This is a genomic window from Janthinobacterium sp. SUN026 (assembly GCF_030397625.1).
GTDB lineage: Bacteria > Pseudomonadota > Gammaproteobacteria > Burkholderiales > Burkholderiaceae_D > Janthinobacterium > Janthinobacterium kumbetense.
The window spans coordinates 566,143-623,813 of sequence record NZ_JAPQNU010000001.1; the positions used below are offsets into that span (position 1 = coordinate 566,143).

The window sequence follows — 57,671 nt, forward strand, 5'->3', positions numbered from 1 at the left end:
TGGGAAATGGCGACATCGGAAGTGCCTCAAGGCATGGTTTTATCGTAGCAGTTTGGGCAAGACACTTCATACACATATTCCGGCGCCAGCTGCTGGCGCGGCGTGACGACGGCGCGGCAGACGAAGCATTGCACGGTTTCCGTCGGTTCCAGTTTCGGGTTCAGCGCCGTGCGGTAGTCGAAGACAAAGCAGTCGCCCGTGTAGTGCTCGCCGCCCACTTCCTCGAAATACTTCAGGATGCCGCCGTCGAGCTGGTACACGCTGTCGTAGCCGATTTCCTTCATGTGGATGGCGGCCTTTTCGCAGCGGATGCCGCCGGTGCAGAAGGTGACGACGGTCTTGCCTTCCAGTTCATCCTTGTGCGCGGCAGCCACGGCCGGGAATTCCGTGAACTTGTCGATGCGGTAATCAAGCGTGTTGTTGAACGTGCCCACGTCCACTTCAAAGGCGTTGCGCGTTTCCATCATGACCACGGGTTTGCCCGCATCGTCGACGCCGGCGTCGAGCCAGCGCTTGAGCGTATGCGCGTCGACGGACGGGGCGCGGCCCAGTTCCGGCTTGATCAGCGGCATGCGCATGGTGATGATTTCTTTTTTCAGCTTGACCAGCATGCGCTTGTGCGATTGCTCGTTCGACAAGCTTTCTTTCCATTCCAGATCGGCCAGGCGCGCGTCGCTGCGGACCCAGGCGAGGAAGGCATCGATATGCTCGCGCGTGCCCGACAGGAACATGTTGATGCCTTCCGGCGTCAGCAGGATCGTTCCCTTCAGTTCCAGCGCCAGGCATTGCTCCTGATACAAGGGACGCATGGCTTCTGTATCGTCGAGCGTAATGAATTTATACGCTGCGATATTGACATAGGCATCGCTGCGGGAGAGTGGTGAAATTGCGTTAATAGCTTGCATGATTGCGATCAGTTGAACGAACAAGCCGTATTATAAATAAACTTGTTTGGATCAGCCTCAAAAAGAGATGCTGCGCTTGTAGGCGAGGCGGCTTTGCCTGCGGACTGGTGCCGTGCGGCCGACTTGCCTGGGCAAGCGGCGCATGCACGGCAGGCAGTGATTTAGCGTGGAAACTCTTCGAGCCATGCGGTAACTACGGCTTCAGGGTAGCCTCGGTGAAAGTGTTTGCGCCATGGATAGGCTGGGGAGCCTGACCCATCCTTTAGCTTGAGCTTGCTTGTTGCGCAAATGAAATTGGCCGGAGAACCTGCCACGACGGTATCTTCGTCGACGTCTCTTGAAACCGAACTGTGGGCACCCACCAGGGCGCCTTTCTTGACAGTTACGCCTGGCAGCAAAATTGACATGGTAGCAATGGCAACATAGTCTTCGACAGTAACGCCCATCTGCACGTGGCTTGGCGGGTGCGGATCGTTGGTGAGCACGACATAGGGGAAGATCCAGACAAAGTTGCCAATACTTGAATGTTGGCCAATGTGGACATTGCTGTGAAAGCGCACGTAGTCACCAATGACACAGTCGCCCTGGATATCGCACAAAGTGCCGATCTGAAAGTTTTTTCCAGCCTTGGTTTTTTCTCGCACGGTCACGCGATGGCCGGTCGTTAATTTTTCGCCAAAGCTTGAGCCCTCGTAGAAAATACTATGCGAGCGGATCAGGCTTGATGCCCCGATGCGTAATGGTTCGCCCTGGGTCAATGGCGTTGGATAGCCAATTTCGCAATGTGAATCGATGGTGGTGTCATCTCCGATGATGACATTGTCATAAATAATAGAAAAAGCACCAATTTTCACATTGTTTCCTAACCTGGCCTTAGGCGAAACCAGGGCCGTAGGATGGATGGCCTGCGCGGTGGGTGAGGTGTGGCTATTTTCCATATAAATCCTTTTTGGTTTTTCAGGGTGAAGGATTGGTATCGTAAAGACCAACATGCTTCATCAAGTGATACAAACTGACGGATTGTATCGAAGAAGGGGATCCATATAAATGATTTGCTTCTTTCCTGGGACAGTGGCGCGGTGCGTGCAAGCCGTGGCGCACGCATCAGGTGGTCGCATTTTTTGCGAGGGGCGGGTGCTCGCCTAGCGACCGGCAGGGCGCGACGCGGTAGAATAGACCCCATTGAATTTTGCACGAAACGGTACACAGGATGGAAATGGTAATGCAAGAGGCCGGCGCTCCGGCAGGTTCACAGCAAGCGATGCAGCCCGGTCCTGCCTTCGTCCATTTGCGCGTGCACTCGGAGTACTCGATCGTCGATGGCCTGGTGCGCATCGACGACGTGGTCAAGGCGGCGGCGAAGGACAAGCAGGTGGCGCTGGCCGTCACCGACCTGTCGAACCTGTTTGGCATGGTCAAGTTCTACAAGGAAGCGCGCGGCAAGGGCATCAAGCCCATCGTCGGCGTCGACGTGTGGATCACGAATGACGACAACCGCGAAAAGCCGTCGCGGCTGCTGCTGCTGGCGAAGAACCGCATGGGCTATCTGCAACTGTGCGAATTGCTGTCGACGGCCTGGCTGACGAACCAGTACAAGGGCCGCGCCGAGCTGCGCATCGAATGGCTGCAGGCGCTGGCGACGAATACCTATGAGCTGTATCCGGGCGAAAGCGCGGCCAATGGCTTGATCGTGCTGTCCGGCGCGCACTTCGGCGACGTCGGTATCGCCATCGAAAATGGCAACCTGGCCCTGGCCGAGCGCAATGCGCAGCGCTGGGCCGAGATTTTCCCCGGCCATTTCTATGTTGAAATCCAGCGCGGCGGCCAGGCCAACCAGGAAGCGCAGGTACGCCATGCGGTGGCGCTGGCGGCCAAGCTGGGCTTGCCCGTGGTGGCCACGCATCCCGTGCAATTTATTTCCCCAGAGGAATTTATTGCCCACGAAGCCCGGACCTGTATCGCCGAAGGCGAAATGCTGGCCAACGCCAAGCGGGTAAAGCGCTTCAATGACAGCCAGCGCTTCCTGTCGCAGGCCGACATGGCGGAGCTGTTCGCCGACTTGCCGGCCGCGCTGGCCAATTCCGTGGAAATCGCCAAGCGCTGCAATTTGACCTTGACCCTGGGCAAGCCGCAATTGCCGAACTTCCCCACGCCGGACGGCATGACGATCGACCAGTTCCTCGTCGCCGAATCGCAGGCGGGCCTGGAAAAACGGTTGCTGCAGCTGTATCCCGATCCGGAAAAGCGCGAAAAGGAGCGTCCGCGCTACGAGTCGCGCCTGAAATTCGAGACGGACACGATCTGCAACATGAAATTCCCCGGCTACTTCCTGATCGTGGCCGAGTTTATCCAGTGGGCCAAGGAAAACGGCGTGCCCGTCGGCCCGGGCCGCGGTTCGGGCGCGGGTTCGCTGGTGGCGTATTCGCTGCTCATTACCGACCTCGATCCATTGCAATACAACCTGCTGTTCGAGCGCTTCCTGAATCCCGAACGCGTCTCGATGCCCGACTTCGATATCGACTTTTGTCAGGAAGGGCGCGACCGCGTCATCCAGCACGTCAAGGATTTGTACGGCAAGGAGGCTGTCTCGCAGATCGCCACCTTCGGTACCATGGCGGCCAAGGGCGCGATCCGCGACGTGGGCCGCGTGATGGACTTCGGCTATAACTTCTGCGACGGCATCTCCAAGCTGATCCCGTTCAAGCCCGGCAAACCCGTGTCGATCGCCGACGCCATCGAGGAAGAACCGCTGCTCAAGGAACGCCTGGAAAACGAGGAAGAGGTCAAGCAGTTGCTGGACCTGGCGCAGCAAGTCGAAGGCATCACGCGCAATATCGGCATGCACGCGGGGGGCGTGCTGATCGCTCCGGGCAAGCTGACGGATTTCTGCCCGCTGTACACGCAGGGCGGCGATTCCGGCGTCGTGTCGCAGTACGACAAGGACGACGTGGAAGCCGTCGGCCTCGTGAAGTTCGACTTTTTGGGTCTGACCACGCTGACGATTCTCGACCGCGCCGTGCGCTACATCAAGCAGCTTGATCCGGCGCAAGCCAATTTCGATCTGGCCACCTTGCCGCTGAACGACAAGCCATCGTATGACTTGCTGACCAAGGCCAAGACCGTGGCCGTGTTCCAGCTGGAGTCGCGCGGCATGCAGGGCATGCTGAAAGATGCGCGTCCCGACCGCTTCGAGGATATTATCGCGCTCGTGGCGCTGTATCGTCCGGGCCCGATGGACCTGATTCCCGACTTCTGCAAGCGCAAGCACGGCGAACGCTTCGATTATCCCGATCCGCGCACGGAATCGATTCTGTCCGAAACCTACGGCATCATGGTGTATCAGGAGCAGGTGATGCAGATGGCGCAGATCGTCGGCGGCTACTCGCTGGGCGGCGCCGACATGCTTCGCCGCGCCATGGGTAAAAAGAAAGCCGAAGAGATGGCCGAGCACCGCGAGATTTTCCGCGCCGGTGCGGCGAAAGATGGTTTGACGGCGGAAAAGGCCGACGAGATCTTCGATTTGATGGAAAAGTTCGCCGGCTACGGTTTCAACAAATCGCACGCCGCCGCCTACGCCTTGCTGTCATACCACACGGCTTACCTGAAAGCGCACCACACGGCCGCCTTCATGGCCGCCAACTTGTCGCTGGCCATGGACGACACGGACAAGATCAAGATCCTGGTGGAAGACTCGCTGGAAATCTGCAAGCTGACCTTGTTGCCGCCGGATATCAACGAATCCGATTACCGCTTCATGCCGAGCGGCGCTGCGCCATCCGTGAGCGGCAAGAAAGTCACGCAGATCCGCTATGGCCTGGGCGCCGTTAAGGGTTCCGGCCAGAACGCCATCGAAGCCATCATCGCCGCGCGCGAGGCGGGCGGGCCATTCACCAGCCTGTTCGATTTCTGCAAGCGCGTTGATAAAAAGCAAATCAACCGCCGCACCATCGAATCCCTGATTCGCAGCGGCGCCTTCGATTGCCTGAAGGTCGACCGTGCCATCCTGCTCGCGTCCGTGGCGTTCGCCATGGAGTGCGCCGACCAGGCGGCCAAGGCGGCGAACCAGGTGAGCCTGTTCGGCGGCGACGACAGCGACATGGTGGCGCCGCCCGAGTACGTCAAGGTGCCCGTGTGGACGGACAAACAGCGCCTGACGGAAGAAAAGATCGCGCTGGGCTTCTACCTGTCCGGCCACCTGTTCGATTCGTATGCGCCCGAGGCACGCCGTTTTGCCCGCACGAAACTGTCGGAACTGTCGCCGTCGCGCGAACCGCGCATGATGGCGGGCGTCATCACGGGCTTGCGCACGCAAATGACGCAGCGCGGCAAGATCCTCATCGTCACGCTCGACGACAAGAGCGGCACGGTGGAAGTGACGGTGTACGGCGAATTGTTCGATTCAAACCGGAAAATCTTCAAGGAAGATGAATTCCTCGCCGTCGTGGGCAAGGTGTCGGAAGACCGCTTTTCGGGCGGCTTGCGCATCACGGCCGAGAGCGCCTTCGACATCATCTCCGCGCGCGTGCAGTATGGCCGCCAGCTGGGCTTGACTCTGCCCACGACGCTGGACATGAAACGCATCAGCGACGTGATCATGCCGCACCGGGCTGCGGACGGACTGCCGATCGCCGCCAAGGTCAGCCCGCAAGGCGTCAGTTGCGTGCTGCAGTTCGGGGACGAATGGAAAGTGGCACCATCGGATGAATTGCAGATGGCGCTGGAGCAAATGCTGGGTGCGCAAGAAGTGGCGGTCGAATACTGACCGGCACCGCCCGGCGCATGCAACAAAGCCAAACCGCAGACATGCTGATTTGGCTTTTTTCGTTTACATGTCTTTCAGGCCCGTGATCGCATAGCCCTTGGCGGCGATCTGCTGGTGCGGCTGTTCGATATGGTAGTTGGGCAAGATCTCGGCATCGTCGGCCACTTCGCTGGCGCGTACTTCCAGCTGCCAGTCGGTATTGGTAACTTCTTCAGGAATGAGCTTTCCTTCCGGCACGGCGAGGTAGGAAAAAATGCCGTCGTGCTCGGCCCGGCGGTAGATGTCTACGCGCATGACTTGCCTCCTAGTAAGCGTTGGGGGAACCGGTGCACCGCAGTGCATGCCGATAGTGCTAGCGTAACAGGATTGGGCCGCGCATGGGTTGAAGCGTGTGTTGCAGGAGGGGCGGCGGTGCGGCAGCGATGGCAAACAACGATGCGGGGGCGGGGCATCGTGCGGTGGCCGGGGGACTCAGGCGATAGCGGAAGCGTAGTCGTCGTCATCCAGATCGACTGCTTGCCGTACTTCGTTGGCGGCTGCCGCAGCGCCTGCCGTGGCGACCTGCACCGGGCTGCGATGGGCGTCGAGGCCGCTACGCAGGGTGCTGATCATGGCCAGCGTCAGTTCGTGGCGTTTACGTGCTTCCGAGCGCTTTTTCGAGGGAATGTCTTCCAGGGCAGGCAGGGGCAAGTTTTCGCATGGCAACTCAAAATCGCCATCCTTGCGTGCCTGGGCGCCGAGTTCTTGCCAAAGGGAATTGTAGTCGGCGAACAAACGGCCCTTTTTGGCGGAATGATGGACGGCGCGGTTGATATTGCCTACAAGCACCATGTTGCGGCAGCCATGTTCATGTCCCAGCTGGCGCACCAATCGCACCATCAGGGCCTTGGGGCGCATGCCATGCAGGTCGCGCGTGGCTTCGCGCACGCGGCGCAAGCCTTCCGCGCCGCGCGGGCCCTGGATGCAACCGATGCCCACGCTCATGCTGGCGCGCGCGCGCGAACCGAAAAAGGTAAACGCGACCGAGTAGATCACGTCATCGCCGTGCGCCAGTTGCAGGACCATCTCGCCTTCGCGGTCCATCGGTTGTAGCGAACACAGCTGCAGGTGGTAGGGCGCGCCCGACTTTCCCGGCACGGTGCCCAGCCGCACCGGCGCGCGCGCCGCCTGCGTCATCAACTTGCCCCAGCCCTGTTGCAGGATGAAATGATAGTGTTCGACCAGCAAGGCGACGCGCTGACGGCAAGACAGGTTCGTGCTCAGGTAAGGGCGGTACACCTTGTGCATCAGGCGTGGATAGGCTTGCAGCAAGTCCTGGAACACGGGGTGGGAATTGAGCAACTGCAGCCAGATGCGCGTCTGGCGGCGCTGCAGTTGCGCCCGCAATTGCAGCTTGAGCAGCTCGCGCATGCGGGACATGCCTGGCGGCATATTGCTCAGGCCCGCATGCAGGGTAATAGCTTGTGTCATCAAAGAGTTTTCATGTGAATGTGGATGAGCCGGACGCGGGATGCTGGCGGCGCTTCAGGCCGGCGGCGGCCCGCTCATGCCGTCGGTGTCGGCCAGCAACACCGTGGCGCTGCGCGTAGCGCGCGCCAGCTTGCGCGCGAGCGCACCGGAAAAACGGCGCTGCCAGGGACTATGACGCAGGGCCGGCAGGACGATTTCGTGGCAACCGAGCAGTTCAGCCGTATCGAGGATCGTAAACAGCAGCTCGCCGGCAAAGATATGGGTATTGAAGGTGAGTTGAGAGCGGCTCAGGTACAGTCCCGCCTCGTGCATCATGTGCTGCGTGGCCGGGTCCAGCGCATGGCATTCGCCGGCGTTGTGCTGGGGCAAGCCATCGGCCCGGCGCGCTGGCGCTGGTGTCACGTGCAACAGGCTGACGCTGACCTGGATGCCCCATTCCTGCAGGCGCCTGGCGTAGCGCGCACCGTAGATGATGTCGCTGGCGCGCTTGACGGGCAGGAGCAGCAGCAAGGTGTCCTGGCCCGGTTTGCCGCCCGTGCCCGCGGCGCTGTCCGGGGCGCGGTGACGTTGCGGGGCAAGGCGCGATGCATGCATGGAAGGGATGGCCATAGTGGGAGAACCATGTCATCTTATCCATGCCATCCGCCTCTGTAAATTGGCGAAACAGCGTACGGGTTTCCCTTATGCCGTCACGGTTTTAATAGCGGTAGGTGACGTACACGGCGCCGACCGGGGAGGTCTTGCGCTGCACGATGGGGCTCTTGGCCGCGTCGCCCAGGCGGCTCTCGACGCCGACCAGGGTATTGATGCCCCAGCGCGCATCGAAGCGGTGCTCCCAGTTGATGGTGGCCTGTGCTTCATAGAAACCGCCCTTGGGCGTGTATTGCTTGAACGAGGTGTTCGCGGCCTGGGTGGCCGTCACGCCATACATGGTCTGCACGTACTTGCGCTCGCCCCAGCCCAGCTGGCCGCCGATGGTCACGCTGTCCTGCTGCGCGCCCTTGGCATCGGTCCGGCTGTAGATCTGGCCCGCCGCGCCGAAATGCACATTCGCGCCATTTTCGCGGTTCGACAGGGGAATGTCGCTCGACACGCTCAGCGACAGGCCCGGCAAGGGCGAATAGCCCGCGCTGAGCAGGGCGCTGGCGTTGCCCTTGACTTCGCCCATGCCCTTCAGGTAGTCGCTGCCACCCCAGCCATTGGCGCCATTGCGCTTATGATCTTCGCGGTTGCCGCGGTAGCCCAATGCAGCGCTGTAGCTGAAGGGGCCGGCCTGGCCGCCATAGCCGATGCCGCGCGAAGTGCTGAAGAACAGGCCATTGGCCATGGCGTAGTCGAGGATGATCAGGGGCGAGGCCGACAGCTTGTCGGCGCCGGAATAGCTGGACACGGCAGCGACGCCGCCGCCGATGGTGAAGACATTTTGCGGGGCCGGTTCGGCCGCGGCGGCGGCCAGCGGGTTGAGGATCATGCCGCTGGCGAGTGCCAGCGCGGTCAGCAGGGTTGTGGGTGCGTGCATGGAATTTTCCGTCAGGTGGAGAACCGAGTCCGGAGTGGCTCGATTGACTGCCGACAGTATCTATCCTTGCCATGAAGGAAAAATGAGCCTTTTATTAAGATTGGATGAAGAGCGCTTCTTTACCCATTCTTCAGCTTGCGGTGGTTTAATACTCACCATGAAGATACTGCTGATTGAAGACGATATGGACCTGGGCAATGGCGTGCGGATCGCCCTGCGCGACCAGGGCATGCAAGTGGTCTGGGTGCGCAGCCTGGAGGATGCTGCGCGCAGCATCGAGCACGACAGTTGCGAACTGGTGCTGCTGGACCTGGGCTTGCCCGACGGCGATGGCCTCGATTTGCTGGCCCGGCTGCGCGCGGCGCGCCTGCCGGTGCTGATCCTCAGCGCCCGCGATACGCTGGAGCAGCGCTTGCGGGGCCTGGACGGCGGCGCCGACGATTATCTGGTGAAGCCCTTCGTGCTGGCCGAGCTGCTGTCGCGCGTGCGCGCCCTGGCACGCCGCAGCTATGGTTTCGATGGCGACACCATCGAGTTGCGCGGCCTGCTGCTGCAGGTGCCCACGCGCAGGGTCAGCGTGCATGGGCGGCCCGTGGAACTCACCGCCAGTGAATATGCCCTGCTGAAAACCTTGCTGATGCGCGCCAACCGGGTCATCACGCGCCGCGTGCTGGAAGAGCATATCCTGCCTGGCGGGCTGGCCAATGCCAGCAATACTCTGGATGTGCATATGGGCAACTTGCGCCGCAAGATAGGCGAGGGTTATATCCGTACCGTGCGCGGCGTCGGCTATGTCATCGATCAGCATGGCGAGACATCCGTCCCGCCGGGTGCCGGCGCATGATGGGGCGTTTCTGGGCCATGCTGCGCCGGCCCACCTTGGTGCGCCGCCTGATGATGGCGCAAATGCTGATGCTGACCGTGCTGTGGAGCCTGGCCGTGGCGTATGTGCTGTTCGAGGGCACGAGCGAAGCGAGCAATGTGACCCGCGGGGTCTTGCACGCCATTATCAGCGTGACCGACAACCTGGCTGACCAGCCCGTGCGCCAGGAGCAAAGCTTGCGCGCCATCGACGAAGCCTTGCGCGAGGAATTTGAAATGGGGAAGGTGCCGGAACTGGCGCCGCGCATCCTGGTCTGGCGCGAGGGCAAGCTGGTCTACAAGTCGCCGAGTGCGCCCAGCGGCATCCGCAGCGCCGGCCCGGAACAGATGGAAGTGGTGTACGTCAAGGGCCAGGCCTGGCGCAGCCGCAGCCTGGCCGAAGGGGCCACCCGCGTGACCGTGCTGGAAGTGGGCGGCGCCTGGCAATTTTTCATCACGATCAATTCACGCGGCTACTACCTGCTGCCGTTGCTGATCAGCCTGCCGTTCCTGCTGGTGCCGGCCTGGTTGTCGATCCGCCTTGCCATGCGCCCGTGGCGCAAGGTGGCGCAGGAGGTGGCGGCGCGCGGGCCGCAGGATTTGCGTCCGCTGACGTTCAAGCCGCCGCATGGCGAACTGGCGGCGCTGGTCGACAATATCAATGCCCTGCTGCAGCGGGTCGATGCCAGTGCCGCGCGCGAACGCAGCTTCATCGCCGACGCCACGCATGAGCTGCGCACGCCGCTGGCGGCTATGCGCGTGAATGTCGAGGCCTTGCAGGGACAGGCGCATGATGCACGCCAGCAAGAGTTGCTGGACGGTATCTTGAACAGCGGCAACCGGGCCGCGCGCCTGGTGGGGCAGTTGCTGCAGCTGACGCGCAGCGAAGTGCAGGCCGGCGGGGGCGAGCTGCCGCGGCGGCAGGCGCTCGATACCTTGCTGCAAGACCGCCTGGCGGCCCTGTCCGGCCTGGCCCAGGCGGGCGATATCGAGCTCGAATTGCAAGCCAGCGTTTCGCTCAGCGTGCCCGGTCAGCGCGAGAGCCTGGTCTCGCTGATCGACAACCTGGTGGAAAACGCCATCAAGTACAGCCCGCGCGGCAGCAGCGTGACGGTGTCGCTGCATGCGGAGCGGGGCCAGGCTGTGTTGCATGTGGCCGACCAGGGGCCGGGTATCGCGCCGGCGCTGTATGAACGCGTGTTTGACCGCTTTTTCCGCGCGCCGCAGCAGGCGCAGCCGGGCAGCGGCCTGGGCTTGTCCATCGTCGCTTCCGTCGTGCAACAGCATGGCGGCACGATTCAGTTGCACAGAGGCAATGGTGGCCTGGGCTTGCTGGTGGAGGTGCGCTTGCCGCTGGCCGAGGCCTGATTCCGCCGGCGCGCCTTGCGATATTGCATGAAAACTATTTTGTGTGCTTATAACGCAAGATGGCATGGCGTGGCGCACGCTTGCGATGCATAATGCGGGACAGTTAAAAAACACCGTTATGCGCCCATTCCTGTCCCGCTACCTGCCGTATCCCGCCTTTGTCGGCCTGTATCTGCTGTTTGACTGGGCCACGTATATCGACCCGATGTACGGGCTGAACATCACCCCGTGGAATCCCGATCCCGCGCTGGGCCTGGTATTTTGGCTGATCCACGGCCGCAAGGCGGCGCTGCCGTGGTTTATCGCCCTGGTGGCCGGCGAGGTGCTGGTGCGCGGCATGCCGGCAGGCCTGCCCCTGACCTTGCTCTGTTCGGCGTGGCTGATGCTCGGCTATGGCGGTATCGGCGCAGTCTTGCGCCGCAGTTTCAGCAGCAGCGACATTTTCGACAACCGGCGCCGCCTGAGCGCCTGGGTTGCCATCGTGCTGCTGGGCACCGTGCTCAATGCGCTCGGCTACATTTCCCTGCTGTCGCTGACGGGACGCATCCCGGCTGGCGAATGGGGGACGGCAGTCTGGCGCTTCGGCATCGGCGACATGGTCGGCATGCTGGTATCGATGCCGCTGATCTGGGTGCTGTTCAGCGAGCGGGGGCGCGAACGCCTGCATGCCGCCGTCTGGCGCTGGGAAACCCTGGCGTATCTGGCCCTGGCCAGCTTCGTGCTGTGGAGCCTTTTCGGCTCCATCGTGCGTTCCGAATACAAGCATTTCTATTTCCTGTTTCTTCCCGTGATCTGGGCCGCCTCGCGTCAGGGCTTGCATGGCGCCGTGCTGGCCGTGTTTGTATTGCAACTATGCATCATTACCCTGGTGAAATGGACGCATGCGGTCGATATCCAGTTTTATGAATTGCAGCTGCTCGATGCCGTGCTGGCGCTGGTGGGGTTTTTTATCGGCATCGTCGTCGATGAAATGCGCCAGGTGGCCGATGAATTGAAACACACGATGCGCCTGGCGGCCGCCGGCGAGATGGCGGCGGCGCTCGCGCATGAGCTGAACCAGCCGCTGACGGCCTTGTCGACCTATGGCAAGGCGTGCGAATACCTGCTGGAACGGGGCGAGACTGGCGCCCTGCTGCAGGGCGCCGTGGGACATATGATCGTCGAATCGGGACGCGCCGCGGACGTGGTGCGCCGCCTGCGCGACTTTTTCCGCACCGGCGCGATGCAGCTCGAAGCGGTGGAGGCGAGCGCCTTGATCGAGGGCATGGCGCGCCAGTTCACGCCGCTGTTTCATGAGCATGGCATCGAACTGGTGCTGGCGCCGCCGTCGCCGCTGGCCGTCAACGCCGACCGCCTGCAAATCGAGCTGGTATTGCGTAATTTATTGGCCAATGCGCAGGATGCGGTGATGGGCCAGCCGCGCGGCCGGCGCCGCATCACGGTCTCTGCCGAGCGGCTCGAAGGCGGGCGGCTGCGGCTGTCCGTGGAGGATAGCGGCCCCGGCATTTCCAATAGCCTGGCGGCACGCCTGTTCGAACCGTTCGTCTCGACCAAGGCCAGCGGCCTGGGCCTGGGGCTGGTGCTCAGCCGCAGCATCGTCGAAGCGCATGGCGGCCAGCTATGGGCCGAAGTGGGCAAGCATGGCATTTTTCGTTTTGTCCTGCCCCTGGCGCGCGCCAGCGCGGCCGCTACAGGAGAGTATGGTGACAAGTAATTTGACGGTGTTTATCGTGGATGACGATCCCGCCGTGCGCGATGCGCTGGGTTTGCTGCTGGGCATACGCGGCTACCGCACGGCCCTGTTTTCCTGCGGCGAGGATTTCCTGCACAGCTGGCGGCCCGAGTGGGCCGGCTGCCTGCTGATCGATATCCGCATGTCCGGCATGGATGGCCTGAGCCTGCAGCGTCGCTTGCTGGAGCTGAAATGCATGCTACCCATCATCATTATCACGGGACACGGCGACGTCACCCTGGCACGCCAGGCCTTCAAGGCGCAGGCCAGCGATTTCCTGGAAAAACCGTTTGACCACGACAAGCTGCTGGCCGCCATCGACGAAGCGTTTTCGCGCGAGGCGCATGCGCGCGGCCAATTGCTGCGCCAGGTGGAGGGGCAAGCCTTGCTGCGCGCGCTGACGCCGCGCGAGCGGGAAGTGATGCATCTGGTGGTGACGGGCCAGCACAACCGCGATATCGCCCCGGCACTGGGCATTTCCGTGCGCACGGTGGAAGTGCACAAGGCGCGCCTGATGGACAAGCTGGGGGTCGACAATGTAGCCGACCTGGTGCGCATCAGCATGCTGGGCACCGGCTAGCCGCTGCCGCGTTGCCTAGGCGACGGTCTGCAATACCTGATCGACCGAAATCGCCTTGACCCAGTCGCTGCGCCGGGCCACCGTGATGACGGTGCTGTTGGCGCTGTCGAACGGCGCCCATTCCGGATTTTTCTTGCGCATCAGCGCCACTACGGGCACATGCACGGCGTTCGCCAGGTGCATGATCGACGTTTCCACCGAAATAATCAGGTCGCATTGCGCCAGCATGGCCGGCAGCTGGAAAAAGTTGTCGACGGCACTGAAGGCTTGCGTGCGCGGCAAGCCATGCGCCTGCACGACGGCATTCACCTTGGCCAGTTCCTGCGGCATGGCATTGATCAGGAAACAGGCATTTGCCCACTTTGGCATCGCCTGCATGCGCGCGATCAGTTCGGCAATGCGCTCCAGCGGCCAGCCGCGCTTGTGCGACTTGGCAAACGGATTCAATAGCACCAGCGGACCCTGGCGCGGGGCAAAGCCCCAGGCGGCCAGCTGCTCCTGCGCCTGCTGCAGTGCCTGCTCGGGAATGTGCACGAAGGGATAGCGTTCGGCCACGGGAATATCGAGTCCCGTCAATTGATGGAACCAGTCTGCATACACGCTGCTGATATGGTGCTCGCCCGCATCCTGGCCCGCATACGAGGCCAGTACGGCATCGATCTTGCGGTAGGCCAGGTAATGCCAGGGGCGTAGCGGGCTGAACGGTTTGCGCGTGCCGATCACCAGCCCATGCGGGCTGATCGCGCGGGCAAGGTCCGCATACTGCTGTGGCCGCACGTGGGCCAGCGACACGACGACAGGATAGTGTTCCGCCTGGGCTTCGCGCAGTGACTCTTCGTACAGCGCCGGGCTGTAGGTCTTGCGGTACACCTTGGCGAACAGGCCCGACTGTTCCACCCAGTCGTACAGCGAATAGGTGCGCAAGCCTTCCCATTGCCTGGAGTCGGACGTGCGGCGGACTTCATCGACCCACAGGTGGATCTGGATATGGGGATAGGCCGCGGCAAAGGCGCGGAAACCGTTTTGCAGATAGGTAAAGTCTCCCAGCGCCAGATGGGCGATGAAAAGAATTTTGTCCGACTTTTGTAGAAGTTCGGCGGGAATCAAAGGCGTCATGTATCAGTACGATTTCAGGTATTCATTCGATGGCGTCAAACCATTTGCTGGGAAAACTGCAGGCGATGCAGATTGGCATACGCGCCGTTGGCTTCCAATAATTGCTGGTGACTGCCGGTTTCCATTATTTTCCCGTGTGACAATACCACGATACGGTCCGCACGTTCAATTGTTGATAGCCTATGAGCAATAACTAAGGTGGTTTTACCTTGCATCAGGTGCTCCAGTGCCGCTTGCACGGCTCGTTCCGCCTCCGTATCCAGTGCCGAGGTGGCTTCATCTAGGATCAGGATGGGCGCATCCTTGTAGATCGCGCGGGCGATGGCCACGCGCTGGCGCTGGCCGCCGGACAGGCGCGAGCCATTGTCGCCCAGGCGCGTTTCCAGGCCATCGGGCAAGCCGTCGATGACGTCCGAGAGGAAGGCGGCGGCGGCCGCCGCTTCGATACGCTGCCGGTCCGGCGTTGCATCGCCATACGCGATATTGGCGGCCAGGGTATCGTCGAACAGCACCACCTGCTGGCTGACCATGGCGATCTGGCTGCGCAGGCTGGTCAGGGCGATGGCATCGATATTCTGCCCATCGAGCAAGATCTCGCCACTGCTGGCCGAATAAAAACCGGGCAGCAGGCTGACCAGGGTCGATTTGCCACCCCCGGACATGCCGACAAAGGCGACCGTTTGTCCTGGCGCAATGCTCAGGTCGATGTGCCGCAGAGCCGGCTCCTGATGTCCGGGGTAGGCAAAGCTCACGTCCTTGAATTCGATGCGGCCTTTGCTGCGGCCAGCGAGCGGCGTGCCGCCCGTGCGTTCCGGCGTCTTGTCGATCAGCAAAAAGACTTCTTCCGCAGCAGCCATGCCGCGCTGCAGGGGGCCGTTGACTTCAGCCAGTTGCTTCAGGGGCGTCAACAGCATCAGCATGGCCGTGATGAAGGATACGAAGCCGCCCACCGTGATTTGGCCCTGCTCCGACTGGAACAGGGCCATCACGATGACCAGGGCCACGGCGGCGGCCGTGATCACCTGGGTGATGGGCACGGTGGCGGAAAAGGTCGTGGTCATGCGCATGCTGTAGCGGCGCAATTGCTCGGCACGCTCTTCGAAGCGCGCTTTTTCGTAGTCCTGGCCGCCAAAGATCTTGATCACCTGCTGGGCGCGCGTGGTTTCCTCGATGACCTGGGTCAACTCGGCATTGACGGCCAGCGAGTCGCGGTTGAGTTTTTTCAGGCGCTTGCCCGTGGTGCGCACGACGATGGTCAGCAGGGGCAGCAGCACCAGGGTCACGAGGGTCAGCACCCAGTTCAGGTACAGCAGCCACGCCAGCAGGCCCAACACGGTCAGCGAGGAGCGCACGATCGAGGTAAACACCTTGGTCACCATCTCGATGATCTGCTGCACCTCAAACATGATGGAGTTGATGACTTTGCCCACCGTGTGCGTATTGTAGAAGTCGATGGGCAAGTTGAGCATGCTGGCAAACATCCTGCGCCGCAACTCGTTGAGGATGCGCGTGGAGACATAGCTCATCAGGTAGCTGCTGGCAAACGTCGACGCGCCGCGCATGGCAAAGATGCCGATGACGATCAGCGGCACCAGCCAGAATGAAAAATTCACCTTGCCGCCAAAACCATTGTCGAGCAGCAGTTTGAGCGCATACGGCAGCAGCGGTTCCGTGGCCGCCGTGACGACCATCGCCAGCAAGGCCAGGGCCAGGTGTTTTTTGTAGGGCGCGTGCAGCGCAGTGAGGCGCTTCAGGTCGGGCGTGAGCATCAGTATGGTTCCTTGCAGGGGACAGCAAAAACGGTCAGGCGAAAAACGAGCTCAGGCAATGCGTTCTTGCTGACGCAGCATGGCCCACAGTATCACCATCGGGAAGACCAGCATGATGATGCCGATATTCAGGGTGAGCGAGCTCGTCGTCAGGCCAAAAATCATGTAGCACGTGCATAGCACCACGCCGGCCAGCGCATAGGGCTGGGCCGCAGCGCCACCGCGCCGCAGGGCCCGCGCGAAGAGCGCCAGCGGCACCAGGAACAGGGCCAGCAGGGCCAGTACGCCGGTGACGCCGCGCTTGACCAGCACATCCAGGTAGTCGTTATGGGCATTCGTATAGTTACGGATCACTGCAGACATCTTTCCCTCGTCTGCCAGCGCATATTTTTGCGCCAGGTAGCCCGTGCGTCCCATGCCTGTCCACATAGTATGCGCATCGACCATTTGCAGGGTAAGACGCCACATTTCCATGCGCTCGCCGATGGAAGTGTTGATGGTGTCATTGTTGTCGAACTTTTCCAGCTCGCTTATGGCGGTGGTCGCGCGTTCGCGTAATGTCGAGTTCGGCATGAGATATGCTGCTGCGCCCATGGCGAGCAGGAGTGCCAGGGCGCCGCCAAGATAACGTTTTCCATGTGCCTTGGCGTAGTGGACCGCGATGAGGCAGATACAGATGGGCAGGGCGAGCCAGCCGCTACGGCTGCCGCTGATAAGGGAACCAAGGATGCCTGCCAGGCCGCCGGCGAGCAATAGAAGCGTCCAGGCCGTGCGCTGGCTTTGCGCGCGCGCCCAGCCAAGGCCGCTTAGCGCAAGCATACCCAACAGCATACTGACATTCCCGTAATGGATGGCATTGCTGGTTGCGGCCAGGGGACGTTCCATCTGCAGCGCGAACAGTTGCCAGGTCGCCAGCATGACGCCAGCGATGGCACCGATGGACAGGCCGCCCCACCAGGCAGCGGGCGCGGGCGGATACGCCAGCAGCAGCAGCAGTACCGGCACGGCCAGCAGTGCCCTCAACGGTATGTCGATTTCGCGTGCGGGATCGCCGTGGTACAGCATATTGGCGGTAAAAATAAAGAAGTAGGCCAGCAGGACACCCATCAGCAAGTAGTCCTTGCGCTGCAATGCCGAGCTTGAGCGTTTCCACAACAAGGAGATGCTGGCCAGCAGCAGCACCAGGGCGCCAAGGGAATATCCGCTGTTGACCGCCAACGCCAATGCCGAAAAGAGAAAAACACAAACAGAGGTCAGGCCGAGCATGAATATCCTTGTTAACGCACGTCGTCGCCATTATGGCAACTGTAGCAACATAAAGTAGGCGTCATTGTAATCGAAGGGGGCAGCAAAAACGTCCTTGGGGGATTTACTCTTCGATAACTGTATAGGCGATCTCAAGGGGGAAATGAAAAAAACCATGGTTTTTAGCCATGGTTTTTTTGTAAGCAATGGTAACTTGCTGTTATTTTGACAAGGCAGCTAGGCCGCTCACGCGTTTCAGGCGGTGGCTGGCACGCGGGTGGCCACGCCGGTGGCGATGGCCGCTTGCGACACGGCAGGCGCGACCCAGCTGCGCAGGCGCTCATCGAACGGCGATGGAATCAGTTGTAACGGCGTCAGGGCGCTGGTGGTGTGGCCCGGCAATGGTTCCTTGGCCAGCGCGGCGATGGCGCGCACGCAGGCCAGCTTCATCTCTTCATTGATGGTGGTGGCGCCCACGTCGAGCGCGCCACGGAAGATGTACGGGAAGCACAGCACGTTATTGATCTGGTTCGGGTAGTCCGAACGGCCCGTGGCCACGATGGCGTCGTCGCGCACGGCATGCACTTTTTCCGGGGCAATTTCCGGATGCGGATTGGCCAGGGCAAAGATCAGCGGCTTGGCGGCCATCGATTCGACCATCTGCGCGCTCACCACGCCGCCCTTCGAGACGCCGATGAAAATGTCGGCGCCAACCATGGCGTCGGCCAGGTCGCGGTCGCTGGTGTCGTTCGCGTAGCGCGCCTTGTTCTCTTCCATGCTGGCATCGCGGCCCGGGTAGATCACGCCTTGGCTGTCGCACACTTTCAGCAGCGATTTATTCAGGCCCAGCGAGACGAGCAAGTCCAGGCAGGCGATCGAGGCCGCGCCGGCGCCCGAGACAGCCACTTTCACGTTGCCGATATCCTTGCCCACCAGTTCCAGGCCGTTCAGGATGCCGGCCGCGACGATGATGGCCGTGCCATGCTGGTCGTCGTGGAAGACGGGAATATTCATACGCTTGCGCAATTGCTGTTCGATATAGAAGCAGTCGGGCGCCTTGATGTCTTCCAGGTTGATGCCGCCGAAGGTCGGCTCCATGCGCACCACCGTGTCGATGAACAGGTCGGGATCGTTCTCGGCCAGTTCGATGTCGAACACGTCGACGTCGGCAAATTGCTTGAACAGGCAAGCTTTGCCTTCCATCACCGGTTTGCTGGCCAGCGGACCGATATCGCCCAGGCCCAGCACGGCCGTGCCGTTGGTGATCACGGCCACCAGGTTGCTGCGCGACGTGTAGGTGCCGGCCGTGCGCGGATCTTCCACGATCGCTTCGCAAGCGAAGGCCACGCCCGGCGAGTACGCCAGGGTCAGCGCGCGGGCGTCGCCCAGCGGTTTGGTTGGCGTGACGGAAATCTTGCCTGCGCGAGGTTCGGCGTGATAGGCGAGGGCGGCTTCTTTCAGGTTGAAGGTTTCGCCGTTCTGTTCGGCGTGCTTGCTGTGCGAAGTAGACATAGGAATTCTGGGAAGGGCATACAGGGCCCGAGTGGTCAATCCGAGCCATGTTATGCAAGCGTTTGCACGCTGTCAAGGCTGGATTGTACTTAAGAGTGTCAAAACCGCTTTGGGAAACGGCTTTATCTTAATGCAAGCGTTTGCTCGGTTTTTGACGGAATGGGGAATTTTTACGATAAAATCACGGTATTGCGATCCGGGAAGCCCATGACAAACAAGAACCCCACCTTAAGCGACGTCGCGCGGGCCAGTGGCGTGCACTTTTCCACCGTTTCACGCGTGATGAACCCGGCAACGCGGCAAATGGTCAGCGTCGAGGTGGCCGCGCGCGTGCTGGCCGAAGCAGGCCGGCTCGGTTACCGGCCGAACCGCGCCGCCTCCACCCTCGTCACGCGCAAGTCGCGCATCATCGGCGTGGTCTTGCCCGACATTACCAACGCGGTTTTTCCGCCTATCCTGCTGGGCATCGAGGAAGGCTTGCGCAAGCATGGCTACCTGGCCATCGTCGCCAATGTCGGCGCCGACGAGGAAGAGCAGCTGTTCGTCATCAACCGCCTGCTGGGGCAGCAGGTCGATGGCCTGATTTTGGCTACCGCACGGCGCGACGATCCCGTCATCAAGATGTGCATCGACCAGAATGTGCCGGTGGTTACCGTCAACCGCAGCGACGAGACGGGCGTCGCTTCCTGCGTCGTCAGCGACGACGTGGTCGGCATGCGCCTTGCCGTGGAACACTTGCTGGCGCTGGGTCACCGGCATATCGCGCATATTGCCGGCCCGGAAAACCTGTCCACGGGCCACGTGCGCCGCCTCGGTTTCCTGGCCGCCATCCAGGCCAGCGAACTCGATCCCTCGCAAGCCTTCGTGTTTGAAAGCAGCGGCTATTCGCGCGAATGCGGCAAGGCCGCCCTGCTGGAACTGCTGCGCCAGTCGCCGCAGACGACGGCCGTGGTGACGGGCAGCGATCTCGTGGCCCTCGGCTGCTACGACGCCATCCGCGAACTGGGCTTGAGCTGCCCCGAAGATATTTCTGTCGTGGGCCACAACGACATGCCCTACATGGACATGATCCGCCCGCCCCTGACCACTATCCGCATCCGCCACCACGGCATCGGCACGGAAGCGGCCCGGCTGATCCTGCAAACCATCGATTCGCCCGATTCCGCCGTGCTCGACGTGCGCCTGAAACCCGAGCTGGTGGTGCGCGAATCGACGGCCGTTCCCCGGGGCTGAGGCCGCGCCTGGGGCCGCGCCGCCGCAAGGTGGTACACTGGCGCCCCTCAACGTATTTTGCCCCTCTATCGCCATGACCAAAACCAACACGCCTTCCCCGAAACGCCGCGAAGAGGGCGTCGCCAAGCTGACCGTCAATCCCTTCCTCGATGCCGAGTTTTACGCGCGCATGCGCGACTACACGGAGCGCGATGCGGCCATCATCAAGGAATTGAAGGCGATCGCCGAGATCCGCGCCGGCAACAAGCAGCCCGATCCCCGCCTGGCGCCGTCGTTGGAAGCCCTGCGCGGCACCGTCAAGAAAGGCTTGAGCTTTGGCGAAATGCTGGAGCGTATGGCCGCCGGCAAGGAAAAAGGCTTGTGGGAGCCGTGGATGACGACCTTCGGCATTGAAATTCGCGCCGTCAACTACGGCGCCGGCCCGCGCAACGCCTGCCTGGTGCTGGATCTGGCCGCGAATGCCCCCGCGCACGCCATGTTCGCCAAGGCGGGCATCCAGAACTGGCGCAGCCTGGCCGCCGACGACTGCTCCGTCGTGCGCTCGGAAAAGGCGACGGAAACCACGCCCTTGAAAGTGTATGCCGTGTTTTACCTGGATCCGCTGCCAGCCTGATCCGCCAGCAGCACCAGCGCCAGCACGATCAGCACCACGCCCGACAGCCGTTCCAGCGACGGCAGCGCGCGCGCAAAGCGCTGCCGCAGGGCGGCGCTGCCGATGGCCAGCGCCACCGCCATATCCCACGCCAGCACGGCAAAGACCATCCACGCGCCATATGCGACCATCGCAGCGGGACTCGTCTGCCTGGCGGCCAGCACGGTGGCCAGGCTGACATAGAACAGCGCATTCTTCGGGTTCAGGATGGCGGAGACAAACCCCATCGCGACACTACCGCGCCAGCGCGCCTTGCCGGTGGTGGGCTTTGCCTCCAGGCTGTTCTTGCCTGCATGGCGCAGGAACAGCCAGCCCAGGTACAGCAGATAGGCGCATCCAGCCAGCCGCACCAGCATGAATGCCGTGCTGCCCGCCCGCAGCACCGATAGTCCCGCAAACGCCGCCACGATAAACACCGCATTGGCCACGGTAATGCCCACGCACGTGCCGGCGGCGCCGCGCCAGCCATGGGCCAGCGAGGTGCGCGCGATCAGGAAAAAATCGGGACCGGGCGACAGCAGGGAAAGAAAGTGGGCGGCGGCGATGAAGAGAAAATCCTGCATGGAGTTTGGCTCCGGCAATGGCGATGCGCGAGTATGCCGGGGCTGGCGACAGCCTGTATTGAAGAAAATTGCAGGCGTTCTAGCTGCCCTGGCCCCGATAGCGCCCCGGCGTGATGCCCGCATGCGCCTTGAACACGCGCTGCAGGTGGCTCTGGTCGGCAAAGCCCAGTTCATGCGCCAGTTGCGCCAACGCCGTCCCGGCCTGCAAGCGGTTGCGCGCGCGGTTGACGTGCATATTCAGCTGGTAGGCATGCGGCGTCAGGCCCGTGGCGGCGCGAAAGGCGCGGATCAATTGATACGGGCTCAGGCTTGCTGCCTCCGCCAGTTGCCGCAGGCTGGCCGAGGGCAGCGCCTGCAGCGTTGCGAGCACGGGCGCCAGCTGCTGAGGCACCGGCTTGCGTTCCGACGGCAGCCGATCCGCACAGGCGCTGGCGCAGTCGCCCAGGAACGCCAGCAGCGCCGCATTTTTCTCCGCCGCGCTGGCCCTTGAAAACAGCAGCGCATTCAGGGTGCAAAACTGCGCGTACAGCAGCGGGCAGTGCAACACCGCCGCCGTATCGCCATCGAGCGCCGGCGCGTGTGCCTGCAGCCACTGCGCATCGAGATGCAGCATCTGGTAGCTCCACAGGGCGTCAGGCAGGGGATTGCAGGCGTGTACGCAGCCGGCCGGCACCAGCACCAGGCTGCCATTGCCGAGTGCGACCTTGCCGTCTTTGCTGCCCGTAAAGATGCTGCCGCCAGAGTCGACGGCGCCGATGGAAAACGTGGGATGGCTGTGGGGCTTGTAGCAAGCCCGGCTGTGGCAGGCGCGCCGGCTCTCCACGTGAGGGAGAGACGGGTCGCGCCAGAAGGCGGTGGTGCCCGGCATGACTACATCAGAATCACGTCGTACTGCTCCTGGTGGTAGGCATTCTCCACCTGCAGCGAGATTTTCTTGCCGATGAAATCGCCCAGCATGGCCAGGTGCTGCGATTCTTCTTCGAGGAATAAATCCACGACTTCCTGCGAGGCGAGGATGCGGAATTCGCGCGGGTTGAACTGCTTTGCTTCGCGCAGCAGTTCGCGCAGGATTTCATAGCAGATCGTGCGCGAGGTTTTCACTTGCCCCTTGCCGGCGCAGGCGGGGCATGGCTCGCACAGGATATGGGCCAGCGATTCGCGCGTGCGCTTGCGCGTCATTTCCACCAGGCCCAGTGGCGAGAAATTGCTCACCGAGACCTTGGTGCGGTCGCGCGACAGAGTGCGTTTCAGTTCGGCCAGCACGGCGTTGCGGTGCTCGGCGTTGTCCATGTCGATGAAGTCGAGGATGATGATGCCGCCCAGGTTGCGCAGGCGCAGCTGGCGCGCGATGGCGTGCGCCGCTTCCAGGTTGGTTTTGAAAATCGTGTCGGCAAAATTGCGTCCGCCGACGAAGCCGCCCGTGTTGACGTCGATGGTGGTCATCGCCTCCGTCTGGTCGACGATCAGGTAGCCGCCCGATTTCAGGTCGACCCGGCGGCCCAGGGCGCGCAAGATCTCTTCTTCCACACCGTACAGGTCGAACAGGGGCCGCTCGCCCGTGTAGTGCTGCAGGCGCGTCAGTTCGCTGGGCGTGTAGATTTCCGCGAATTCGCGCAATTTCACGTAGTTTTCGCGTGAATCGACCTGGATGGTGGCCGTTTCATCGCCGACGAAATCGCGCAGCACGCGTTGCGCCAGGCTCAAGTCCTGGTGCAGCAGGCTGGTGGCGGGGCGCGTGCGCGCACCGTGCGTGATCGTGCTCCAGGTTTTTCTCAGGTAGTCGACGTCCGCCTTCAAGTCCGCGTCGGACGCGTCTTCAGCCATGGTGCGCACGATGTAGCCGCCCTTTTCATCGGTGGGCAGCAGGCTTTGCAGGCGCACGCGCAGCTGCTCGCGCTCCGCTTCCTTCTCGATCTTCTGCGAGATGCCGATGTGCTTGTCCTGCGGCAGGTACACCAGCATGCGCCCGGCGATGGAAATCTGCGTCGACAGGCGCGCGCCCTTGGTGCCGATCGGGTCCTTGATTACCTGTACCGTCAGTACCTGGCCGTCAAACAGGATTTTCTCGATGGGCGCCGGCGTGGCGTTCTGGCCGTCGTGGCCGCGCGCTTCCCAGATGTCGGCCACGTGGAGGAAGGCGGCCCGTTCCAGGCCGATGTCGATGAAGGCCGACTGCATGCCCGGCAATACGCGCACCACTTTGCCGGAATACACATTGCCGGCCAGGCCGCGCGTGAGCGTGCGCTCGATGTGCAATTCCTGCACGGCGCCCTGCAGGATGAGGGCGACGCGCGTTTCTTGCGGCGTGATATTGATCAGGATGTCTTCGTTCATGGAGGCGCGGGAGTGGAGGCAACGAATGACATCATACCCGATCAGGGCAGGGGCAAACCTGCCAGTCGTAGCAACTGTGCAGTTTCGTACAGGGGCAGGCCCATGATGCCGGAATGGCTGCCTTCGATGTGCTCTACGAACAGCGCGGCGCTGCCCTGGATGCCGTAGCCGCCGGCCTTGTCGTACGGTTCCGGCGTGGCGCAATACGCGGCGATCGAGGCGGGCGACAGCACGCCGAAGCGCACTTGCGAGATCTGCGTGCGCTGCTCGGCGAAATCCTTGTAGTGCACGGCGATCGAGGTGAGTACCTCGTGAGTGCGGCCAGACAGCTGCTGCAGCATGGCCACGGCCTCGGCCCGGTCTGCCGGCTTGCCGAGGATGACGCCGTCGATGGTGACGGTGGTATCGGCCGCCAGCACGGGGCGCGGGGTCAGGTGGCGGCGGCGCACCAGGTCCCAGGCGAAGGCGGCTTTTTCATTCGCCACGCGGGCCACATAGTCGAGCGCCGACTCGCCGGGGAGAACTTCCTCGGTGACGTCGGCGCCGCGCGGGCCGTCGCTGCGCAGCAGTAGCAACTCGAAATCGACGCCGATCTGGCGCAGCAATTCGCGCCGGCGCGGGCTTTTGGAGGCGAGATAGATCTTGTTATCGGCCGGTTTCATGGGGAATTCAGACGCGGTGGTAGGGGTGGTTTTGCGTGATAGACCAGGCGCGGTACAGCTGTTCGGCGAGGATCACGCGCACCACGCCGTGCGGTAGGGTCATGCTGGAAATGCGCAGCATGCCTTCGGCACGTGCCTTGAGTTGCGGATCGAGGCCGTCGGCGCCGCCGATCAGGAAGGCCGTGTCGCGGCCATCCTGTTGCCACGCCATCAGCTGCTGCGACAGGCCGACGCTGGTCAGGTCCTTGCCGCGTTCGTCGAGGGCGATGATGCGCACGCCCTTGGGCAGGACGGCTTCGATGCGTTCGCGTTCCAGCGCCATCGCCGTGGCTGCGGTCTTGCTGCCGGAACGCTCCACCGGCTTGATTTCTTTCAGCACGATGCGCAATTCCGGCGGCATGCGCTTCGCGTATTCCGCGAAGCCCGTCTCTATCCAGGCCGGCATTTTATGGCCGACCGCAGCGATGATGAGCTGCATCGAGGCTTACGCTTCGACTTTTTTGATACGCTTGATCACGGTTTTTGCCGGTGCAGCATCGGCTGCCGGCTTGGCCGCGCGTGGGGCGCGTACTTTTTTCTCCGGCAGCGCTTTCAGGGCTTTCACTGCGGCCGCTTCGGTCTTGGTTGGCGCGACTTTCACGGTCTTGCCGACGGCTTTGGAAGCGGTGGCTTTTTTTGCCGGGGCCTTCTTGGCGGCGGTGGTTGCCGCAGCTTTCTTGGCAGGCGCCTTTTTCTCGATCACGGGCGTCGCTTCCACATTGGCCTTGCTCGCTGCCAGATGGCCGCTGACCTTTTTCGGCTCGTCGCCGGCGGCTTTTTTCGGCGCGCGCTTGGCGGCACCCAGCTTGACCGGGGTATCGCCCCAGATTTCTTCCAGGCGGTAGTAGGCGCGGATAGGCGCTTGCATGATGTGGACGATCATGTCGCCCAGATCGACCAGCACCCATTCACCGGTGTCCTCGCCTTCCATGCCGATGATGTCGCCGCCGGCGTCCTTGACCTTGTTGCGCACCGAGGCGGCCAGCGCCTTGGTTTGACGGTTCGAGGTACCGGAAACGATCGCGATGCGGTCGAACAGGCTGGTCAGGTGACTCGTTTCGAAGACGGCGATGTCTTGGCCTTTGACGTCTTCAAGGGCGTCAACGACGAGGGTTTGCAGTTTTTTGATGTCCATTTAGCTTTTGTATAAATTATGTTGTTCAATATAGTCTAGCACTAGCGGGGAAACAAGCGGGTTTGCCCGATTCCCCCGTTGTAATGCCGCACGTATTTCGGTGGCGGAGATATCCACCGCGAAGTCCTGTGCCAGATAAGTCAGACCGTGCGGCGTGTTGCGGATGCTTTCCAGTGACCCCAGGCGGCGCGAAAATTCTTCGGCGACCACTTGCGGCACTGCGGTGTCATTCAGCGCGAAGCCGGGGCGGGCCGCGACGCAGATATGCGCGTATTCAAATAATTGCTGCCATTCGCGCCATGTCGCGAGCCGCTGCAGCTGGTCGGCGCCCATCAGGAAAACGATGGAAGCGCGCGGACCCAGCTCGGCGCGTACCTGGCGCAAGGTATCGATGGTGTAGCTGGCCTGGCCATGTTCGCTGCGCGCGATTTCCTGCCGGTCGATCACGACCGGCAGGGGCAGGCCGGCAAACGCCAGGCCTGCCATCTCGGCACGCTGCTGGCCCGTGGCGCCAAGCTTGCTTTTTTGCCAGGGCGCGCCTGCCGGAATCACGCGCAGTTCATCGGCGTGCAGCAGGCTGGAAAAATGCGTGCCCAGCGCGACATGCCCCATATGCACCGGATCGTAGCTGCCACCGAGCAGCGCCACGCATGCCCTGCTACCTGGGTTCACGCCTGCAGCCAGTCGCGATGCACGAGGAAGTCAGTATACAACGCCGCTTCGGGACTGCCCGCTTCCGGGTGCCAGTCGTAGCGCCACTTGACCACGGGCGGCATCGACATCAGGATCGCCTCGGTGCGTCCGCCCGACTGCAAGCCGAACAGGGTGCCGCGGTCGAACACCAGGTTGAACTCGACATAGCGTCCGCGCCGGTAGCACTGGAAGTCGCGTTCGCGTTCGCCGTAGGGCGTGTCCTTGCGGCGCGCCAGGATCGGCACATAGGCATCGATGAAGGCGTCGCCAGCGCTGCGCATCATCGCAAAGCTGTCGTCAAAGCCCAGGGCATTGAAATCGTCGAAGAAAATACCACCCGCGCCGCGCGCTTCGCGCCTGTGCTTCAGGTAGAAATAATCATCGCACCACTGCTTGAACTTCGGATGCAGTTCCTCGCCAAACGGCGCCAGCGCATCATGGCATACCTGGTGAAAGTGCTTCACGTCGCCCGCGTCGCCATAATACGGCGTCAGATCCATGCCGCCGCCGAACCACCATACGGGTTCGCCATCGGCATTCACGGTGGTGAAGAAACGCACATTCATGTGCACCGTGGGCGCATACGGATTACGCGGATGCAGCACCAGCGATACGCCCATCGCTTCCCACGCCTTGCCACCGAGTTCAGGGCGCGCGGCCGCTGCCGATGGCGGCAATGCGGCGCCGGTGACGTGCGAAAAATTCACGCCGCCACGCTCGAACACATTGCCTTCCTCGATCAGCCGCGAAATGCCGCCGCCGCCCTCGGGGCGCTGCCAGGCGTCGGTCAGGAAGGGCTTGCCGTCCTGCGCTTCGAGCGCCTGCACGATACGGTTTTGCAAATCGAGCAAATAGGCCTTGACGGCCGAAGGAGAGGGAGTTGACGACATCGCGTGGGCCGACGAGGCCGAAATAAAAAAGTAAGGACGGATTGTACCCTGTTACGCGTTTTTGTGATAGGGCGGCGCTTGCGCTGTGCGTTTGTGTTGTGGATCAGCGTGCCGGTGGCGTGGCATCGTCCTGCACCACCGTGATGGACAGGTCCGCGCCGGCGCCGGGCAGGCGCGCGCTTTCCACGGCGTGCACGGCGTGCTGCTGCAAGTCGGGTCGCTCGACGCCCTGCCCGGCGACGGGGGCTGCGGCGGGGGAGGGGGCCTGCCCGGAGACGATGGCGCGGCCGGCAAAGGCCAGTACCAGCACCAGCAGCGCGGCCATCACCCACGTTCCCGGGCGCGCATAGGCGGGGCGCTCCCGGCGGGCCTGGCGCGCGGCGCCATCGACGATGATGCGGCCCAGCTCCGAGCCGTGCTGGCGCGTGCGCAGTAGCTCGAATTGCTGCGCCGTCAAGGTGCCTTGCCGGAGCATCTCGCGCAGTGCGTCAATCGGCGAGGCGAGCAGGCGCTTCTCCGGCAAGCTGGCGTGGGCGGCATCGCGCTGCCACTGGTTGATCAGGTCTTCGTCGTACAGGGTGTTGATGGCCTGGCCGTTGACCAGCTTTAGCGCGTCGGCGGCCAATTGCTGGCGCTCGAGCAGGGCTTCGCCGTCATGCCGGCGCGGCAGGTCCTGTACGCGTCGCAGGAAGTCGTCCTGTGGCAGCAGGTCAGTGCGCAGCAGCCATGCCAGGGCCTCGGCGGGACCGGCGCCGGCGGCTAGTCGTGGCATGTCGACGTCGTCTTCCTCGTCCAGGGCGAGGATTTCCAGTTCGGCGATGGCGTCGTCGAGTTCATTGTCCGTGATCAGGCGGAGTTGGCGAACCTGAGCGAGGGCGGGATGAACGTGGCTGGTCATGGGCTGCAACTTTGTCTGAAAGGCAAAATCTTAGCGCAAGGTCCGTTTTCCCGGCGCGCCAATCAAAACAGGACCCAGGACCGGGGCGGATGCATTCCGCGCCGGCCCTGCCGTTTGCCGCCTGTGGCGTGCTTAGTGCTTCAGGCCGCGCCAGCCGATGTCGCGGCGGTACTGCGCGCCGTCGAAATGGATTTTTTCCACGGTTTCATACGCTTGTTTCTGCGCCATCTTGATGCTGTCGCCCAGGCCCACTACGCACAGCACGCGGCCGCCGTTGGTCACCAGGCGCTCGCCCTCGATGCGGGTGCCCGCATGGAAGGTGACGGAATCAGGCGTTTCGGCCGGGATGTCGCCGATGGAGGTGCCCTTGACGGGATCGTCCGGGTAGCCGGCGGCGGCCATCACCACGCCAACGGCCGTGCGGCGGTCCCATTCCAGTTCCACGGCGTCGAGCGTGCCGTTGACGGCGTGCTCCATGACGGTCACCAGGTCGGTCTTCAGGCGCGCCATGATGGGCTGCGTTTCCGGGTCGCCCATGCGGCAGTTGAATTCCAGGGTCTTCGGCGTGCCTTTGTCGTCGATCATCAGGCCCGCATACAGGAAGCCCGTGAACGTGATGCCGTCCTTGGCCATGCCCTGGATGGTCGGCACGATGATTTCGCGCATGACGCGCGCATGCATGGCCGGCGTGACGATGGGTGCCGGCGAATACGCGCCCATGCCGCCCGTGTTCGGGCCCTGGTCATGGTCTTTCAGGCGTTTGTGGTCCTGGCTGGTGGCCAGCGGCAGGATGTTCTTGCCGTCGCACATGACGATGAAGCTCGCTTCTTCGCCGGCGAGGAATTCCTCGATGACGATGCGCGCGCCGGCGTCGCCGAACTGGTTATCGGACAGCATCATGTCGACCGCCTGATGCGCTTCTTCCAGGGTCATGGCAACGACGACGCCCTTACCGGCGGCCAGGCCGTCGGCCTTGATGACGATCGGCGCGCCGATGGCGTCGACATAGGCGTGCGCGGGAGCGACGTCGGAGAAGGTCTGGTAAGCGGCTGTCGGGATGCCGTGGCGCTGCATGAAGGCCTTGGCGAAGTCCTTCGACGATTCCAGCTGTGCCGCTTCTTTCGTCGGGCCGAAGATTTTCAGGCCGCGCGAGCGGAACAGGTTGACGATGCCCGCTGCCAGCGGCACTTCCGGGCCGACGACCGTCAGGCCGATGTGTTCCTGTTGAACGAAGTCGGCCAGCAATTGCGGGTCGCTGATGTCGAGATTGACCAAGCGCGCATCGCGCGCGGTGCCGCCGTTGCCCGGCGCGACATACACCATCTGTATGCGTTCGGACTGGGCCAGTTTCCAGGCCAGGGCGTGTTCGCGGCCGCCAGAGCCGACTACCAGAATTTTCATAGGAACCGTTCGTTCAGTGTGGGTTGCAGGGCGGCAGTGCCGCCCTTGAGGTGTATAGCTTATTTTTGCTTAGTTTTCGATCAGGGCATTTGTAAACACTTCCTGCACGTCGTCCAGCAGCTCCAGCGCATCGATCAGCTTTTGCATCTTGATGGCGTCGTCGCCCGTGTAGACGGTTTCCGTCGCCGGTTTCATGATGACTTCGGCCACTTCGGCCTTGAAGCCGGCCGCTTCCAGCGCTTCCTTGACGGCGGCGAAATCATGCACGGGAGTGACCACTTCGAAGCCGCCCTCTTCATCGGCGATGACGTCGTCGGCGCCCGCTTCCAGGGCCGCTTCCATCAGCTTGTCTTCATCGGTGCCCGGCGCGAACAGCAACTGGCCGCAATGCTGGAACATGAAGGCGACGGAGCCTTCGTTGCCCATGTTGCCGCCGTTCTTGTTGAAGGCGTTGCGCACTTCAGCCACCGTGCGTACCTTGTTGTCGGTCATGCATTCGACGATGACGGCTGCGCCGCCCACGCCGTAGCCTTCGTAGCGCACTTCTTCGTAGTTGGCGCCATCGACGCCGCCGCTGCCGCGGTTGATCGCGCGCTGGACGTTGTCTTTTGGCATGTTCGCATCGGCCGCCTTGTCGACTGCCAGGCGCAGGCGCGGATTGGTGATGGCGTCGGCGCCGCCCATGCGGGCCGCGACCGTGATTTCCTTGATCAGGCGCGTCCAGATTTTGCCGCGCTTGGCATCGGTGGCAGCCTTTTTATGCTTGATATTGGCCCATTTGCTATGTCCTGCCATGTCGAATCTTCCTTAGACGGGTGTTCAATTGTGGCCGACATTTTAGCATATCGGCCCCCTGCGAAGCGGCGCGGCCCCGTCATCAGGATGACACAATCTGTTGCTAAAGTGACGCGCTTTCACCATATCGAGGGCGCGACATCATGGCAAGTCAAATGGACAGGCGGCAATTTCTGAAATTGGGCGGCTTTATTACCGTCTCCGTGGCCACTGTCGGCCTCGCCGCCTGCGGCAGCACCGATTACAGCGATCCTGGCGTGCCGCTGGCCTCGGGCAGCGACTGGAAATTCCCGCAAAGCGTGGCTTCGGGCGACCCGCGCGCCGACAGCGCCATGTTGTGGACGCGCGTCGTGCCAGCCAGTTTCGACGCCGTCGCGCCCGCCGTGGCCGGCAAGGAAGAGGTTGCCGTGCGCCTGATCGTCAGCGCCAGCGACAATACGGCCGCCCTGGGCGGCAATACGGCCCTGGCCGGCACGCCCATCGTCGATGCGAAATTGCCGCTGAAAGCCGATTTCGACAATACCGTGCGCCACAAGGTGACGGGCTTGCAGCCGGGTCAGGTGTATTTTTACCAATTCATCGCCGGCGACGTGCGCTCGAACGTGGGCCGCTTCAAGACGGCGCCCGCCGCGACCAGTGACGTTGCCCAGCTGCAATTTGCTTACCTGACGTGCCAGGACTGGAGCATTAACCACTGGGGGGCGCTGTCGCACATCGCCGCCAATGAATCGCTCGATTTTATCGTCCACCTGGGTGATTACATCTATGAAACGGTGGGCGAGGCCTTCCAGAGCGGCGCCGTGGAAAGCCGCCACGACCAGCTAAAATTGCCTGACGGCACGTATAAAAGTGGCACGTCCGGCGCCAAATACGCGACTACCGTGGCCGATTACCGCTACCTGTACAAGAAATACCGCACCGATGCGCGTCTGCAAGCCGTGCACGAGCGTTTTGCCTTCATCGCCATCTGGGATGACCATGAATTCACGGACGACGCCTGGCAGGATGCGTCCACCTATGAAGGCATCGTGGCGACCGACGGCAGCGACTTGCACCAGCCGGCGCGCCGCCGCAGCGCCAACCAGGCGTGGTTCGAATACATGCCGGCCGACGTTACGTTCGACGCGGCCGCGACGACCTTCCAGAATATCCAGATTTACCGCGATTTCCAGTTCGGCAAATTGATGCAGCTGGTGATGACGGACGAGCGCCTGTACCGCGCCGACCATGCGATCGCCGAGTCGACCATCAATCCCGCCACTGGCAAGCCGCTGGGCAGCATCGGCAGCCGCTACCTGGTGCCGCAAGCGCTGTTCGACAGCGTGGAAGGGCAGAAAATGGCGGCCGCCACCAAGGCCGGCGGCGATCCGCTGGCGGCAGTGGGCATGCTGGGCAGCACGCAGCGCGATTGGTGGAAGGGCAAGATGAAGGCGGCCACGTCCACTTGGAAGCTGTGGGGCAATGAAGTGTCGTTGCTGCGCATGGGCTTGAATGGCACGGATGCGATCGCCACCCTGCTGGCCCTGAGCGCCATGGCTAACGTGGGCAAAGCCATCGCCAGCACCCTTCCATTGGTGGGCGGCAGTGTGCCGCTGGCGTCCGCCATCGTGGCGGCCTCGACGGCAGGCGCATCGTCAAGCGTGGCGCAGGCCGCCGCCATGGCGATTGCTGGCGCAGCAGCGAACGCCGGCGCGCAGGGCGCCGCTGCCGTGGGCGCCGGTTTGAGCGCGGCCCAGTCCGGCATCACGGTGGCTGCCTACAACAGCGGCTCGCCGGCCGCCGCCGCGCAAGTGATCGCCTTCGGCTGGATCAAGCCCGACGTGCAAGCCAAGGGGGCCGCATCGAGCTTTGTCGCCGCTTCCGGCCAGCAAGCGGCGCTGACGCCATTCTTCACGCGCTTCCTGCTCAATTGTGACCAGTGGGATGGCTACAACAGCGAGCGCAAGAACCTGATGGCGCACCTGAAAACCAATGCCATCGGCAACGTGGTGGCCATCACGGGCGATATCCACTCGTTTTTTGCGGGCACGGTCAGCGACGATTTCGACGCGGCCGGCGGCGGCACTCCCGTCATGGTGGACCTGGTGTCGGCCGGCGTCAGCTCCGATTCCTTCTTCAGCTACCTGAAGTCGGCGGCCGGCAGCATGGGCGACATCGGTACTTTGGTCAGCTATCCGCTGGCCATCCCCGTCACGGGCCTGGGCACGGTGAACCTCGACGTCAACCTGCTCGACTACACCATGGGCAAGGCGGCGCCCACCGTCGACAGCCTGCTGGAGCAATTGCGCGTGCAATTGCGCGGCGCCCTGGCTGCCAAGGGTGTGCCGGAAGCCCAGCTGGACGCGACTGTCGCTGCCGTGCAGGCTGGCTTGAAAGCGAGCACTGACTTCAGTGTAACCCTGCTGGGCCTGGCGCAGCAATTATCCGGCCTGGGCAACAACCCATGGATCAAGCATTTGAACACGGATGCGCAGGGTTACACGGTGGTCACCTTGACGCCGGGCAAGCTGGTGGCGCAGTTCAAGCAGGTGAATAAACTGGTCGGTACGGCGGCGCCGTCGAACGTGATTGCGCGCGTGACGACGGCGACGGTGACGGCAGGTGCGGCGGCGGTGGTGGTCTCTTAATCCGCCGCCGGTTTTATTCGGGGCCAGACGGGGACGCCGAGTCCCGCCGGGTCTGGCCCCGGCTTTTGCCTTACAATCTGGGCATGAGCTCCAGTTCCCCGCAAGCATCCCCTTCATCGATTCCCCGTTCCGTCTACCTTGGTGGCCTGGCCATCGCCGTGGGCGGGGCGGTACTGTTTTCCACCAAGGCCATCGTCGCCAAGCTGCTGTACCGCTACCAGATCGACGCCGTCACCCTGATCGCCTTCAGGATGATCTTTTCGCTGCCCGTGTTCGCCGTCATCGCTTGCTGGAAGATGCGCACGGAGCCGCCGCTGTCAAACAGCGACCGTTGGCGCCTCGTCGGGCTGGGCCTCGTTGGCTACTACCTGTCCAGCTATCTGGATTTCCTGGGCCTGCAATACATTTCCGTGGGGCTGGAGCGCCTGATCCTGTTCCTTACGCCTACATTCGTGCTCCTGATTACCACCGTGTACTTCAAGCAGCGCATCAGCCGCCTGCAGTGGCTTGCCCTGTTCACCTCATACTGCGGCATCGTGCTGGTGTTCGTGCACGACTTGCAGGGCGGCGCCAGCAACGTGGCGATGGGCTCGACTCTGGTGCTGGGCTCGGCCTGTGCCTACGCCGTGTACCTGCTCGGTTCGGGCGAGCTGGTGAAGCGCATCGGCTCGATGCGCCTCGTCAGCTATGCCATGTGCGTGGCCAGCTTTGCCTGCATCGCCCAATTCTTCATCCTGCGCCCCGTCGAGCTGTTGATCCAGCCCATGCCCGTGTACGGCTTGTCTTTGCTCAATGGCATCTTTTGCACGGTGATGCCCGTCTTCATGACGATGATCGCCGTCGAGCGCATCGGCGCGCCCGTCGCTTCGCAGGCCGGCATGATAGGCCCCGTGTCGACCCTGTTCCTGGGCGCCATGATCCTCGATGAACCGATCACCAACTGGCAACTGGCTGGCACCAGCCTGGTATTGGCCGGCATTTACTTGCTGTCGAAAAAGAAATAATTCCTCCACCCACTGAAAATGTCCCCACCATGAAAACACGCATCGCCCTGATTGCCCACGACAAGAAAAAAGATGACATGATTACCTTGGCGGGGGAATACTTGGATTTTCTCAAGGGCTGTGAACTGTCGGCCACGGGCACCACGGGCGGCCGCCTGATCAATGAGCTGGGCCTGGCGGTCGAGCGCAAGCATTCCGGCCCGTTCGGCGGCGACTTGCAGATCGGCTCGCTGCTGGTGGAAGGCTTGATCGATTGCGTGATCTTCCTGCGCGACCCGATGACGCCGCAGCCGCACGAGCCGGACATCAATGCCCTGGTGCGCGCCTGCGACGTGCACAACGTGGCGTGCGCAACCAATCTGTCGTCGGCGCACCTGGTGCTGTCGCAATTGCAGGCGCGGGCCAGCGCTGCCGCCTGACGTTTTCCCGATTCTTCTTCAAGGAGCATATTGTGAGCGCAACGATTACCACCAAAGCCATCCGCGTACAGCGCGTGGGCGGCCCGGACGTGATGGAATATGTGGATGTGGAACTGCCGCCGCCGGGTCCCGGCGAGGCGCGCGTCAAGCACGAGGCCATCGGCCTCAATTTCATCGATGTGTATTTCCGCACGGGCTTGTACCCGCAGCCGCTGCCCAATGGCCTCGGTGTCGAGGGGGCGGGCATCGTCGAGGCGGTGGGCGAGGGTGTCACGGAAGTGAAGGTGGGCGACCGGGTGGCGTATGCGGCGCGCATCAATGGCGCGTATGCGCAGCAGCGCAACTTGCCGGCGGCCCTGCTGCTGGTGTTGCCCGAGCGCATAGGCTTCGATACGGCCGCCGCCATGATGCTGCAAGGCTTGACGGTGCAATACCTGTTTCACCGCACGGTGGCCCTGAAGGCGGGCGATACCATTTTGTTCCACGCGGCCGCGGGCGGCGTGGGCCTGATCGCCTGCCAATGGGCGAAAGTGCTGGGCGTGAACCTGATCGGCACGGCCGGTTCCGATGAAAAGGCGGCGCTGGCCAAGGCGCACGGCGCGGCCCATGTCATCAATTACAACACGGAAAACTTCGTCGAGCGCGTGCGCGAGATCACGGGCGGCAAGGGCGTCTCCGTCGTCTACGATTCCATCGGCAAGGACACGTTCACGGGTTCGCTCGACTGCCTGGCGCCGCTGGGCATGATGGTCAGCTTCGGCAACGCGTCCGGTCCCGTGCCGGCCTTCACTTTGAGCGAACTGGCATCGCGCGGCTCGCTCTTCATCACGCGTCCGGCCCTGTTCAGCTATGCCTCGAACCGCGCGAATCTGGAAGAGATGGCAACCTCGCTGTTCGGCGTCGTCAGCAGCGGCGAAGTGCAGATCGAGATCAATCAGCGCTACGGCCTGGCCCATATCGCCCAGGCGCATACGGACCTGGAAGGGCGCAAGACGACCGGTTCGACCATCATCGTGCCATGAGCGGCGGCAATGATGGCACGCCGAAGTTCGGCCGCCTGTTGATCGTGCTGTTATTGGCCGTGGCCCTGATCGGCGCGCTGACCTTTGCCGCCGAAGCGTATTATTCGTAGACATAAAAAAACCGGCTTGCGCATCGCTGCACAAGCCGGTTTTTTTAGTGTTGCCAGGTAATTACTCTACCTTGACTTCCACTTTACGGGGCACGCCGCTCTGGCCGGGGAAGTCGGCAAAGGCGCTGGCGACCATGGCGGGCATCACCTGCGACGTGGCGCGCTTGTTGCTGGTCGATTGCACGGTCACGTCATAGAGTTTCTTGCCGTTGCGGTCATTGATCGTCACGCGCAATTCGCGTTCGTATTTATGGCGCACGCTTTCTTCCACGTCCATCGGGCCATACCAGTAGGGGTTATAGCCAAAGCGACTGTAGCCTGGCCAGGCGCCGTAGCGGTAGCCGTAGCGGCCAGGCCAGTAGCCGGGGCCATACCAGAATGGGTCGGACGCTTGCAGCACGCGTTCAGGGTAGTCGACGGTGGAAAACTGCATCGCCACGCGCAAATTGGCTGCCGCAGGGCCGGACGCTTCGCCGAAACCGTGTTTGGCCAGTTCCGCGCGCACCAGGTTCTGGTAGCTGCGGTACTCCAGCGTGTCGTCTTCGGCCGCCGGCGCTTCAAATGCATACGATTTGTCCTGCAATTGCGCAGGCCACTCATGGAATACGGTCACATCGCTGCGTATGGTGGTGGCGCATCCGGTGAGCAACACGGTCAATGCGGCCATCATGATGGTGAGATATCGTTTCATTGCATGACCTCCTGATTAGTAGACGCAATTCATCGCTTAGTATTATAAGAATAGTTCTATTTGTTTCTATTCATTATTACAGAATGTTACCTGACATGTCTGCGTGTAAGGGAATCCAACATTCCTGGCCTGAATCGCGACTATCGGGGGGCTGGTGTTGGTAAAATAGGCTTTTGCCTCCGCTCCCACCCAAATCCCTATGCGCACAGACAGCCCTCAGACGATTTACCGCAAAGATTACACGCCGCCCAGCTTCCTGGTTGACAGCGTCGAACTTGGTTTCGATCTCGATCCCGCCCGCACAGTGGTGGCGAGCCGGATTCAAATGCGCCATAACCCGGCCAGCACCAGCCGCAGCATCGAATTGCACGGCGAACACATCGAACTGGTGCTGGTGCGCCTGAATGGCAAGGTATTGAAGCCGTCGCAGTACAAGTTGACGGCCGGCATGCTGACCATCCCCAAGGCCCCGGACGAGGTGACGCTCGATATCGAAACCGTGCTGGCGCCGCAGGACAATACCTCGCTGTCCGGCCTTTACGTATCGAACCATAATTTCTTCACGCAGTGCGAAGCGGAAGGCTTCCGCCGCATCACCTTCTTCCCTGACCGCCCGGATGTGATGGCCAAGTACACGGTCATGCTGCGCGCCGACAAGGACAAGTACCCGGTGCTGTTGTCGAACGGCAACCTGATCGAAGAGGGCGACCTCGGCGATGGCCGCCATTACGCCAAGTGGGAAGACCCGTTCAAGAAGCCGTCCTACCTGTTCGCCCTGGTGGCGGCGCGCCTGGTATGCCAGGAAGAGCGCTATACCCTGAAGTCGGGCCGAGAAGTGCTGCTGCAGGTATGGGTGGAAGACGGCAACCTCGACAAAACCGACTACGCCATGCAGTCGCTGAAAAATTCGATCCGCTGGGACGAGGAGCGTTTCGGCCTGGAACTTGACCTGGACCGCTTCATGATCGTCGCCGTGGGCGATTTCAACATGGGCGCCATGGAAAACAAGGGGCTGAACATCTTCAACACCAAGTATGTGCTGGCCAATGCGCGCGTGGCAACCGACGTCGATTACGCGGGCATCGAAGCGGTGGTGGGCCACGAATACTTCCATAACTGGACCGGCAACCGCGTGACGTGTCGCGACTGGTTCCAGCTGTCGCTGAAGGAAGGCTTGACGGTGTTCCGCGACCAGGAGTTCTCGGCCGACATGATCGGTACGGACACGGGCCGCGCCGTCACGCGCATCGACCAGGTGCGCACCCTGCGCCAGGCGCAGTTCCCCGAAGACGCGGGCCCGATGGCCCATCCCGTGCGTCCCGATTCTTTCGTCGAGATCAATAATTTTTATACGGTCACGATCTACGAGAAGGGCGCCGAAGTGGTGCGCATGTACCAGACCCTGGTGGGCCGCGACGGCTTCCGCAAGGGCATGGACCTGTATTTTGAACGCCACGATGGCCAGGCCGTGCAGTGCGACGACTTTCGCGCCGCCATGGCCGATGCGAATGGCCGCGATTTTAGCCAGTTCGAGCGCTGGTACAGCCAGGCGGGTACGCCCATCGTCACGGCATCCACGCGCTACGATGCGGCCAGCCAGACGTTCGAGCTGACCCTGGCGCAAAGCTGCCCCGCCACGCCGGGCCAGCCAAAAAAACTGCCTTTCCATATTCCCGTCACTGTCGGCTTGCTGGCCGTCGATGGCCGCGACCTGCCGCTGCACGTCGATGGCGTCGCGTCGAACGGCGCTGCCAGCGTCGTGCTGGAATTGACGCAAGCGTCGCAGACTTTCCGCTTCACGAATGTGACGGAGTTGCCCGTGCCGTCGCTGCTGCGCGACTTTTCCGCGCCCGTGGTGCTGGAATACGATTACACGGACGCAGAATTGCTGCACCTGTTCCGCCACGACAGCGACCCGGTCAACCGCTGGGAAGCGGGCCAGCGCCTGGCCATGGAGCGCCTGCTGAAACTGACTGGCGCCGTCGCCGCCGGCGAGCCCCTGGCGCTGGACGACACCTTCATCGAAGCGCAACGCGCCTTGCTTTCCGACGAAACGCTCGATCCTGCCTTCCGTGAGCTGGCCCTGATCCTGCCGTCGGAAACCATCATCGCCGAGCGCATGGCGCAAGTCGACCCGCAAGCGATCCACGCGGCGCGCCAGTTCATGCGCCGCACCATCGCGGCGGCCCTGAAGCCGGAATTGCTGGCGCAATACCACGCCAACCAGACGCCGGGCGAGTACAGTCCGGACGCCCTGTCGGCGGGCAAGCGCGCGCTGAAAAACCTGGCCCTGTCCTATCTGCTGATCGCGCCGGACGCGCAAGAACTGGCCTTGGCGCAGCAGCAGTTCGACAGCGCCGGCAACATGACGGACCGCGCGGCAGCGCTGGGCGCCCTGATCCATTCGGGTTCGCCATCGCATGCGCAGGTGGCGCTGGCCAGTTTCTATGCCGACTTCGAGAACGAAGCGCTGGTGGTCGACAAGTGGTTCGCCATGCAGGCGGCCGCGCCAACGACCGATGTGCAAGCCGTGCGCCAGCTGATGACGCATCCGGCCTTCACCCTGAAGAATCCGAACCGCGCGCGCAGCCTGATCTTCAATTTCACGAATGGCAATCCGTCGCAGTTCCATGCGGCTGACGGCAGCGGCTACGCTTTCTGGGCCGAGCAAGTCATCGCGCTCGACGCCCTGAACCCGCAAGTGGCAGCCCGCCTGGCGCGTTCCATGGACCGCTGGCGCCGTTACGTGCCCGCGCTGCAAAGCCACATGCGCGACGCGCTGGAAAAAGTTGCCGGCCAGGCCAGCTTGTCGAATGATGTGATGGAAGTCGTTTCCAAGGCATTGGCCAATTAACACCGTAAAAAATTTATCAAAAAGCTATTAAAACAGAGGGATTTCATGAAACGCATCAGTCTTACGCAATACCTGGTTGAAGAGCAGCGCTCGAACAACAGCATTCCGGCCGAACTGCGCCTGCTGATCGAAGTCGTCGCGCGCGCCTGTAAAACCATCAGCCACGCCGTCAGCAAGGGCGCGCTGGGTGAGGTGCTGGGCACGGCCGACACGGAAAACGTGCAGGGTGAAGTGCAGAAAAAGCTCGACATCATCTCCAACGAGATTTTGCTGGAAGCGAATGAATGGGGCGGCCACTTGGCGGCCATGGCGTCGGAAGAAATGGAATCGATTCACCCGATCCCGAACCGCTATCCGAAGGGCGAATACATGCTGCTGTTCGACCCATTGGATGGCTCGTCGAACATCGACGTCAACGTCTCCATCGGCACCATTTTCTCGGTGCTGAAGGCACCGGAAGGCATGGGCGAGCCGACGGAGCAGGACTTCATGCAAGCCGGCAGCAAGCAAGTGGCGGCCGGCTACGCCGTGTATGGTCCGCAAACCATGCTGGTGCTGACCTTCGGCAATGGCGTGAACTGCTTCACCCTGGACCGCGAGATGGGTTCGTGGGTTCTCACGCAAAGCAATATGCAGATTCCGCCGACGACGAAGGAATTCGCCATCAATATGTCGAACGCGCGCCACTGGCATCCGCCCGTGAAACGCTATGTCGACGAACTGCTGGCCGGCGACACGGGCCCGCGCGGCACCAATTTCAATATGCGCTGGATCGCCTCGATGGTGGCCGACGTGCACCGCATCCTGAACCGCGGCGGCATCTTCATGTACCCGGCCGACCTGCGCGACACGTCGATGCCTGGCAAGCTGCGCCTGATGTACGAAGCGAACCCGATGGCTTTCATCGTGGAGCAAGCCGGCGGCGCCGCCACCGATGGTCAGCAGCGCATCATGGACATCGCCCCGCACAAGCTGCACCAGCGCGTGCCCGTCTTCCTCGGCTCGAAAGACGAAGTGGCCCGCGTCACCGCTTACCACGCGGAGTAAAAGCCGCACTTTTCTACGATTTTCAGCGGCCTGCAGCCGGGCCGCTAAAAAAATGCAAAAAAGTTCGCGTTGACACTAGCAAATTTTGTGCATTGTTTGTAGAATGTGGGTCTTCGCCGTTGTAGCTCAGTTGGTAGAGCAGCACATTCGTAATGTGAAGGTCGCCAGTTCGATTCCGGCCAACGGCACCAAGTTTCATCAGAAAACCCGCTTGCTTGCAAAAGTCAGCGGGTTTTTTGTTGTCCTCGATTTCAGCGGCATGGCATGCAGCCTGCTGTGATCAGGGGGCACAGCATCTGGACGGCGTCTGTCGCCATCACCTTGCCGCGCACTCGAACCCCGGCGTGGTGCTTTGCCTGGATACGCGGTCTGCAGATTACAATATGGCATTGTCTTTCATATCAACGGAACCTTGCCCATGCCCGACAAAATCTACCAGTACCTGACCTCGCCCGGTGTGGACGATGGCGATACGCCACCCGTGGTCGATCTCGATCTTTACTTTGCGGGCAATGCCGACGAAGAGTCGATCGCGCCGAACCAGTGGGGCTATGGCCGCCCGCCGATTGCGCGGCTGTATGACATGTTCCGCGAGATCGCCGCCAGGCCGGACGTGGAAAAGGTGCTGGTCGGCTTGCACCAGGACTGGTGCGACTATGGCCAGGCGGACGTGGACGCGAAATGCTTCCCGCCGGCGGAAAACGTGCACATCTTCACGTCCGCACGCCAGGACGAGGTGGAGGGCTGGATCGCCGGCATGGAAGCCGACGGCGTCATTCCTGGCTGGCCTTATGGCAAGCCCGCCAACGCTCCTGATCCTTCGGAGGGCTATGCCGTGCTGTCAGTCTGCTGGGACTGAGCGCCGCTCAGAAAGTGTGCCTTATCCCAGTGCCATGCCCGACAAGGTGGCGCCCTTTGTTTCTGCATCGCGTCCCAGGCTGTTGATGGCAAAGTCGGCGATGCCGTGGCGGTCGTTGGCCAGACGGGAGCCGTACGCGAACAGGCTGGCGTGCGCGGCGCGCAAGTCACCTCGTCCAGGGTAGCGGGCGGCGCTTGAACACGGGCCAAAAGATCAGATGGAGCAGAGGCACTGGCCGAAGGACGGGGGCGGCGGCCGGCCACATGGCTTACCATGCAGGCATCGGCGCCGGGGCGCTTCCCTGGCGCGTTTTTCGTTTTTTAGTGCATTGCACGGTATCAGGAGTCATTCGATGGATCAGCCACCACATAGCCGCTTGTTCGGCACCAGCCTGGGATTTTTAGCGGGGTATGTCGATACCCTGGGTTTCATTGCCCTGTTTGGCCTGTTTACGGCCCATGTCACGGGTAACTTCGTGCTGATCGGCGCCGCCTTGGCGGATGCATCGCGCGCGTCCATCCTGTTGAAGTTTCTCGCTTTCCCCGCCTTTATCGCCGGCGTCGCCGTCACGCGCCTGATGGTGCTGGCCGTGGAGCGCCGCGCCGGCCCGTCACTGACCCTGGCGATGCTGCTGCAGTGGGCCTTGCTGGCCGGCTTCATGGTGTTTGGCTGCCTGGCCGAACCGATCGGCAAGGATGTCAGTTCCATGGCCATGGCGGCCGGTTTGCTGGGCACGGCCGCCATGGGTGTGCACAGCGCCACCAGCCGGCTGCTGCTGGCGCATCTGGCGCCCACTTCCATGATGACGGGTAACGTGACGCAGATCGTCATCGACACCGTCGACGTGCTGCGCGGCGCGGCCGATGGCGCTACCCATGCGCGCTGCGGGAAGTTCTTCTGGCCGCTGCTGGCCTTTGCCCTGGGCGCCATCGCTGCCGCCTTTGCCTACCTGGCTTTCGGTTTCGTGGCGCTGGCCGTGCCCCTGATTTTGCTGGGGGCCCTGATCGTAGTGCAGCAGCGTAGCGGGCGACCGGCCGTGCCTGCGGCTTGAGCGCGGCCTTGCGCGGCGCGCCGCGCCGTCACCCTGTATTGCGCCCTGTTCGCGGAAATCCTCTGCCCGCTGCTGGTCGCCGCCGGTTTGCTGACGCGCCTGGCCTGCCTGCCCCTGCTGGGCGTGTCGATGCTGCTCGTGCACCCGGACTGGAGCATCGCAGACGGCCAGTTCGGCTGGTTGCTGATCATCGTCTTCGGCACGATTGCCATCGGCGGCGCGGGCAAGTATTCGGTGGATGCGCGGTTGCGCCGTTAAATGACGAATTCCCGCCGCACGGCAGGCTTGTGCGCCAGCAGCAGCGATAATTTCTTCAATGCGCTGGCCAGGCGCGCGCGGTCGCGGATGCTGCCCAGCGAGATGCGGATGGCGTTCGGCGGGCGGTTGTCGTAGAAGGCGTCGGACGCCGTGACGGCCACGCCCTGGGCGCGGGCGGTGGCGGCCAGTTCGCGCGAGGTCCAGTAGCCGGGCAGCGAAAACCACACGTGGATGCCATCGCTGCGCGGGTGAGTGGCGCCCGTCAGGATGGTGCGGATGACGTCCTGGCGCGCATCGGCTTCGCTGCGTATGCCGGCCAGCAGCGCGTGCGCGGAGCCGTCGTGTATCCATTGCGTCGTCAGCGCCGTCGTCACGGGCGTGGCCATCAGGCTGAAAGAGCGCAGGGCGTCCAGGAAGCGTTCGCGCAGCTGCGTGTCGGCGATCAAGGTATAGGCCATGCGCAGGCCCGGCGCCAGGCATTTCGACAGGGTGGCGATGTAGGACACGTGGGCGGGCGCGTAATGCGCCAGGGGCGGCGGCGCATCGGACGCCAGCAGCCAGTACGGGTCATCCTCGATGATGTGCATGCCGCAGCGCTGGGCCACTTGCGTGATGGCCAGGCGGCGCGCGGCCGGCATGGTGTGCGCCGTGGGATTCTGCAGGGTGGGATTCAGATACACGAGGCTCGCGCGGTGCTTGCGGCCGGCTTTTTCCAGCGCTTCGGGCAGCATGCCGTCCGCATCCGTTTCCACGGCGACGGCCTTGCGGTTCAGCTGCCCCGCCGCCGAGCGCAAGCCCGGATACACGGCCGGCTCCGTCAAGATGGCGTCGCCGGGCCGGCTCAGGGTCAAAATCAGCGCCGCCAGCGCCGCCTGCGCGCCGGGGCAGGCGACGACGTGTTCTCCATCGACGTTGCCGAACATGGGCGCGAGCCAGGCGGCGCCCGCCGCGCGGTCGGCCTTGCTGCCGCCGCCCAGGTGATAACTCATCAACATATCGCTGTCCGTGCGCATCAGTACCTGCGCCACGCCCTGTTTCAGCAGGTCGTCGAAATCCACGCCCACGGGCGGCGGCGGGATGTTCATGCTCAGGTCCAGCATCTGCGTCAATTCCACCTTCGGCGCCGCCACGTAGGTGCCGCGCGCGCCGTGCCCTTCCAGCAGGTTGCGGCGCTTGGCTTCGTCGTAGGCGCGCGTCACGGTCGTCAGGTCGACCTGGAACAGGGCGGCCAGGCTGCGCTGCGGCGGCAAACGGTCGCCCGGGCGCAGGCTGCCGCCGGACAGCGCGCGCTCGAGCATGTCGGCGATCTGCAGGTAGCGCGGACCGCCGTGCTGCACGAACGGCGTGACCCACGCGCTTGCATGGTCATCTTTTTGTATGGATTTAGACGGAGGCATTTGTCTTGATGTATGTATTTTAGTGCATGCATTATGCGTAAAATATGCATAAAAATCCATGCATTTGTATGGGGCCGGCTTTCTCGTCGGGCCGACCATGCATCAGGCAGCGTTACTCCCCGCCCGCCGCACCAGGCCGGCGGGGATTGTTATTTCTGGCAGGCATTTAAGTCTGGCCTTCAAGGTGTGGCAGCGCACGGTGGCGCATGGCAGGCGCGGTTAAGGTAGTGCCAACAGCTTGCTGCTGATCCAGAGTTTGATATGGCTCAGCCCGGCAGCGTTTAGCCGCTTCTTTTTCCCAGAAGCGAGGAGAATCATGATTCGGTCACGGCATCGAGCATGGTTGAAATTATTCACTGTTAAAGGAAACCATCATGAACGCGATTGAAAAAACCAGCTCCGATATCAACGGTACCGCCCAGGATACCCGCCAGGACTTGCACCGCACCATCGACAAGGTGGCAAGCCAGGCCCAGCCCCTGGCCGACAAGATGGCCACGCGCGCCCACGACGGCGTGGACCTGGTGGGCGACCGCATCGACCAGGTCGGCGACAGCGTCAGCAAGGCTTCCGAACGCCTGATGGCGCGCGGCAAGCAATTGGGCGCCGCCTGCCAGCGCGCCGGCGAGACGGGCCGCGAGTACGTGCGCGAACGGCCGGCCGTATCCCTGCTGATTGCGGCAGCGGCCGGGTATGGCCTGTCGAAATTGCTGGGTTCGCGTAAATAAGTTTTACGCCTTCCTGGTCGGTATTTGTTGTGGGCGCTGTTCCCTTCGCCGTGATGGCGGAGGAAGCAGCGCCCACGCGCATAAGGTAGTAGCTAGTAGCAGGCCGTAAAGGAGAGTGAAGATGCGCTCCATTTTGTTGTGGTTGATCGGTGTACCTATTCCCATCATTGTTTGATTGCCCTGTTCGTGCGCTGAATGAGGGAGTTGTAGCGTTCTCCCGGGGCAGACTACTCACAGGAGATGTAATGGCTACCAACAAGAAAACGCCGTCCACGGACGGTGCTGGTTCCGTATTGAGCAGCATGTCCGGCCCATCCGACAGCAATGCGCCGGACAGCCTGGGGGCGGACAATGAGCTGACCCGCGCGCTGCTGCAAAAGACGACCGCCGGCCAGCAGCTGTCCGCCGCCATGGCCGTCAATCCCAAGGAGGAGGGCCAGTATGGCGAGGCGGCGCGCACGCCGGCCGAAGGCGTGCATGTGGCAACCGGCGAAGCGCTGGCCACGGCCAGCACCACGGGCGAAACGCTAGCTTCTCCGAAGACGGGCGATGGCCAGCCCGCGCTGGGCGAGAATGCGTTGAATAATTCGCTGGATCACGCCCGCAGCGACGACAGTGGCTGCGTGCTGACGACCAACCAGGGCGTGCCCGTGGGCGACAACCAGAATTCGCTGAAGGCGGGCTTGCGCGGCCCCACCCTGATGGAAGATTTCATCCTGCGCGAAAAGCTCACGCACTTCGACCATGAGCGCATCCCCGAGCGCGTCGTGCATGCGCGCGGCTCGGCCGCCCACGGCTATTTCGAATGCTACAAGGAGCAAAGCAGGCACACGCGCGCCGCGCCGTTCGCCAAGGCGGGCAAACGCACGCCCGTCTTCGTGCGTTTTTCCACGGTGGCCGGCGAACGCGGTTCTACCGATACGGCGCGCGACGTGCGCGGCTTCGCCGTGAAGTTTTATACGGACGAGGGCAACTGGGACCTAGTCGGCAATAACATCCCCGTCTTCTTCATCCAGGATGCGATGAAGTTCCCCGACCTGATCCACGCCGTCAAGCCCGAGCCGCACAACGGCATGCCGCAGGCGGCCAGCGCGCACGACACCTTCTGGGACTTCGCCTCGCTGTCGCCGGAAATCACGCACATGCTGATGTGGGCCATGTCGGACCGCGCCATCCCACGCAGTTTCCGCATGATGCAGGGCTTCGGCGTGCATACCTTCCGCCTCGTGAATGCGAAGGGCCAGTCCGTCTTCTGCAAATTCCACTGGTCGCCCATGGCTGGCACGCACTCGCTCGTATGGGACGAAGCCGTCAAACTGAGCGGCGCCGATTCCGACTTCCACCGGCGCGACCTGTGGGAAGCCATCGAGTGCGGCGAGTATCCCGAATACGAGCTGTCCTTCCAGCTCTTCACGGAAGCGCAGGCCGAAGCGTTCCCCTTCGATGTGCTCGACCCCACCAAGCTGATTCCCGAAGAACTCGTGCCGCTGGTCCCCGTCGGGAAGATGGTCTTGAACCGCAATCCCGATAATTTTTTCGCCGAGACGGAGCAGGTGGCGTTCTGCACGGCGCACATCGTGCCCGGCATCGATTTCAGCAACGACCCGCTGCTGCAGGGGCGCATCCACTCCTACGTCGACACGCAGATCACGCGCCTGGGCGGCGCCAATTTCCATGAAATCCCCATCAACTCGCCGCTGGCGCCGTTGCACAACAACCAGCGTGACGGCATCCACCGCCAGGCCATCAACCGGGGCCGGGTCGCGTATGAACCCAATTCCCTGGCGGGCGGCTGTCCGTTCCAGGCGGGCGCGAAAGGCTTCAACAGCTTTCCCGCCGCGACCGAAGGCGACAAGGTGCGCGGCAAGCCCGAGAAGTTCGCCGAGCACTTCGGCCAGGCGCGCCTGTTCTGGATCAGCCAGACGCCCGTCGAACAGGACCATATCGTGCATGCGTTCCGCTTTGAACTGAGCAAGGTGCAGACGGTGGCCATCCGCCAGCGCATCGTTGCCATGCTGCGCAATGTCGACGAGACCCTGGCGCAGCGCCTGGCCGATGGCCTGGGGCTGGCGCTGCCGCCCGTCATGCCGCGCGCCTCCATGCTGCCGATCCCCACGTATCCGCCGTCGCCGGCCCTGTCGCTCTTTTTCCGCCCCGGCAAGACGGGCATCCATACCCTGCGCGTGGCCATCCTGGTGGGGCCGGGCAGCGATGGCGCGCAGGTGCGCAATATCTATGCCTCGCTGCTGGCCGATGGTGCCGTGCCGCGCCTGGTGGGCAGCCACCTGGGGAAAGTCGACACCAGCGGCGGCGCGCCGCTCGACGTGGAAATCTCGCTCGAGACGGGACCGTCCGTGCTGTTTGACGCCGTCGTGCTGCCGGACGGCCAGGGCGCCGTGCAGCAGCTGGGCGGCGACGCCAACGCGCTCGACTTCCTGCGCCTGCAATACCGCCACTGCAAGCCCATGCTGGCTGTCGGCGCGGGCAAGGACTTGCTGGACAAGGCGGGCGTGCCGGTGACATTGCCCGATGGCAAGCCTGATCCCGCCATCATCGTCGCGCCGTCCGGCGACGTGGTGAAAGCCGTGGCGGCCTTCAAGAAGGCGCTGGCCGCGCACCGGGCGTTTGCGCGCGAGACGGACCCGCCGCGGGTGTGAGTGGCGGCATCGGCACGGGGGCCGGATCCGCCGGCCCCGTTGCATACGCTGTTTGCGCGGCATGCGCAACGCCATGCAACAATGTAAACAATAAAAACGTCCTGCGGTGATATGCTGCTGACTAGAACTGTTCATTTGCAACTATTTATATAACGGCAGCAAGGAACGGCTTCAGCAAACCGGATCGCGATTACCGCATGGACAAGTACACACCTCGCACCTGGGGGCCGGGCGAACGCCCGACCTTGCCCGGGTCGCCATCGATGCCCGAACATTCGACGCCCAAGCGTGTCGCGTACTTCATCGTCGGCCTGATCGTCGCGCTGACGGGGGGGCTGGGCAACGGCCTGGTGACGGCCAATCTGCTGAACCTGCAAGGTTCGCTGGCCGCCTATGCCTACCAGATGCAGTGGCTGCCGGCCGCCTACGTGATGACCATCGTCTCCATGAATCTGCTGCTGGTGAAGTTCCGCCAGCAGTTCGGCCTGCGCCTGTTCACGGAAGCGTTCCTGGTGCTGTATGCGCTCGTCACCTTCGCCCACCTGTATGCGAATACCTTGCCGTCGGCGATCGCCGTGCGCGCCGCGCATGGCATGGTGGGCGGCGCGCTGGGCGTGCTGGGCCTGTACTACACCTTGCAGGCGTTTCCCGCGCGGCACCGCCTGAAAGGCGTGGTGCTGGGCCTGGGTTTTGCCCAATTGGCGCTGCCGCTGGCGCGCATCTTCACTTCCGAACTGCTGCAGATCGGCGAATGGCACGGCCTGTACCTGTTCGAGCTGGGACTGGCCCTGCTGGCGCTGGGCTGCGTGCTGGCCCTGAAACTGCCGCCCGGCGACAGGGTGCAGACGTTCGAGCCGCTCGATTTCCTCACCTTCATCCTGTTCGCGCCCGGCGTGGCCTTGCTGTGCGCCGTGCTGGCGCAGGGGCGCACGGCGTGGTGGATGGAATCGGAATGGGTGGGCGTGTGCCTGGCATGCTCCATCGTGCTGATCGCCGCCTCGCTGGCCATCGAGCATAACCGCGCGCGCCCGCTGCTCAATACGCGCTGGCTCACCACGGGCAAGATCGCCAAGCTGTTCTTGTCCGTGCTGCTGTTTCGCATCGTGCTGTCCGAATCGACGGGAGCCGTGGGCTTCCTGCAGGCGCTGGGCTTGAACACGGACCAGATGCAGAACCTGTTCATCGTGGTGCTGCTGGGCAGCGTGGCGGGCCTGGTGGTCAGCGCGCTGACGATCAATCCGGCCACCCTGAACCGCTCGCTGATGTTTGCGCTGTTGCTGATCGCCGCCGGCGCCCTGATCGACGCACACGCCACCAGCCAGACGCGCCCCGTCAACATGTATGTCAGCCAGTTCCTGCTGGCCTTTGGCGGCACGTATTTTCTCGGCCCCACCATGGTGGCCGGCATGGGCGCCGTGATCGCCGAACCGCGCAACCTGGTGAGCTTTTCCGTGATGTTTACCATGACGCAGAACCTGGGCGGCTTGCTCGGCTCGGCCATCGTTGGCACCATCCAGACGGCGCGCGAAAAATACCATTCCAGCTACCTGGTCGAGCACCTCACCCTGCTCGACCCGCAGGTGGCCGCGCGCGTGCAGTCCGGCGCCGCAAGCTACGGCGGCGTGCTGACGGATCCTGCCTTGCGCAGCGCCCAGGGCGTGGCGCGGCTGGGCGCCATCGCCACGCGCGAAGCCAATGTGCTGGCCTATAACGACGTCTTCTTGATGATCGCCGGCGTCGCCATCGCCACCCTGATCTGGATGCTGGTCAGCCAATCCTGGACCCGCATCACCACCGGCGCGCGTCGCCTGGTCGGCCCCGTGCGCGATGCGCAGACGGCCATGGCCATCGTCCCCATTACCAATTCGGAACCGAGCAATGACAGAAAATAACAATCCGCCACCAGCATCGACGGCGCCAGCAGCCGCACCCGCCGCCCCCTCCACGGCGCAGCCGGACCGGCGCCACCAGTGGCTGTCCGCGCTGGCCTTTGCCGCCGTGGCCCTGGTGGGCGTGCTGATCGTGCTGTACGCGTGGCGGCTGCCGCCGTTCACCAGCCCCGTCGTGACGACGGAAAACGCCACCGTGCGCGGGCAGGTGACGATCATCGGCACGCAGCTGTCCGGCTATGTGGTGGAAGTGACGGTGCAGGATTTCATGGACGTCAAGGAAGGCCAGCTGCTGGTGCGCATCGACGACCGCATCTACCAGCAGCGCTACGAGCAGGCACAGGCCCAGCTGGCGGCGCAGCAGGCGGCGCTGTCGAACTGGGCGCAGCAAAAGGCCAGCGCGCAGGCGGGCATTTCCGTCAGCGAGGCGGCGCTGGCCAATGCGGAAGCGCAGGCGCGCAAGGCCAGCGCCGACCTCAATCGCGTGGAACAATTGGTGGCCGACGGTTCCCTGTCGCAGCGCGAACACGACCAGTCGCGCGCCACGCAGGCGCAGATGGCGGCCGCGCTGGCGCAGGCGCGCGCCAATCTCGACATCGCCCAGCAAAGCGTGCATTCCGTGGTGGTCAACAAGCAGGCCCTGGAAGCGGCCGTGGCGAATGCGCAGGCGGCCGTCAAGGCGGCGAAGATCGATCTCGATAACACGCGCATCGTGGCCCCTTCCGACGGCCAGCTGGGCCAGGTGACGGTGCGCCAGGGTGCATACGTGAATTCGGGTGCGCAGCTGATGGCGCTGGTGCCGCGCCAGATGTGGGTGATCGCCAATTTCAAGGAAACGCAGATGAACGGCGTGCAGGAAGGGCAGAGCGCCACCTTCCACGTCGACGCTCTCGACGGCGCCGTGCTGACGGGCCAGGTGGAGCGCATCTCGCCGGCCACCGGTTCCGAGTTTTCCGTGCTGCCGGCCGATAACGCGACTGGCAATTACCTCAAGATCGCCCAGCGCATTCCCGTGCGCATCCGCATCGACGCGGGGCAGGCGAATGCGCGCCGGCTCGTGCCCGGCATGTCGGTGGTGGTCAGCGTCGACACGTCCGCCGTGCTGAACGACTCGGCGGACAATCCGGCGCCGCCGCCAGCGCCGAAGAAGGCCAAGCCATGAAGCGCCATGTCCTGCTGATGGCCGGCGCGCTGGCGCTGGCCGGCTGCGCCGCCACCGCGCCGCCGCAGCCGCCATCGGCATTGCAGCTGCCGTCCGGCTGGCGCGCGCAGGGGGCCGGTGCGCCGGTGCTCATTGCCGCCTCCGATGGCGCGCAGGTGGAGCCGCTGTGGTGGCAAGCGTTCGGCGATCCGGTCTTGAGCGACCTGGTGGGCGAGGCGCTGGCGCGCAACGGCGACTTGCGCGTGGCGCGTGCCCGCGTGCAGGAATACCGCGCGCGCCTGGCGCAGGCCGACGCGAACCGCGCGCCCAACCTGGCCTTCGACGGCTCGCCCACGCGCACGCGCACCCTGGCGTCCAGCGGTAAACCGTATGTGACGAATGTCTTCCAGGCCGAACTGCAGGCCAGCTATGAAATCGACGTGTGGGGCCGGCTGGCCAATCTGAGCGATGCAGCCGGCGAGAGTTACCGCGCCGAACAGGCCAGCCTCGATGCGGCAGCCCTGTCGATCGCCGCCAGTGTGGCGACGAGTTACCTGAATCTGCGGGGGCTCGACGCGCAGCTGGCGCTCACGCAATCGACGCTGCAGCTGCGCGAACAGTCGCGCGAGCTGGCGCGCAAGCAGTTCGAGGTGGGCTACAGCTCGCGGCTGGAATGGCTGCAGGCGCAATCGGAATACCATGCGGCGGCCGAGCAGGTGCCGCAGCTGCAGCGGCAGATCTTTGAACAGGAAAACGCGCTGGCCGTCCTCGTCGGCGGCAATCCCGGCCCCATCGCGCGCGGCTTGCCGCTGGCCGAACTGGCGGCGCCGGGCGTGCCTGCCGGCCTGCCGTCCGAATTGCTGCGCCGGCGGCCCGACATCGCGCGCGCGGAACACAACCTGGCGGCCGCCAACGCCAGCCTGGCCGCCACGCGCGACCAGCTGCTGCCCTCGTTCAAGCTGACGGCCGTCGGCGGCGGGCAAGCCACGACGCTCACGGATTTCCTGCATGCGCCCACGGCCCTGTGGCGGCTGACTGCGCTGGCGGCCGGTCCCCTGTTCGATGGCGGGCGCGTGCAGGCGCAGACGGATGCGGCAGGCGCGCAGCGCGACCAGCTCGCGTACACCTATGAAAACGTGGTGCGCAATGCCTTCGCCGAAACGGAGAACAGCCTGGGCGCCATCTACCGCCTGCAGCAGCAGGTCGTGGAAAACGACGCGCGCCGCGCCACGGCGGCGGACACCCTGCGCATCGCGCATAACCGCTACCGCAATGGCTATGCCTCGTACCTGGAAGAGCTGGACGCCCAGCGTACCCTGTACAGCGCCGACGTGGGTCTGCTGCAACTGAAGACGCGCCTCCTCGTCGCCTCCGTCGACCTGTACCGGGCAATGGGCGGCGGCTGGGCGGCAACGGCCCGCCCTTAACGCCAGTCCTGGCCAGTCCCGGCCAGTCCTGGCAGGGGATGGATTCCGCTGCCGGGACAAGCGCCTGCTCCCTCCTGTCGCAGCATCCGGGTTTTTTGCCAGGATGCAGGCGCCCCGGTAAGGTCTTGCCGCCCTTTCCCAAAACTCCCCTGCTTTTCCCCTGTCCGCGGCGGCGCGTTGCCGATTTTCTTTGTTGTATTTTGACGACATAATTTTCACGGCGATATGCACAAAAAATTTCCACATGGAATTCTTTTGTGTTTTTTAGCGTGCAGCGCTTGTGATACCAATAAACATTGTCATTTGAATTATTTTTAGTATCACATGGGAAACACTTTTATTTTTGATATGTTCGGTAGCGTACATACTGGCATATAGAGCGGAATTGGCATCTTTACCTTCTTTTTCTGCCATTTTCAGGGCTGGATGCAAAAAAAAGCAGTCGTAGTACCAATTTTTAAAAATAACAAAATAGACACACTTATTTGCACAAAGGCAAGTGCATTTGAGGAGCTTTTGTACTTTCTTGTCTATTCTCAATTGATTAATCATTTAATATTTTTATTGCTTGTGAAGCATTAAAAAATGCACCAGAATGTCGCAAACCATCAATGTTGTCATAAATTACACATTGAATATTTGTTGACTTTCGTGCCGCCTTGCCATGTCCGCAGGGTGAAAAAGCAGGCCGTTCGCTGTTTTTTCTGGGCCGGAAGTGCCGTTGCAGCACACCGCACAACCCCCTGACGACTGCCATGCCTATGTCCTCCTTTTTGCGCACTATCTTTTCCTGTCTGATCTCCTGCAAGCGGGGAGGGCCGCGCGGTCTCCTGCAGCGCCTGTTATGGCTGATCGCCTGTTTCTGCACCCTTGGCGCGGCGGGAACGGCGTCGGCGGCGACAATCGACTTGTCCGTTTCCGCCTACCTGCAGGCGCCAGACCCCGTGCCGCGCGGCGGCAAGGCCAGCTTTTCGGTGGTGGTGACGAACAATGAGGACCTGGTCGATGCGACGGGCACCGTGCGCCTGGCGGTGGAATTGCCCGCCAATGTGAATTTTGCGTCGAGCACGGCGCCGGCCGGTTGCGCCTTCAATCTGGCAGCCAGTCCGCAATTGCTCACTTGCACGCGCAGCGGACTGGGCAAGACCGCGAACTGGACGGTCAATTTCAGCGGCACGGGCTCGGCGGCGTCTGCCGTGGTGACCAAGGCCAGCGTGTCTTTTGTCAACGTGGACACGGACGGCAACAGTTTCAACAACGATTCGATCAAGACGGTCACCGTCATCAAGGGCGCGGACCTGAGTGTCGCCGCCAGCGGCACGACGGGCTTGAGCGGTTGTCCCGCCGCTTGTACGGCAGCGGCCGGCGCAACGGTGGGCTACCGGGTGGACGTGGCAAATGCCGGTCCGGACAGCGCATCGCAATTCAAGGTCACGTACAACTTGCCGGCCAGCGCAGATTTTACCTATGCGTCGGCGTCCGGCACGGGCTGGGCATGCGCCCGTTCGGGCACCGTGCTGACCTGTACCTACAGCGGCGCGGCCATCGGCGTGGGGCAGCAAGCTCCCCCCATCACGATCGGCGGGCGCATCGTCAAGAGCATCGCCGGCACCATCACCAACGGCGCGTCGGTGGCTTCGAGCGACTTGCAGACCGGCGATCCGGAAGATGGCAACAACGGACCGAGCCAGGTCATCGTCACGGTCAAGCCGGGCACCGACCTCGATGCCCGGCAAACCCTGGTGTCGAACGCCAGCGGCCTGAGCTCGTTGACGCAGGGCGAGGCGGTCAGCCTGAATCTGTGGGCCGTCAATAGCGGCACGCAGGATGCCAGCGGCGTCACCGTGAAGACGACGGTATCCGGCGATTTCACGATCGGCACCTTGCCGGCAGGCTGCGCCAAGGCTGGCCAGACGATCACCTGCAATGTCGGCGCGCTGGCGCTGGGCGCCACCTCTTCCAAGTTCCTGATTCCGCTGACCGTCGCCACGGGTGCGACGGGCGGCGCGAATGTGGTGGACGTGGCACGCAGCGCCCCGCTCGACGGCTTGAACAATCCCGCCTCGGCCACCTACACCATCGTCGCGCCATTCGCCCACCTGACCCTGAGCAAGAGCAAGTCGCCAGGACTGGTCGCGGCGAATGGCCTGATCACCAATACCGTCACGGTCACCAATGCGAGCACCTCCACCAGTGCCGCCAGCGGCACCGTGACCGTGACCGATACCTTGTCGCCGCAAGAAAGCTATGTGAGCGCCAGCGGCGCGGGCTGGACGTGCAGCGCGGCGGGACAGCTGGTGACCTGCACCTACACGATCTCCGGCAGCCTGGCGCGCGGCGCGAAACTGCCTGCCCTGGTTCTGACCACGCGCGCGCAAGCGGGTTTTTCCGGCACCTTGAGCAATACCGCCTGTACCGGCATGGCCGCCGGGTCTGCGCACCAGCCGCCGGACAATGCGAGCACGGGCAATTGCGACACCGCCAGCGTCACATCGACGCCGTTGAACGTCGACCTGGCCATCGTCAAGACGGCGTCCCTGGTCAGCTTGCCGGCCGCCTCGAATACCTTCAGCTATACCCTGGTGGTCAGCAATGCTGGCCCGGACAGCGCACCGACAGTCAAGGTGGTCGACGCCTTGCCGCACTGGTACAACGGCAGCGGCGGCACCACGGGCGGCAGCGTCGTGCTGGCCGGCAGCGGCGCAGGCGAAAGCTGCAGCTTTGCGTCGACCATCACGTGCACGCTGCTGAACCTGGGCAATGGCGCGTCGCGCACCATCACCATCACGCTCAATCGCCCGTTGAAGGACGGCGCCTTGCTCAATACCGCCAAGGTATCGAGCCCGGATGCCATCGACACCGATGCGGCCAACAACAGCTCCGGCGCCACCGTCACCGTGGTGCCGCAGGCCGACGTCGGCGTCACGGCGATGGCCGGTGCGCCGAACCCCGTGCGCGTCGGCGTGCCGCTGGTGTTCACCACCTCGATCCGCAACAATGGCCCCAGCAGCGCGGCAAATGTGGTGCTGCGCCAGGTCATCGATCCAGCCCGCATGGCGTATGTGGCCGGTTCGGCCAGCATCGCGGGCAGCGCCGCGCAATGCACGCTGGTGCCCGCCTTCAGCGGTGCGCCCTATGCGGGACAGGCCGGCATCGAATGCCGGACCTTTGGACTCGGCGATGGCGAGACGCGCCAGCTGATCTTCTCTGTCATCCCCGTGTTCCCGTACCCGGATGCGCTCGACGCGGCCTATGCCACCAGCGCCACCATCAGCACGACGACCGACGACAGCAACGCGGCCAACAACAGCAACAGCACCACCGTCACCGTGATCAGCAAGGAGCTGGACCTGAGCGTGTCGGCCGTCGATACGGGCTACGAACAGAGCCCGTTCGGCGATACGCTGGTGTACAAGGTCACCGTGCAAAACAACGGGCCGTCGCTGGCCACCGGCCTGAAGCTGGTCGTGACCCCTGTGCCGCCGCCGCAAAACGGCGCTGCCGTTCCCTATACCATGCTGTGGAATGCCGCAGGTACCACCTTGCCGGCCGGCGCCTCGTGCAGCCAGCCGGGCGGCGCGGGCACGAACCTGGTGTGCTACCTGGCCAGCGTGCCCGGCGATAGCACGCTGTCCAGCGGCGCCAGCCGCGTGTTCGGCCTGAAATTCGATACGGGTCCCGTCAGCAATGCGCCGCTGGGATCGATCACCTACAAGATCAACGCCAGCGTCGAATCGCTGGAAACGGGTGCGGCGCCGTTTGCCGGCGACAAGCTGGCGACGAACAACGTGGTGGAAGAAACCACCACCGTGCTGCCGAAGACCGACCTGATGCTGGTATCGAAAACCGTTTCGCCCGCATCGCCGTTCAGCATCAACCAGCCCTTTACCTACACCCTGGTGGTGGGGAATCTGGGTCCCGCCCTGGCGGCCAGCACGGTCGTCACCGACGTGCTGCCGGCCGGCTTCGTGCTGACGGGTGCACCGATGGCACGCCTTGGCTCGGGCGCTTCGCTAACCTTGAACAACTGCGTCAGCAGCGGTTCGCCGGTCACCGTGACCTGCACGCTGGGCGTGCTGCCGATTGCATCGGGCGCAGCCGACACGGCCAACCTGGTCAGCATCACCATCCCCGTGAAGGCGCCGTACCCGGCCTATGCGGGACCGTTCGCCAGCAATATCACGAATACCGCCAGCATCGTGCCGACGCCGGGCACCTCGCGCGATCCGAACGCCGGCAACAACAGTGCCAGCGTCGACGTGCAGATCGTCAAATCGAGCATCGCCGGCTCCGTGTATAACGATGCGAACCGCAGCAACGGCATGGATGCCGGTGAAAAGATCACCAGCAGCGTGACGTTCTCGCTGTACGGCCAGGATTTCTGGGGCAACGATATCGGCACGGCGGGCGCGCCGCTGACCCTCAGCACCAGCAGCGGCGACTTCCTGTTCGACCGCCTGCCGCGCTCCGCGGCCGGCGGCTATACCCTCGTCGAGACACAGCCGGCCAGCTACGCCGACCTGTTTGAAGTCGCGGGCACGGCCGGTGGCACGCCGCCGCCGGCCAGCTGCGACAACGGCGCCAACTGTTCCGCCAGCGCGGCGCACAACACCATCGGCCAGATCGTGCTGGCGCCGAATACGGCGGCGACGGGCTACCTGTTCCAGGAATACGCGCATGCGGCCATCAGCGGCTACGTGTACGCCGACAAGAACAACAACGGCTTGCGCGAGGCGGGCGAAAATGGCATCGCCGGCGTGCAGGTGAAGCTCTCCGGCCAGACCTTCTGGGGCGCCGACGTGTGCGTCGCGATGGGTAGCGCGTGCACGGCCACCACCGACGCCAATGGCAAATACAGCTTCACGAATGTCCCGCCTAGCCGGCTGGGAGAATCCTACACGGTGACCGAACTGGCCCAGCCTGCCGGCCATGCGGATGGCAAGGAGCAGAACGGCGCCGGCAATGTCGTGGCGAACAGCGCGGGACGCGCGGCGCCGGAAGGCATCGTCATCGGCAGTATCGAACCGGGCCTGAGCTACACCGAGCGCAATTTCGGCGAACTGGCGCTGGCGTCGATTGCCGGCAGCGTCTACATGGACAGCAACCGCGATGCGGTGCGCCAGGGTGGTGAAAGCACGGGCGTGGCCGGTGTCACGCTGACCCTGAGTGGCAACGACCATCTCGGTCATCCCGTCTGTCCCGGCATTGCCGTGCCGAGCTGCACCTTCCAGACGGGTGCGGACGGCAGTTACCTGATTGCGGGCCTGGCGCCGAGCGACGCTGCCGGCTATGCCGTGACGGTCACGCCGCCAGCCAGCCTGTATCACACGGGTGCGCAGGCAGGCAGCCTGGGTGGCCTGATCGACGGCGCCGTGCGCGTGCCTGGCGCGGGCGTGCCCGGTGCGGCGATCCGGACTGCCGGCGCCATCGTGCTGCTGCCCGGCGCCACGGCGACGGGCTACCATTTCGGCCAGGCGCCAGGCGCGGCTGGCGGCGTGGCGCAGTCGCTGTCCGGTTACGTGTATATCGATGCAAACCGCAACGGCCGCAAGGATGGGGGCGAGACGGGCATCGCCGGCGTGACGATCACGCTGTCGGGCACCACGGCGGACGGCTTCGACGTCTGCAGCGTGATCGTGCCTGCCTTGTGCACGCTGCAAACGGCGGGCGACGGCGGCTACAGCTTCACGGGCCTGCCGCAAAGCGACGGCAACGGCTATGCCGTGGCTGAAACCCAGCCTGCCGCCTACCTCGATGGCGCGGAAAGCGTGGGCACGGTCAATGGCGTCGCGACAGGCCGCATCGGCGGCAGTGCGCCCCGTTTCGACCAGTTCAACGGCATCGTGCTGCCGAACGGCGGCAGCGCGCGCGATTACAATTTTGGCGAACTGACGGGCAGCATCGCCGGCAAGGTCTACCTCGATGTGGACGGCAATGGCGCGGCCGGCAGCGGCGATACGCCGCTGGCTGGCGTGACCTTGACGCTGACGGGTGGGGCAGGCGGTCCCGTGACGGTGCTGACCGATGCCAACGGCGCCTACCGTTTCGACGGCCTGCTCGCCGGTACTTATACCGTGACGCAGACGCAGCCGGTCAATTACGCCGATGCGGCGCAGGCGGCCGGCAATGGCGGCGGCAATGCCAGCGTGGCCAACGTGGTCAGCGCCATCGCGCTGGCGCCGGGTGCGCAATTGACGGGCTACGATTTCGGCGAGAAGACAGGTGCCATCAGCGGCGCCGTCTACGTCGACGCGAACGACAATGGCGTACGCGATGCGGGTGAAACCGCGGGTATCGCCGGCGTTACCATCACCCTGACCGGCATCGCCCGCGATGGCGTGACGCCAGTCAACCGC

The 57,671-nt window shown here is 63.2% G+C and carries 46 protein-coding genes, 1 tRNA gene and 1 pseudogene (1 of these 48 running past the window's edge); 24 read left to right on the forward strand and 24 right to left on the reverse strand.

Annotated elements, in window-relative coordinates; all coding sequences use genetic code 11:
• Window positions 1-26: 26 nt before the first annotated feature.
• Together OX459_RS02675 and OX459_RS02680 are read right to left on the reverse strand one after the other, a co-directional pair.
• On the reverse strand, window positions 27-905 hold the full coding sequence (locus OX459_RS02675; protein WP_289903706.1) for a sulfurtransferase: 879 nt from the start codon (window positions 903-905) through the stop codon (window positions 27-29).
• 161 nt (window positions 906-1,066) lie between these two features.
• A complete protein-coding gene (locus OX459_RS02680) occupies window positions 1,067-1,843 on the reverse strand; it encodes an N-acetyltransferase (RefSeq protein WP_289903709.1) in 777 nt (258 codons plus the stop codon).
• 284 nt (window positions 1,844-2,127) lie between these two features.
• Between OX459_RS02680 and dnaE the strand changes: the two genes are divergently transcribed.
• Entirely contained in the window at window positions 2,128-5,667 is a 3,540-nt protein-coding gene (dnaE, locus tag OX459_RS02685) for a DNA polymerase III subunit alpha (protein WP_289903710.1), read from the forward strand.
• 63 nt (window positions 5,668-5,730) lie between these two features.
• On the opposite strand, the gene OX459_RS02690 is transcribed toward dnaE, so the two are convergent.
• The 4 genes from OX459_RS02690 to OX459_RS02705 form a co-directional block, all read right to left on the reverse strand.
• Entirely contained in the window at window positions 5,731-5,961 is a 231-nt protein-coding gene (locus tag OX459_RS02690; RefSeq protein WP_092713976.1) for a DUF6139 family protein, read from the reverse strand.
• 177 nt (window positions 5,962-6,138) lie between these two features.
• Complete coding sequence (locus tag OX459_RS02695; RefSeq protein WP_289903711.1) at window positions 6,139-7,137, reverse strand: VirK/YbjX family protein; 999 nt, start codon at window positions 7,135-7,137, stop codon at window positions 6,139-6,141.
• 54 nt (window positions 7,138-7,191) lie between these two features.
• A complete protein-coding gene (locus OX459_RS02700) occupies window positions 7,192-7,731 on the reverse strand; it encodes a universal stress protein (RefSeq protein ID WP_289903712.1) in 540 nt (179 codons plus the stop codon).
• A 103-nt stretch (window positions 7,732-7,834) separates the two neighbouring features.
• Window positions 7,835-8,656, reverse strand: a complete 822-nt coding sequence (locus OX459_RS02705) for a MipA/OmpV family protein (protein ID WP_289898810.1) — start codon at window positions 8,654-8,656, stop codon at window positions 7,835-7,837.
• A 157-nt stretch (window positions 8,657-8,813) separates the two neighbouring features.
• Between OX459_RS02705 and OX459_RS02710 the strand changes: the two genes are divergently transcribed.
• From OX459_RS02710 to OX459_RS02725, 4 genes are all read left to right on the forward strand, one after another.
• Window positions 8,814-9,500: a response regulator gene (locus tag OX459_RS02710; RefSeq protein WP_289903713.1), complete on the forward strand. Its 687-nt coding sequence runs from the start codon at window positions 8,814-8,816 to the stop codon at window positions 9,498-9,500.
• The gene (locus tag OX459_RS02715) at window positions 9,497-10,885 is read left to right on the forward strand and encodes an ATP-binding protein (protein WP_289903714.1); all 1,389 of its coding nucleotides are present in this window, start codon (window positions 9,497-9,499) and stop codon (window positions 10,883-10,885) included. Before OX459_RS02710 ends, OX459_RS02715 begins: the two co-directional genes overlap by 4 nt.
• Window positions 10,886-11,003: 118 nt before the next feature.
• Entirely contained in the window at window positions 11,004-12,599 is a 1,596-nt protein-coding gene (locus OX459_RS02720; RefSeq protein WP_289903715.1) for an ATP-binding protein, read from the forward strand.
• The gene (locus OX459_RS02725; RefSeq protein ID WP_216350414.1) at window positions 12,589-13,197 is read left to right on the forward strand and encodes a response regulator; all 609 of its coding nucleotides are present in this window, start codon (window positions 12,589-12,591) and stop codon (window positions 13,195-13,197) included. Before OX459_RS02720 ends, OX459_RS02725 begins: the two co-directional genes overlap by 11 nt.
• Window positions 13,198-13,212: 15 nt before the next feature.
• Here OX459_RS02725 and OX459_RS02730 read toward each other — a convergent pair whose 3' ends face one another.
• The 4 genes and pseudogenes from OX459_RS02730 to OX459_RS02745 all read right to left on the reverse strand — a co-directional run.
• Complete coding sequence (locus OX459_RS02730; RefSeq protein WP_289903716.1) at window positions 13,213-14,313, reverse strand: glycosyltransferase family 9 protein; 1,101 nt, start codon at window positions 14,311-14,313, stop codon at window positions 13,213-13,215.
• 35 nt (window positions 14,314-14,348) lie between these two features.
• Complete coding sequence (msbA, locus tag OX459_RS02735) at window positions 14,349-16,082, reverse strand: lipid A export permease/ATP-binding protein MsbA (protein ID WP_289903717.1); 1,734 nt, start codon at window positions 16,080-16,082, stop codon at window positions 14,349-14,351.
• Window positions 16,083-16,133: 51 nt separating this feature from the next.
• On the reverse strand, window positions 16,134-17,348 hold the full coding sequence (locus tag OX459_RS02740; RefSeq protein ID WP_289903718.1) for an O-antigen ligase family protein: 1,215 nt from the start codon (window positions 17,346-17,348) through the stop codon (window positions 16,134-16,136).
• Window positions 17,349-17,600: 252 nt separating this feature from the next.
• Window positions 17,601-18,839: pseudogene (locus OX459_RS02745) on the reverse strand (malic enzyme-like NAD(P)-binding protein); the annotation flags it as partial.
• Window positions 18,840-19,046: 207 nt separating this feature from the next.
• Between OX459_RS02745 and OX459_RS02750 the strand changes: the two are divergent.
• Both OX459_RS02750 and OX459_RS02755 read left to right on the forward strand, forming a co-directional pair.
• A complete protein-coding gene (locus tag OX459_RS02750) occupies window positions 19,047-20,072 on the forward strand; it encodes a LacI family DNA-binding transcriptional regulator (protein ID WP_289903719.1) in 1,026 nt (341 codons plus the stop codon).
• Between the two features lie 73 nt (window positions 20,073-20,145).
• Window positions 20,146-20,685 (forward strand): hypothetical protein, encoded by a 540-nt coding sequence (locus OX459_RS02755; RefSeq protein WP_289903721.1) that lies wholly within the window; start codon window positions 20,146-20,148, stop codon window positions 20,683-20,685.
• Here OX459_RS02755 and OX459_RS02760 read toward each other — a convergent pair.
• From OX459_RS02760 to OX459_RS02810, 11 genes are all read right to left on the reverse strand, one after another.
• Window positions 20,661-21,287: a LysE family translocator gene (locus OX459_RS02760; RefSeq protein ID WP_289903722.1), complete on the reverse strand. Its 627-nt coding sequence runs from the start codon at window positions 21,285-21,287 to the stop codon at window positions 20,661-20,663. The genes OX459_RS02755 and OX459_RS02760 overlap by 25 nt on opposite strands.
• 79 nt (window positions 21,288-21,366) lie before the next feature.
• The gene (locus OX459_RS02765) at window positions 21,367-22,155 is read right to left on the reverse strand and encodes an AraC family transcriptional regulator (RefSeq protein WP_289903723.1); all 789 of its coding nucleotides are present in this window, start codon (window positions 22,153-22,155) and stop codon (window positions 21,367-21,369) included.
• A gap of 2 nt (window positions 22,156-22,157) precedes the next feature.
• Window positions 22,158-23,621, reverse strand: a complete 1,464-nt coding sequence (gene rng / locus OX459_RS02770) for a ribonuclease G (RefSeq protein ID WP_099666686.1) — start codon at window positions 23,619-23,621, stop codon at window positions 22,158-22,160.
• A gap of 41 nt (window positions 23,622-23,662) precedes the next feature.
• Window positions 23,663-24,283 carry a Maf family protein gene (locus tag OX459_RS02775; RefSeq protein ID WP_289903724.1) on the reverse strand — a complete coding sequence of 207 codons (621 nt, stop codon included), beginning with the start codon at window positions 24,281-24,283 and terminating at the stop codon, window positions 23,663-23,665.
• 7 nt (window positions 24,284-24,290) lie between these two features.
• A complete protein-coding gene (gene rlmH, locus OX459_RS02780) occupies window positions 24,291-24,761 on the reverse strand; it encodes a 23S rRNA (pseudouridine(1915)-N(3))-methyltransferase RlmH (RefSeq protein ID WP_034747108.1) in 471 nt (156 codons plus the stop codon).
• 6 nt (window positions 24,762-24,767) lie between these two features.
• Window positions 24,768-25,457, reverse strand: a complete 690-nt coding sequence (gene rsfS, locus OX459_RS02785; RefSeq protein WP_289903725.1) for a ribosome silencing factor — start codon at window positions 25,455-25,457, stop codon at window positions 24,768-24,770.
• A complete protein-coding gene (gene nadD / locus OX459_RS02790) occupies window positions 25,458-26,105 on the reverse strand; it encodes a nicotinate (nicotinamide) nucleotide adenylyltransferase (protein WP_257218867.1) in 648 nt (215 codons plus the stop codon).
• A gap of 20 nt (window positions 26,106-26,125) precedes the next feature.
• Entirely contained in the window at window positions 26,126-27,040 is a 915-nt protein-coding gene (hemF, locus tag OX459_RS02795) for an oxygen-dependent coproporphyrinogen oxidase (protein WP_289903726.1), read from the reverse strand.
• A 103-nt stretch (window positions 27,041-27,143) separates the two neighbouring features.
• A complete protein-coding gene (locus OX459_RS02800; RefSeq protein WP_289903727.1) occupies window positions 27,144-27,938 on the reverse strand; it encodes a hypothetical protein in 795 nt (264 codons plus the stop codon).
• Window positions 27,939-28,070: 132 nt separating this feature from the next.
• The gene (gene purD, locus OX459_RS02805; protein ID WP_289903728.1) at window positions 28,071-29,339 is read right to left on the reverse strand and encodes a phosphoribosylamine--glycine ligase; all 1,269 of its coding nucleotides are present in this window, start codon (window positions 29,337-29,339) and stop codon (window positions 28,071-28,073) included.
• Between the two features lie 69 nt (window positions 29,340-29,408).
• Window positions 29,409-30,134 (reverse strand): YebC/PmpR family DNA-binding transcriptional regulator, encoded by a 726-nt coding sequence (locus OX459_RS02810; RefSeq protein ID WP_077408206.1) that lies wholly within the window; start codon window positions 30,132-30,134, stop codon window positions 29,409-29,411.
• A 155-nt stretch (window positions 30,135-30,289) separates the two neighbouring features.
• Between OX459_RS02810 and OX459_RS02815 the strand changes: the two genes are divergently transcribed.
• From OX459_RS02815 to OX459_RS02830, 4 genes are all read left to right on the forward strand, one after another.
• Complete coding sequence (locus tag OX459_RS02815; protein ID WP_289903729.1) at window positions 30,290-32,761, forward strand: alkaline phosphatase D family protein; 2,472 nt, start codon at window positions 30,290-30,292, stop codon at window positions 32,759-32,761.
• A gap of 83 nt (window positions 32,762-32,844) precedes the next feature.
• A complete protein-coding gene (locus OX459_RS02820) occupies window positions 32,845-33,765 on the forward strand; it encodes an EamA family transporter (protein ID WP_289903731.1) in 921 nt (306 codons plus the stop codon).
• 29 nt (window positions 33,766-33,794) lie between these two features.
• Window positions 33,795-34,184: a methylglyoxal synthase gene (locus OX459_RS02825; RefSeq protein ID WP_034786684.1), complete on the forward strand. Its 390-nt coding sequence runs from the start codon at window positions 33,795-33,797 to the stop codon at window positions 34,182-34,184.
• Window positions 34,185-34,276: 92 nt separating this feature from the next.
• Complete coding sequence (locus OX459_RS02830) at window positions 34,277-35,206, forward strand: quinone oxidoreductase (RefSeq protein WP_251350740.1); 930 nt, start codon at window positions 34,277-34,279, stop codon at window positions 35,204-35,206.
• 171 nt (window positions 35,207-35,377) lie between these two features.
• On the opposite strand, the gene OX459_RS02835 is transcribed toward OX459_RS02830, so the two are convergent.
• On the reverse strand, window positions 35,378-36,007 hold the full coding sequence (locus OX459_RS02835) for a DUF4136 domain-containing protein (RefSeq protein WP_289903733.1): 630 nt from the start codon (window positions 36,005-36,007) through the stop codon (window positions 35,378-35,380).
• A gap of 199 nt (window positions 36,008-36,206) precedes the next feature.
• Here OX459_RS02835 and pepN point away from each other — a divergent pair, with 199 nt between their 5' ends.
• From pepN to OX459_RS02860, 5 genes are all read left to right on the forward strand, one after another.
• Window positions 36,207-38,861, forward strand: coding sequence for an aminopeptidase N (gene pepN / locus OX459_RS02840; RefSeq protein WP_289903735.1), 2,655 nt, complete (start codon window positions 36,207-36,209; stop codon window positions 38,859-38,861).
• A 45-nt stretch (window positions 38,862-38,906) separates the two neighbouring features.
• Complete coding sequence (locus OX459_RS02845; RefSeq protein ID WP_077408194.1) at window positions 38,907-39,908, forward strand: class 1 fructose-bisphosphatase; 1,002 nt, start codon at window positions 38,907-38,909, stop codon at window positions 39,906-39,908.
• Between the two features lie 115 nt (window positions 39,909-40,023).
• Window positions 40,024-40,099 (forward strand) — tRNA-Thr (locus tag OX459_RS02850).
• Window positions 40,063-40,188 (forward strand): hypothetical protein, encoded by a 126-nt coding sequence (locus tag OX459_RS02855; RefSeq protein ID WP_289903736.1) that lies wholly within the window; start codon window positions 40,063-40,065, stop codon window positions 40,186-40,188. Before OX459_RS02850 ends, OX459_RS02855 begins: the two co-directional genes overlap by 37 nt.
• A 138-nt stretch (window positions 40,189-40,326) precedes the next feature.
• Window positions 40,327-40,767, forward strand: coding sequence for a hypothetical protein (locus tag OX459_RS02860; RefSeq protein ID WP_289903737.1), 441 nt, complete (start codon window positions 40,327-40,329; stop codon window positions 40,765-40,767).
• Window positions 40,768-40,788: 21 nt separating this feature from the next.
• Here OX459_RS02860 and OX459_RS02865 read toward each other — a convergent pair whose 3' ends face one another.
• Window positions 40,789-40,932, reverse strand: a complete 144-nt coding sequence (locus OX459_RS02865; protein WP_289903738.1) for a hypothetical protein — start codon at window positions 40,930-40,932, stop codon at window positions 40,789-40,791.
• A gap of 187 nt (window positions 40,933-41,119) precedes the next feature.
• Here OX459_RS02865 and OX459_RS02870 point away from each other — a divergent pair, with 187 nt between their 5' ends.
• Window positions 41,120-41,818: a YoaK family protein gene (locus tag OX459_RS02870; RefSeq protein ID WP_289903741.1), complete on the forward strand. Its 699-nt coding sequence runs from the start codon at window positions 41,120-41,122 to the stop codon at window positions 41,816-41,818.
• A 33-nt stretch (window positions 41,819-41,851) separates the two neighbouring features.
• Window positions 41,852-42,076 carry a DoxX family protein gene (locus OX459_RS02875; RefSeq protein WP_354669656.1) on the forward strand — a complete coding sequence of 75 codons (225 nt, stop codon included), beginning with the start codon at window positions 41,852-41,854 and terminating at the stop codon, window positions 42,074-42,076.
• Here the strand turns inward: OX459_RS02875 and OX459_RS02880 are convergent.
• A complete protein-coding gene (locus OX459_RS02880) occupies window positions 42,073-43,473 on the reverse strand; it encodes a PLP-dependent aminotransferase family protein (protein WP_289903742.1) in 1,401 nt (466 codons plus the stop codon). The genes OX459_RS02875 and OX459_RS02880 overlap by 4 nt on opposite strands.
• Window positions 43,474-43,847: 374 nt before the next feature.
• On the opposite strand from OX459_RS02880, the gene OX459_RS02885 reads away from it, so the two are divergent.
• The 6 genes from OX459_RS02885 to OX459_RS02910 form a co-directional block, all read left to right on the forward strand.
• Window positions 43,848-44,201, forward strand: a complete 354-nt coding sequence (locus OX459_RS02885; protein ID WP_289903743.1) for a hypothetical protein — start codon at window positions 43,848-43,850, stop codon at window positions 44,199-44,201.
• Between the two features lie 245 nt (window positions 44,202-44,446).
• Window positions 44,447-46,858: a catalase gene (locus OX459_RS02890; protein ID WP_289903744.1), complete on the forward strand. Its 2,412-nt coding sequence runs from the start codon at window positions 44,447-44,449 to the stop codon at window positions 46,856-46,858.
• Window positions 46,859-47,055: 197 nt separating this feature from the next.
• Window positions 47,056-48,750: an MFS transporter gene (locus OX459_RS02895; protein ID WP_289903745.1), complete on the forward strand. Its 1,695-nt coding sequence runs from the start codon at window positions 47,056-47,058 to the stop codon at window positions 48,748-48,750.
• Window positions 48,737-49,909 (forward strand): HlyD family secretion protein, encoded by a 1,173-nt coding sequence (locus OX459_RS02900; RefSeq protein WP_289903747.1) that lies wholly within the window; start codon window positions 48,737-48,739, stop codon window positions 49,907-49,909. The genes OX459_RS02895 and OX459_RS02900 overlap by 14 nt, the downstream gene beginning before the upstream one ends.
• Complete coding sequence (locus OX459_RS02905) at window positions 49,906-51,315, forward strand: efflux transporter outer membrane subunit (RefSeq protein ID WP_289903749.1); 1,410 nt, start codon at window positions 49,906-49,908, stop codon at window positions 51,313-51,315. The genes OX459_RS02900 and OX459_RS02905 overlap by 4 nt, the downstream gene beginning before the upstream one ends.
• A gap of 908 nt (window positions 51,316-52,223) precedes the next feature.
• On the forward strand, window positions 52,224-57,671 hold the 5' portion of the coding sequence (locus tag OX459_RS02910) for an SdrD B-like domain-containing protein (protein WP_289903751.1). Its footprint extends 3,162 nt past the window's final position; only the first 5,448 of its 8,610 coding nucleotides appear in the window; the start codon lies at window positions 52,224-52,226; the stop codon falls past the right edge of the window.

What these genes read in the sequence shown, in the direction of transcription:
- OX459_RS02900 (WP_289903747.1), top strand. Translation starts at nt 48,737, where the DNA reads ATGACAGAAAATAACAATCCGCCACCAGCATCGACGGCGCCAGCAGCC.
- OX459_RS02710 (WP_289903713.1), top strand. Translation starts at nt 8,814, where the DNA reads ATGAAGATACTGCTGATTGAAGACGATATGGACCTGGGCAATGGCGTG.
- OX459_RS02755 (WP_289903721.1), top strand. Translation starts at nt 20,146, where the DNA reads ATGACCAAAACCAACACGCCTTCCCCGAAACGCCGCGAAGAGGGCGTC.
- OX459_RS02825 (WP_034786684.1), top strand. Translation starts at nt 33,795, where the DNA reads ATGAAAACACGCATCGCCCTGATTGCCCACGACAAGAAAAAAGATGAC.
- OX459_RS02895 (WP_289903745.1), top strand. Translation starts at nt 47,056, where the DNA reads ATGGACAAGTACACACCTCGCACCTGGGGGCCGGGCGAACGCCCGACC.
- OX459_RS02690 (WP_092713976.1), bottom strand. Translation starts at nt 5,961, where the DNA reads ATGCGCGTAGACATCTACCGCCGGGCCGAGCACGACGGCATTTTTTCC.
- OX459_RS02845 (WP_077408194.1), top strand. Translation starts at nt 38,907, where the DNA reads ATGAAACGCATCAGTCTTACGCAATACCTGGTTGAAGAGCAGCGCTCG.
- OX459_RS02715 (WP_289903714.1), top strand. Translation starts at nt 9,497, where the DNA reads ATGATGGGGCGTTTCTGGGCCATGCTGCGCCGGCCCACCTTGGTGCGC.
- OX459_RS02885 (WP_289903743.1), top strand. Translation starts at nt 43,848, where the DNA reads ATGAACGCGATTGAAAAAACCAGCTCCGATATCAACGGTACCGCCCAG.
- rlmH (WP_034747108.1), bottom strand. Translation starts at nt 24,761, where the DNA reads ATGCAGCTCATCATCGCTGCGGTCGGCCATAAAATGCCGGCCTGGATA.
- OX459_RS02730 (WP_289903716.1), bottom strand. Translation starts at nt 14,313, where the DNA reads ATGACGCCTTTGATTCCCGCCGAACTTCTACAAAAGTCGGACAAAATT.
- OX459_RS02680 (WP_289903709.1), bottom strand. Translation starts at nt 1,843, where the DNA reads ATGGAAAATAGCCACACCTCACCCACCGCGCAGGCCATCCATCCTACG.
- OX459_RS02890 (WP_289903744.1), top strand. Translation starts at nt 44,447, where the DNA reads ATGGCTACCAACAAGAAAACGCCGTCCACGGACGGTGCTGGTTCCGTA.
- rsfS (WP_289903725.1), bottom strand. Translation starts at nt 25,457, where the DNA reads ATGGACATCAAAAAACTGCAAACCCTCGTCGTTGACGCCCTTGAAGAC.
- hemF (WP_289903726.1), bottom strand. Translation starts at nt 27,040, where the DNA reads ATGTCGTCAACTCCCTCTCCTTCGGCCGTCAAGGCCTATTTGCTCGAT.
- OX459_RS02835 (WP_289903733.1), bottom strand. Translation starts at nt 36,007, where the DNA reads ATGAAACGATATCTCACCATCATGATGGCCGCATTGACCGTGTTGCTC.
- purD (WP_289903728.1), bottom strand. Translation starts at nt 29,339, where the DNA reads ATGAAAATTCTGGTAGTCGGCTCTGGCGGCCGCGAACACGCCCTGGCC.
- OX459_RS02675 (WP_289903706.1), bottom strand. Translation starts at nt 905, where the DNA reads ATGCAAGCTATTAACGCAATTTCACCACTCTCCCGCAGCGATGCCTAT.
- OX459_RS02800 (WP_289903727.1), bottom strand. Translation starts at nt 27,938, where the DNA reads ATGACCAGCCACGTTCATCCCGCCCTCGCTCAGGTTCGCCAACTCCGC.
- OX459_RS02815 (WP_289903729.1), top strand. Translation starts at nt 30,290, where the DNA reads ATGGACAGGCGGCAATTTCTGAAATTGGGCGGCTTTATTACCGTCTCC.
- OX459_RS02820 (WP_289903731.1), top strand. Translation starts at nt 32,845, where the DNA reads ATGAGCTCCAGTTCCCCGCAAGCATCCCCTTCATCGATTCCCCGTTCC.
- OX459_RS02760 (WP_289903722.1), bottom strand. Translation starts at nt 21,287, where the DNA reads ATGCAGGATTTTCTCTTCATCGCCGCCGCCCACTTTCTTTCCCTGCTG.
- OX459_RS02695 (WP_289903711.1), bottom strand. Translation starts at nt 7,137, where the DNA reads ATGACACAAGCTATTACCCTGCATGCGGGCCTGAGCAATATGCCGCCA.
- OX459_RS02700 (WP_289903712.1), bottom strand. Translation starts at nt 7,731, where the DNA reads ATGCATGCATCGCGCCTTGCCCCGCAACGTCACCGCGCCCCGGACAGC.
- OX459_RS02720 (WP_289903715.1), top strand. Translation starts at nt 11,004, where the DNA reads ATGCGCCCATTCCTGTCCCGCTACCTGCCGTATCCCGCCTTTGTCGGC.
- OX459_RS02810 (WP_077408206.1), bottom strand. Translation starts at nt 30,134, where the DNA reads ATGGCAGGACATAGCAAATGGGCCAATATCAAGCATAAAAAGGCTGCC.
- OX459_RS02740 (WP_289903718.1), bottom strand. Translation starts at nt 17,348, where the DNA reads ATGCTCGGCCTGACCTCTGTTTGTGTTTTTCTCTTTTCGGCATTGGCG.
- OX459_RS02830 (WP_251350740.1), top strand. Translation starts at nt 34,277, where the DNA reads ATGGAATATGTGGATGTGGAACTGCCGCCGCCGGGTCCCGGCGAGGCG.
- rng (WP_099666686.1), bottom strand. Translation starts at nt 23,621, where the DNA reads ATGAACGAAGACATCCTGATCAATATCACGCCGCAAGAAACGCGCGTC.
- OX459_RS02870 (WP_289903741.1), top strand. Translation starts at nt 41,120, where the DNA reads ATGGATCAGCCACCACATAGCCGCTTGTTCGGCACCAGCCTGGGATTT.
- OX459_RS02905 (WP_289903749.1), top strand. Translation starts at nt 49,906, where the DNA reads ATGAAGCGCCATGTCCTGCTGATGGCCGGCGCGCTGGCGCTGGCCGGC.
- OX459_RS02705 (WP_289898810.1), bottom strand. Translation starts at nt 8,656, where the DNA reads ATGCACGCACCCACAACCCTGCTGACCGCGCTGGCACTCGCCAGCGGC.
- OX459_RS02880 (WP_289903742.1), bottom strand. Translation starts at nt 43,473, where the DNA reads ATGCCTCCGTCTAAATCCATACAAAAAGATGACCATGCAAGCGCGTGG.
- pepN (WP_289903735.1), top strand. Translation starts at nt 36,207, where the DNA reads ATGCGCACAGACAGCCCTCAGACGATTTACCGCAAAGATTACACGCCG.
- OX459_RS02750 (WP_289903719.1), top strand. Translation starts at nt 19,047, where the DNA reads ATGACAAACAAGAACCCCACCTTAAGCGACGTCGCGCGGGCCAGTGGC.
- OX459_RS02775 (WP_289903724.1), bottom strand. Translation starts at nt 24,283, where the DNA reads ATGAAACCGGCCGATAACAAGATCTATCTCGCCTCCAAAAGCCCGCGC.
- dnaE (WP_289903710.1), top strand. Translation starts at nt 2,128, where the DNA reads ATGCAAGAGGCCGGCGCTCCGGCAGGTTCACAGCAAGCGATGCAGCCC.
- OX459_RS02860 (WP_289903737.1), top strand. Translation starts at nt 40,327, where the DNA reads ATGCCCGACAAAATCTACCAGTACCTGACCTCGCCCGGTGTGGACGAT.
- msbA (WP_289903717.1), bottom strand. Translation starts at nt 16,082, where the DNA reads ATGCTCACGCCCGACCTGAAGCGCCTCACTGCGCTGCACGCGCCCTAC.
- OX459_RS02765 (WP_289903723.1), bottom strand. Translation starts at nt 22,155, where the DNA reads ATGCCGGGCACCACCGCCTTCTGGCGCGACCCGTCTCTCCCTCACGTG.